Raw genomic sequence first — 55,676 nt, forward strand, 5'->3', positions numbered from 1 at the left:
CCAGTCCGCGGTCTCGAACGCGCACGGCGCCGCCTCCTCGCCGGCCAGTTCCTCCGCGGTCACCGACGTGCGGTCGGCCAGGGGGTGGCCGTGCGGAACCACGAGCATCCTGGGCTCCTCGTACAGCGGGGTGGTGATCACGTCGCCGGCGGCGAGCGGCAGCGGGGCCCGTGCGATCAGGGCGTCGACGCGCCCGTCGGACAGCGCCCCGACGTCACGGCAGCTCAGGTACCGGGTGGCGATCTCGGCGTCCGGGTGACGGCGGCGCAGTTCCCGTACGGCGGCAGTGATCACCAGGTCTTCGACGTAGCCGACGGCGATGCGTGCGGTCTGCGCGTGTTCACGCACGGCCGACTCGGCCTGGTGGGCTGCCCGCAGCAGGGCATGGGCCCGGGGAAGGAACTTCTGGCCGGCCGGGGTGAGCCGGGTGCCCTGGGGTACGCGGTCCAGCAGCCGTACGCCGAGATTCCTCTCCAGTCGCTGGATCTGGCGGCTCAGTGCCGGCTGGGCCACGTGCAGCTCGGTGGCGGCCCGGCCGAAGTGCTGGTGGGCCGCCACCACGGTGAAGTAGCGCACCAGCCGCAGTTCCAGGTCCTGTCCGAGATCGTTCACCTGTCCAGCGTACGGGTCATGCCGTTTCGGAATGCCCGGGTTGCCGAACCGGTCTTGGACGGCCGTGTCGTCGTGGGCCTTGACTGAAGGAGCAACGTTTCCCCGAGAACCCGAGAAGGCGACAGACGCGATGAAGGCGATCCAGTTCCACGAAGCGGGCGGGCCGGCGGTTCTGCACTATGACGAGGTGCCGGTTCCCGGGATCGGACCGGGCGAGGTGCTCGTGCGGGTGCACGCGGTGGGCATCAACCCGCCGGACTGGTACCTGCGTGAGGGGATGAAGGTCATGCCGGCCGGGATGAGGCCGGTGCTGGAGTTCCCGCTGATCCCCGGAACGGACATGTCGGGCGTGGTCCAGGCGGTCGCTCCGGACGTGCGGGGGTTCGCCGTGGGTGACGAGGTCTTCGGCATGCTGCGGTTCCCCGGATTCGACGGCCGGACGTACGCGGAGTACGTGGCCGCGCCGGCGTCGGACCTGGCCCACAAGCCCGCCGGTATCGGCCATGTGCAGGCGGCCGGCGCGCCGATGGCCCTGCTGACGGCCTGGCAGTACCTGATCGATCTCGGCCACGACGTGCCGTCTCCCTTCACCGGCCGGGTGCACCGGCCGGTGCCGATCACGCCGGGGACGACCGTGCTGGTCAACGGGGCCGCCGGTGGTGTGGGGCACTTCGCGGTGCAGCTGGCGAAGTGGAAGGGGGCCCGTGTCGTCGCGGTGGCTTCGGGCCGGCACGAGGAGTTCCTGCGCAAGCTCGGCGCCGACGAGTTCATCGACTACACCAGGACGCGGGCCGCGGACGTGGTCAGCGGTGTCGACCTGGTGATCGACACCGTCGGCGGCCCGGACAGCTCACGCCTCCTGACCGTGCTCAAGCGCGGTGGCACCATGCTTCCGGTGTTCTTCGCCGAGTACGACCCGGAGGAGACGGCGCGGCTGGACATCTCGGTCTCGAACATCCAGGTGCGTTCCAACGGCCCCCAACTTGCCGGGATCGGGCGCTTGTTCGACGAGGGCGCGCTCCAGGTCGGGGTCGACAGCACCTACCCGCTGTCGGAGGCGGGCAGCGCACACGAGCGAGCCGCGCAGGGCCACATCCAGGGCAAGATCGTGCTGACGGTGGTCGCGTGATCGCCGAACTCCAGCAGGCGGTGGCGCACTACGCCCACGCCCTGGACGAGCTGGACGTGCCCGCGCTGGAAGCGCTCCTGACCGAGGACACCACCTGGACCTTCACGATGCCCGGACGCGCAGCGCTCGGCCCGGTCGCCGGACGCGCGGCGGTGCTCGACTTCGTCCGTGCCGGGCACCGGGCCCAGGCCGGAAGGGTGCGGCACCACCTGGGCGGTGTCGTGGTCACGAGGGCGGACGCCGACACCGCCGAGGCGCGGGCCTATCTGGTGCAGACGAGGAACACCGGCGCGAGCATCCGGACGATCTCGACCGGGGTCTACACGTTCGGCCTGCGCCGGTCCGACGGCCGGTGGCGAATCGCCGAACTCGCCCTGGCGCTGGACAACGCCCTTTAGGGCCGGGCCGAGCGGTGCGCCAAGGCGGGTCGAGCCGGAGTTCACGCCACGCGCGTGAACTCCACCGTCACCTCCGGCGGCCCGCCGGCCACCCCCCGGTAGATCCCCTTGTGCGGGGTCACGTCGTCGTAGTCGCGCCCGCGCCCCACGACCACGTGGGACTCGTCCGGGCGGGTCCGGTTCGTCGGGTCGTAGCCGCACCAGTCGCCCGCCCAGTACTCGATCCAGGCGTGGCTCTGCCCGGCCACCGGCCGGTGCAGCTCGGCCTCCCGCTCGGGGTGGAGATAGCCGGAGACATAGCGCGTGGGCAGTCCCAGGCCCCGCAGCAGCGCGATGGTGACGTGCGCGATGTCCTGGCAGACCCCGGCGCCCTGCTCCCAGGCCTCGGCGGCGGAGGTGTTCACCCCGGTGACGCCGGGGAGGTACGCCACCCGGTCGGCGACCAGCGCGGAGACCGCGACGGCCGTCCCGTGCGGATCGAGTCCTGCGGCCGCCTTGCGCGCCTTCTTCAGCAACTTGGGCGGGACGGTCGTACGGACGGTGGGGCCGATGAACTCCAACAGGCGGGAGTTCGTGGTCCGTTCGGCCACCTCCTGCCAGGTGGGCGCCGCGCCCAGCGCGTCCGGCGGGGAGGTCTCGACCAGGCTGGACGCGGTGATCGTGAGGTCGGCGTGCGGGTCCATCAGGTCGAAGCCGGTGACCTGGGTGCCCCAGTAGTCCCAGTACGACCAGGTGGGTGTGGTCGGGTTCACCGTGACGCGTGCGTCCAGAGTCGTCTGGCCGGGCAGCGTCAGCGGGGTCATCCGCACCTCGTTGTGGGAGGAGACGGCCGCCTGGGCGTACGACACGCGAGTGGTGTGACGGATGCGAAGCCTACGGGTCAGGGGTATTTGGTTCATGTCAGGCTCCTTCCTGGGCCCACTCGACGTGGCCCTGGTACGGGAAGAACAACTCCGCGACCGCCTCCGCCGAGTCCATGCAGGCACGCTGCAAGTCCTTGAGGAGGGCGGGGAGTTGTTCTTCCAGGGCGTGCGAGTCCAGGTATTCGAGGCGGGTGCGGAGGCGGCCGATGGGGCGGCGGGCGGGGTCCTGGCGCTGGCGGCCGAGTGCGGTGAGGCACTCCTCGGCCGTCGTCAGCGCGTGCAGTGCCGAGCGGGGGAAGTCCCGGTCCAGGAGCAGGAATTCGGCCACGCGCGGGGTGTCGCCGAAGCCGCCGTAGACGCGCGCGTACGCCTCGTCGGCGCCGGAGGCGCTCAGGAGTGTCGGCCAGTCGGGTGCGTGGGCCGCGTCCAACACCCGTACGGAGAGGAGTCGTACGGTCATGTCCACCCGCTCCAGGCTCCTGCCCAGGACGACGAAGCGCCAGCTGTCGTCGCGGCTCATCGTGGAGTCGGCGAGGCCGAAGAACAACGCGGCGCGTCTGCGCACGAGTTCGAGGTAGGCGTAGGGGCCGGTGCGGCGGGCCGCGAGGCGCTGGTCGGCCAGGGCGTGCCAGGTGGAGTTGAGGCACTCCCACATCTCCGAGGAGACGGCCTCGCGGGCGCTGCGGGCGTTCAACCGGGCCGCGCCCAGGGCACCTTCGATGGAGCACGTCGAACGGGCGTCGAAGGCGAGCTGGTCCAACACCTGCTGCATGTCGACGCGTTCGCCGCCCGCGTCGACCCCGAGGATCGCGTACAGCGACCGGCAGGCCACGTCCTCGTCGCGCCAGGGGTCCTCCAGCATGCGGTGCAGATAGGCGTCGAGGATGCGCCCGGTGGTGTCGGCGCGCTCGACGTAACGGCCCGTCCACGTCAGGGCCTCGGCTATCCGGGAGAGGATCACGTCGTTCACTGCTGCTGCGCCCCTTCCTGTACGACCGTGGGGTTGCCGTCGGGGCCGAGCTGGCGGGGTGCCACCTCGGGCAGTTCGCCGTCCGGGGTCACCGGCTGGGGGTGTTCGGCGGGGCCCTCGGCGAGGACCCAGGTGTCCTTGGAGCCGCCGCCCTGGCTGGAGTTGACGATCAGGTTGCCCTCCTGGAGGGCGACGCGGGTGAGGCCGCCGGGGAGGACCCAGACGTCGGTGCCGTCGTTGACGGCGAAGGGCCGTAGGTCGATGTGGCGGGGGGCCATGCGTTCACCCGCGAGGGTGGGGGAGGTGGAGAGGGCGACGGGGCGCTGGGCGATCCAGCCGCGCGGGTCGGCGGCGACGGCTTTGCGAGTGCGTTCGAGGGTCTTCGCGTCGGCCTTGGGTCCGATGACGATGCCCTGGCCGCCGGCGCCGTCGACCGGTTTCACGACCAGCTGGTCGATCTGGTCGAGGACCGCCTCCAACTGGCCCGGCTCGTCGGGGCGGTAGGACTCCACGTTGGGGAGAATCGGTTCCTCGGAGAGGTAGTAGCGGATGAGGTCGGGGACGTAGGTGTAGAGGAGCTTGTCGTCCGCGATGCCGTTGCCGACCGCGTTCGCGAGTGTGACGTTCCCGGCCTGGGCGGCGTTCATGATGCCCGGGCAGCCGATCACCGAGTCGGGGCGGAAGTGCAGCGGGTCGAGGAAGTCGTCGTCGAGGCGCCGGTATACGACATGGACGGGCACCTCGCCGCGCGTGGTGCGCATCCACACCCGGTTGTTGCGGCAGACCAGGTCGTGGCCCTCCACCAGCTGGACGCCCATCAGCCGTGCGAGCAGGGCGTGTTCGAAGTAGGCGGCGTTGCTCGGGCCCGGGGTGAGGACCACGACCCTCGGGTCCGTGGTCCCGGCGGGCGCGGCGGCGCGCAGCGCGGCGAGAAGCCGTCCCGCGTACCCGTCGACGGGCACCACGTGCTGCTCGGCGAAGAGGGACGGGAAGATCCGGGTCATCGCCCTGCGGTTCTCGATGACGTACGAAACCCCGCTGGGGACCCGCACGTTGTCCTCCAGGACCCGGAACTCCCCGGCCTCGTCGCGGACGAGGTCGATGCCGGCGACGTGGATGCGGACTCCGCCCGGTGGCTCGACGCCCTGCGCGGCCCGATGGAAATGAGCCGAGTTGAGGAGCAGCCGCCAGGGCACGACCCCGTCCTCGAAGGCGCGGCAGTGGGAGTAGGCGTCGGAGAGGTAGGCCTCGAGTGCGCGTACGCGTTGCGCGACGCCCCGCTGGATGAGGTCCCACTCCAGCGCGTCGATGATCCTCGGCACCAGGTCCAGTGGCCAGGGCCGTTCCTCGCCCGCGAAGGCGTAGGTCACCCCCCGGTCGGTGAACGCGCGGGCCATCTGGTCCGCGCGGAAGCGCAGTTCACTCGGCTCGATCGGCTGGAGTGCCGCCAGTACCGGCTCGTAGGCGGTTCTGACCTCACCCGGCCGCACAAACATCTCGTCCCACGCATCGGCCAATGCGTATGCGTCAAATATGTCCGCCATGAGGGGACGTTAGAGGCGGTACGTAACGCGGCGATCTCTGAGTGATTTCCGGCAGCTCACGCGGAAAGTGATACGGCGAAGCGGCCGGCGGCCGGGGCCGGGTACCCCCCAGCTTGTTGCAAGGTGGCGCGCGGAGGTGGGGAGATAGTGGGCGTCATCGGTTGTTTTCGGGGCTCGTTCGAGCGGGAGCCGTGTTGCGGAGCAGGTCGGGTCCGCGCATAGTTGCGCTGCAAAGAGCCGGGAACCGGGGGTGGGATGGGCAATGACCGGGCACGGGACGGACGCGCATCCACACGGTGCTGACCGACTCTGCGACGCCGGGGACCTCGTGTACTCCCGGGCCGTACGACGGGGCCGGGTGCCGCGCACGGACGCCGAGCCGGTGCCGTGTCTGCTGGAGCTCGCCCTCCTCCACCCCGACCCCGACGACATGGACTGGCTGGTGCCGACCTCCCCGCAGGAGGTCATGACCCGGCTGCTGCGCGGGGTCTACGACGAGGTCAGCGAGAGTCACCGGCGGGTGGGTTCGGCGGTCGAGGCCTTCGAGCGGTACGCCGGTCTGAGCCGCCGTGTCGAGGCGTCCGCGCCGGCGTCGGGGGCCCTGGAGGGCGCCGCGATCCGCGTCCTGGACGGGCTCGCCCGTATCCAGGCGGCGATGGACGACGCGACCGCGGCGTGCACCGGCGAGGTCCTCACCGTCCAGCCCGGCGGCATCCGCCGCGAACCCGAACTCACCGAGGGCCTGCACCGCGCCCTGGCCCTGCGCTCGCGCGGGGTGCGGATGCGCGACCTGTACACCCATGTCGCCCGGCACGGCCAGGGCCTGCTGAACTACCTGGAGTTGATGGGCGACGCGGTCGAGGCGCGGACGCTGGACGAGGTCGTGGACCGCCTCATCCTGTTCGACCGGACGGTCGCCTTCATCCCCGCCAGCGCCGACCACACCATGGCCCTCGAACTGCGGCACCCGGCGCTCATCGACTACTTCGTGACGGTCTTCGACCGGCTGTGGCGCCTCGCGATCCCCGTCGCCGCCCCGCTGCCCGACACCGGCATCGAGGGCATTTCCCACCGCGAACAGTCCATCGCGGCCCTGCTCGCGGAGGGCCACCAGGACGCGGTGATCGCGGAACGGCTCGGCATAAGCGTCCGCACCTGCCGCGCGCACATCGCCCGGCTGTCGGAGACGCTCGGCGCGGCCAGCCGTACCCAACTCGGCGTCCGTATCGCCCAGGTGGGCCTGGACGGCGCCGCGTCACGCGTGCCGGACGTCCCGGCCCAGCTCACTCCCGCCGACCAAGAATCCCCGACTGTCCGATGAGATAGCCCAGTTGGGCCCGGCTCTCGCTGCCGAGGGTGGCGGCGAGTTTGGCTATGTGGACGCGGGCGGTGCGGATGTTCATGCCGAGGCGGTCGGCGATGACGGCGTCGGTGTGGCCCTCTGTGAGGAGGGCGGCTATGGCTCTTTGGCGGGCGGTGATGCCGTTGAGGGAGGGCTGTTGGCCCGCTTCGGGGTAGAGGGGGGTGGCGAGGTGCCAGAAGCGGTCGAAGACCGTGGCGCAGAAGGCCACCAGGGAAGGGTGGCGGACCTCCAGGGCGAGGGTGCGGTCCTCGTTGGCGGGCAGGAAGGCGACGGCGCGGTCGATGACGATGAGGCGGTTCGGGATCTCGTCCAGGGTGCGGGCCGCGACGTTGCCGCGCAGCCGCTCGTAGCGGGCGACGACGGACGGGGCGTGGCGCAGGGTGTGCTGGTAGAGCGTGCGGAGCCGGCCGCCGCGGTCCAGCAGGGCCTGGTCGCGGGCCAGCGCCTCGGCGTGGAACTCGGGGGCCGTGTAGGCCGTGTGCGTGATGTGCGGCTGGATGGCGAGGACCTCGCCCGAACTGGCGGCCATCGCCTGGGTGATGGCGGAGCCGATCCGGTCGAGTCCGCTCAGGACCTCGACCGTGGGGACGTGTTCCGTGCCCGGGCCGTGGCCGGCGATCCGCATCAGCGGTTCGAATACGGACTCCAGACGGTCCTCGAACCGCCGCTCCTCCGCGACGCGCTCCGCCGATCTCCGCAGTAGCCGGTGCAGCACCGAACCGGGCGCGACCGGGCGCAGCCGGCGGGGATCCTCCACGTCGGGGTGGACCAGACCGAGATCGACCAGGCAGGGCGTGCTCTCCGCGTCCTCGGCCGGCACCTGCCCCTCGCGCAGTGCGCGGGCGTACAGGCTCAGCCCCTCCGCGCACAGCTCCTCCACTCCGTGCGTGTGCGCCTCGGTCAAGGCCCGCTGTCTCCCTCCCGCGTCGGTTCGTCCTGCTGAAGGATTCCCGACTGGGCTATGAGGAAGCCGAGCTGGGCGCGGCTGCCGCTGCCCAGGGCTGTCGCCAGTTTGGCGATGTGGGCGCGGCAGGTGCGCACGTTCATGCCCAGCCTGCGGGCGATGGCCTCGTCGACATGGCCCTCGACGAGGAGTTTGGCGATGGAGTGCTGGATGTCGGTGATGCCGTCGGGGGCGGTCTCGTACGGGGCGCCGGTGCTCAGTGGGACCGCGCGGGCCCACATGAACTCGAAGACCTTGACCAGATAGCTGACGAGTCCGGGGTGGCGAAGTTCCAGGGCGACCTTCTGGTCGTCGCGGGCGGGGATGAAGGCGACGGTCTCGTCGCAGATGATGAGCCGCTCGACCAGCTCGTCGATCGTGCGGTACTCGACCTTGCCGTTGGCGAACTGGTCCGTGTAGGCCAGCTTCTCCGGGCTGTAGCGGGCCGTGTGCTGGTACAGGGTCCGGATGCTCACACCACGTTCGACGAGCGGCCTGTCGCGCTCCAGCCCCTGAACGAGGCTGCGCTCGGGGCGGTGGCCGCTCGGCTGGACCGTGAGCATCTCGTGCTGGCACTGGGCCGTGGCCAGGTCGAGGGCCGCGTTGATGCGGTCGTTGCCCTCCAGCACCGTGATCGAGTGGGTGCTCGTCGTGGTCTGGGCGGTGAGGGCCATGAACGGCTCGAAAGCGTCGGCCAACTCGATCGACAGCCGCCGGCGCTCGGTGATCTCGTGCTCGATGGGGTTGAGCCGCTGGGCCAGGGCAACCGATGGAGGAACTGGACGCAGCCAGTTCGCGTCGTCAGGGTCGGGATGGAGAAGGGCGAATTCCATCAGGCACGGAGCGGGTTCCACGTCCGCGCGGGCTATTCGTCCCGTGCGTAGAGCATTCGCGTACAGGCGCCCGCCCTCCTCACAGAGTTTGGCCACCGTGTGGGGATGTGTCGCCCTTGTCCCTTTTGTTCCCAAATCTCCACCCCCCAGGGTCCTGAACGTGCAGGAACATGATGCATCGATTATGTGGCCATGAAGTGCCCGAATGAGCCATCGTCGTACTCGACGGGGGAAGAGGGACCTTCAAGTGAGGATGAAGCCGACTATGCGTAACAGAATGCTTCACTCGGTGCTTGTCGCCGCCTTCTCCGCCGTCGTGGCCTTCGGAGCGTTCGGTGGGGCCTCCGGCGAGAAGAGTGACACTCGGGCGGACAGCGTCTGGCCGGCGGCTGCTCAGACCGTTGTTGTCGCCGGTGACAGCGTCTGGCCGGTGGTTTCTGCTCACACAGACGACAGCGTTTGGGCTTGACGTGACGACGCCTCCTGACGACCGGTCCTTCCGACGCGAGATGGCCACGGCCTACCGCTCCGGCTGGCACTTCATCGATCTGGCCACCGCCATCCCCCACAGCGGTGACTCGCTCATGGTGACGGTGTTCGGCGAGCCGGTGGTGGTGACCCGCGACGAGGACGAGGACGTACGGGCGTACCGGTGTCTGCGGCGGCCTCGGGGGGCGCCGCAGCCAGTGCGATGTGCCATCAGGTACGGAATGATCTTTGTGAATCTTGACCAGCGAGACCACCGGCTGGTGGAAACGGATGCCCCCGACGTCCAGACCATCTCAGCCACCCCCCGCAGTGCCTGACGCGATTCCCCCGTCGTAACAGATCGCTCAGGTGCTTCCCCCCGCAGCGGCGTCACCGTGACCTGAACACGGTGACGCCGCTGCAGTTTGGGCGAAATGTCAGGGTATGGGCCAGGCCGCAGTGGCCTGAAGTGATCGCTTCAGCCCCGCCCCAGCGCCCGCGTCAGCTCGATCTCGATCACCACCCGTGACGGGTTCGGCGACGGCGTCCGCCCGTAGGCCCTGTCGTCACATTCCCGCCTGCCGAGCGGCGCCATGCACGCACTCTCGCCGCACCGGGCGCAGACCCACGTACAACCAGTACGCGGGTCTGCGCCCGGCACTCCCCCAGCCTTCGGCCGGGGGGACCCCCAGAGCACGCACCTGACGCCGCCCGGCCGCCCTTCGGGCGACGACGGGAATGTGACGACAGGGCCCAGCGCCCGGCGTACCGGCGCTCCGCCTCCGCGACCCGGTCCGGCTCCGCGCGGACGAAGGCCCGGCCCTCCAGCGTCGCCCAGCGCCGCCCGTCCACCTGGCACACCGCGACCCGGGCCCCGGGCGGGCCGGCGGCCAGTACGTTCGCCACCTTCCGGCTCGACTTGTTGGCGATGACCCGAGCCAGCCGCGCCTGCGGGTCGTATGTCACTCCGACCGGGACCACGTGCGGGCTGCCGTCGGGGCGCGGGGTCGTGAGGGTGCACAGATGCCGTTCCTGCCAGAAGGTGAGGTACGACGGGTCGGGATCGCCCGGGTTCACCGGATATGAGGCCATGGTCCCGGAACTTAGTCCCCCGATCCGCCCCGCCACTGCCTTGAGTGGAATAGACTCAACTTTGTGCACGTTGACCGAGTCAGTCCGTGCACGAAGGCCGTAGGAGGAGGAGTACCGGAACGTGGACGCCGAGCTGACCAACAGGAGCCGGGAAGCGATCAACGCGGCCAGCAGCCGCGCCGTCACCGGGGGGCACGCCGACCTGACCCCGGCGCACCTGCTTCTCTCGCTGCTCGCGGGGGAGGACAACGAGAACATCACCGACCTGCTGGCCGCCGTCGACGCCGACCAGGCCGCCGTACGGTCCGGGGCCGAGCGCGTGCTCGCCTCGCTGCCCAGCGTGACCGGGTCGACGGTCGCGCCCCCGCAGCCCAGCCGTGAACTGCTCGCGGTGCTCGCGGACGCCGACGAGCGCGCGAAGGAGCTCGGCGACGAGTACCTCTCGACCGAGCACCTGCTGATCGGCATCGCCGCGAAGGGCGGCGCGGCCGGGGACGTACTCTCCCAGCAGGGGGCCAGTGCGAAGAAGCTGCTGGACGCGTTCCAGAAGAGCAGGGGAGGGCGCCGGGTGACCACACCCGACCCCGAGGGGCAGTACAAGGCGCTGGAGAAGTTCGGTACGGACTTCACGGCCGCCGCCCGCGACGGCAAGCTCGACCCTGTCATCGGGCGGGACCAGGAGATCCGGCGGGTCGTCCAGGTGCTGTCCCGCCGCACCAAGAACAACCCCGTCCTCATCGGCGAGCCCGGCGTCGGCAAGACCGCCGTCGTCGAGGGGCTCGCTCAGCGGATCGTCAAGGGGGACGTGCCGGAGTCCCTCAAGAACAAGCGGCTGGTCTCGCTCGACCTCGGCGCGATGGTCGCGGGCGCGAAGTACCGCGGCGAGTTCGAGGAGCGGCTCAAGACCGTCCTGGCCGAGATCAAGGACTCCGACGGCCAGATCATCACCTTCATCGACGAGCTGCACACCGTCGTGGGCGCGGGCGCCGGCGGCGACTCCGCCATGGACGCCGGCAACATGCTGAAGCCGATGCTCGCCCGCGGCGAACTCCGCATGGTCGGCGCGACCACCCTCGACGAGTACCGCGAGCGCATCGAGAAGGACCCGGCGCTGGAGCGCCGCTTCCAGCAGGTGCTGGTCGCGGAGCCGTCCGTCGAGGACACCATCGCGATCCTGCGCGGACTCAAGGGCCGTTACGAGGCCCACCACAAGGTCGTCATCGCGGACAGCGCGCTGGTCGCCGCCGCGACCCTCTCCGACCGGTACATCACCTCCCGCTTCCTCCCCGACAAGGCGATCGACCTCGTCGACGAGGCCGCCTCCCGGTTGCGGATGGAAATCGACTCCTCCCCGGTCGAGATCGACGAACTCCAGCGCTCCGTCGACCGGTTGAAGATGGAGGAGCTGGCCCTCGACAAGGAGAAGGACGCCGCCTCCATCGAGCGGCTGGAGAAGCTGCGCCGCGACCTCGCCGACCGCGAGGAGGAGCTGCGCGGCCTCAACGCCCGCTGGGAGAAGGAGAAGCAGTCCCTCAACCGCGTCGGCGAGCTGAAGGAGAAGCTCGACGAACTCCGCGGCCAGGCCGAACGCGCCCAGCGCGACGGCGACTTCGACACCGCCTCCAAGCTGCTCTACGGCGAGATCCCCACCCTGGAGCGGGACTTGGAGGAGGCATCCCAGGCGGAGGAGGAGGCCTCCAAGGACACGATGGTCAAGGAAGAGGTCGGCCCCGACGACATCGCCGATGTCGTGGGTTCCTGGACCGGCATCCCCGCAGGCCGCCTCCTGGAGGGCGAGACGCAGAAACTCCTGCGCATGGAGGAGGAGTTGGGCCGTCGGCTCATCGGCCAGCAGGAGGCCGTACAGGCGGTCTCCGACGCCGTACGGCGCACCCGCGCGGGCATCGCGGACCCCGACCGCCCCACCGGCTCGTTCCTGTTCCTCGGCCCGACGGGCGTAGGCAAGACCGAACTCGCCAAGGCCCTCGCCGACTTCCTCTTCGACGACGAACGCGCCATGGTCCGCATCGACATGTCGGAGTACGGCGAGAAGCACAGCGTGGCCCGGCTGGTCGGCGCGCCTCCCGGCTACGTCGGCTACGAGGAGGGCGGCCAGCTCACGGAGGCGGTGCGCAGGCGCCCGTACTCGGTGATCCTGCTGGACGAGGTCGAGAAGGCGCACCCGGAGGTCTTCGACGTCCTGCTCCAGGTGCTGGACGACGGGCGGTTGACGGACGGTCAGGGCCGCACGGTCGACTTCCGCAACACGATCCTGATCCTCACCTCGAACCTGGGCAGCAACTTCCTGATCGACCCGAGCACCGGCGAGGACGAGAAGAAGGAACAGGTCCTCCAGATCGTCCGGGCCTCCTTCAAGCCGGAGTTCCTCAACCGGCTCGACGACCTGGTGGTGTTCTCCGCCCTGAACCGGGAGGAGCTGGGCCGGATCGCCGGGCTCCAGATCGACCGCCTGGCCAAGCGCCTCGCGGAACGCCGCCTCACCCTGGAGATCACCGACGAGGCCCTGGCCTGGCTCGCGGACAACGGCAACGACCCGGCCTACGGCGCGCGACCGCTGCGGCGGCTGGTGCAGACCGCGATCGGCGACCGCCTCGCCAAGGAGATCCTGGCGGGCGAGGTCAAGGACGGCGACACGGTCCGGGTGGACGCGTTCGGGGAGGGGTTGATCGTGGGGCCGGCGACCGGCAAGACGCTGTGACGCCCGGCGCTCCTCAGTAGGAACGCGCGTCGAAGCCGACGAGGGCGGTGTCCCCAGCGGACCCGCCCTCGCTCTCGTCCTCGTCCTCGTAGCGCACGCTCACCGTCACGGCGTAGGCGCCGGGCGAGTGTGCGTGCGCCTGTGTTTCGCGGATGACGTGGACGCACATGTCGTCGTCCCCGTCGCAGGGGACGTCCGCGGCGTCCGGGAAAGACTCGGCCGGCCATCCGGCCACCGCCGCGCGCGGCACGCGGAAACTGCCGTCGTACGCCTGGCCTCCCCAGGTGTACGAGGTGCAGTCCTCGTCGCGGGTGCCTTCGGGCAGCGCGGCCCCGGAGAAGTCCATGGCCTCGGCGCAGCCAGCCCTGGTGACGGTGCCGGGAGGGTCGTCACCGGAGGCCGCGTAGAGCATCGTGCGCCCGAACCACCAGGCCGCCCAGACCACGAAAACCAGGCACGCCCACCACATCCCCCGGAGCAGCCACCGCGTCGTAGTCCGCATGTGCATGGCCGTATCCGGTCAGCCCGTGGCGGACAGACCCGGCAGGGGTTGCCACGCCCCTCCCCGGATGGGGGAGGATGGCGGAATCCGTACGAAGGGAAATACACGGTGAGCATCGACCCGTCCTCGATTCCGAACTTCGGGGGCCAGCCCGAGCCGCAGCAAGGACCGGCGGGCCCCGTCGTCCCGGATCAGGACCTCGTGAAGCAGCTCCTCGACCAGATGGAGCTGAAGTACGTCGTCGACGACGAGGGAGACCTCGCGGCGCCGTGGGAGCAGTTCCGTACGTACTTCATGTTCCGCGGTGAGGACGACCAGCTCGTCTTCTCGGTCCGGACGTTCTACGACCGTCCCCACGAGATCGACTCCAAGCCGCAGCTGCTGGAGTCCATCGACGACTGGAACCGCCGCACCCTGTGGCCCAAGGTCTACAGCCACACTCACGACGACGGCACCGTCCGTCTGATCGGTGAGGCGCAGATGCTGATCGGCACCGGCGTCGACCTGAACCACTTCGTCTCCTCGACGGTCAGCTGGGTGCGCGCCGCCATCGAGTTCGACCGCTGGCTCGTCGAGCAGCTCGGTCTGACCGAGGAGGTCGACGAGGCCACGGAGAAGCCGGAGGACGACGAGGAGTAGTCCTCGGTCCCCCGCGGTGCCTGTAGTACCCGTAGTACCCCCGTGGTAGCTGTGTGAACGAGAGCCCGGCCCGGTAGGCGACGACCATCACCGTCGCGTGCGGGGACCGGGCTCTCGTCGTCCCCGCAGGTGGTCAGGCCGTGTGCAGGGCGGCGAGGGCCCGGGCCACCGCGGTGGTGACCTGGTCGCCATTGGTGGCGCGCGGGCTCAGTACGGGGGTCGGGGCCGGGGTCGTGCGGGCGCCGGTGGCGCGGAGGATCGTGTCCAGGTGGTCCTCGGCGCCGTGGGAGTGGTAGCCGACGACCAGGCCGGTGGCGGGCTTTCCGGCGAGGGGCGAGTCGTCGCGGGGGCGGGAGAGCCAGTCCAGGGCGTTCTTCAGGGCGGCCGAGATGCTGGCGTTGTTGACCGGGCTCAGCACCAGCAGGCTGCCGGCCGAGCTGACCTGGGCCCGCAGGGCGGCCACGACGGGCGGCGCCGGGTCGGTGTCCAAGTCCTCGTTGAACAGGGGCAGTTGATCCAGGCCGGTGGCCAGGACCACCTCGTGCCCGGGGCGGTCCTGGGCTACGGCCGCGTGGGCGATCCGCGTGGTGACGGCACCGGAGCGGAGGCTGCCGGAGAGGACCAGCGTGCGGTGACGGGGAAGAGGCTGGGGCATGGGAGGGGACTCCGGTAGGGGGCTCAGTTGGCAGTCGGGGCGGTGGCGATCGCGTCCAGCGTGCGCAGGGTCTGCGCGGACAGGCCGATCGCGGCGGCGGCGATGTTCTCGGCGAGGTGTGCGCGGGTGGAGGTGCCGGGGATCAGCAGCATCGTGGGGGCCGGCCGCGGAGCGCGGCATCAGGGTCGGCCTGGTGCAGGCGCGCGCGGACGGTGCCGAACTCGCCGCACTGGCGGGCCTGGTGGAAAGCGGCCGGCTGGATCTGCGGGTCGCCAGGACGTTCCCGTTCGAACGGGTCGCGGAGGCGCACACCATGCTGGCGAAGGGCGGGTTCCGTGGGGGCGTCGTGCTCGTCGCCGACTTCGCGTCGCCGCCCGCGTCGCCCCAGGAAGGCCGGTAATCAACGGAGTTGACGTCCACGAGGTCCTCGGGTTCGCTGCGGGGATGCCCGGCCTTCGGATTCAACAGCCGGACGGTGACGCCACGTTGAGAGACTGGCAGCACGTCCACAACACGATCATTCCCACCCATGTCCTCTCCCTGGACGACGTACGGGAACGCGCCCGGCGCCACCACCTGGAGATCGCCTACCTCGCCGACGGAGACGGTGAACTCGTGGGCTGCACCACGGTCCGCCCGCCGACGGACGAGACGCGGACGGCCACCGTCATCGCCCGCGTCCTCGCCCCGCACCGGGGGCGTGGATTCGGCCGGGAGCTCTACGCCCGCGGGCTCGACCGCGCCCGCGAGCTGGGCGCAGAAGTGATCGAGACCGTCGTCCTGTCCTCCAACGAGGACGGACTCAGGTTCGCGCTGCGGCACGGCTTCGTCGAGACCGAGCGGTACCTACTGCCCGGGGAGACCATTCCCTGGATCGACCTCCGGCTCAGCCCGCCAGTGACTTGAGCCGCCCCACCGCCTCTTCCAGCACGCTGGTCCTCTTGCAGAACGCGAACCGCACGAACGGCGCCCCCGCCTCCCGGTGGTCGTAGAAGACCGCGTTGGGGATGGCGACGACCCCGGCGCGTTCTGGCAGGGCGCGGCAGAAGGCGAAGCCGTCGGTCTCGCCGAGCGGGCGGATGTCGGTGGCGACGAAGTACGTGCCGGCCGGGCGGAAGACCTCGAAGCCGGCCTCCGTCGGGCCCGTCGCCAGGACGTCCCGCTTGGCGAGCATGTCCGCGCGGAAGGCGTCGAAGCAGGAGTCGGGGAGGGCGAGCGCCTCCGCCACCGCGTACTGGAACGGGCCCGAGGCCACATACGTCAGGAACTGCTTCGCCGAGCGGACGGCCGTCACCAGGTCCGGGGTTCCCGTCACCCATGCGACGCCGCGTTCGTGCACTCATTCGCATGTCACGCAACAGGCACATCGCAGGCTCGTCCAGCGCCATGGGGCGGGCCACCGCCCTCGGGGTGAGGGCGGCGGTCCGGAGGGGGTCAGCCGAAGTAGCCCTCCAGGTCGGCGATGACGCTGACCGAGCCGTTGGCGTTGTGGATGTGGATGTAGCCGTTGGAATCGAGCGGGACCACGGCGAGGACGGGACGGGTCTCGCCGGTGGTCAGGTTGAGGTCGGAGACGTTCGGCAGACTGCCGTCACCGTAGGCGGTGAGGTGGGTGCCGGCGGTCGGCCCGGTGCCGGTGAGGTTGACCAGCACCGCGCCGGCACCGACGGGCACCCCGCCGACGCCGGCGACCTTCACCGCGAGGGTGCTGTTCGCGGTGAGGCGCTTGGCGGGGGCGCCCGTGCCGTACCGGGTGTCCAGGAATCGAGTGGGGGTGGTCGGGACGAACGGGGTGCCCGAGAGGGAGGTGCTGTCGCCCGCCGCCGAGTCGCCGGCGAACTCGTTGGTGTAGAGCCCCTGGAGGTCGGCGATCAGGTTCACGTAGCCGGCGCTGTTGTAGATCTTGATCTTGCCGCCGGTGCAGACGGTCGGCACGACCAGGTTGGAGACGGTCTGCCCGGTACGGTAGTTGAGGTTCGACGTGCTCGGCGGGCGGCTGGATCCGCAGAAGACGGTGACCACGCCGCTGGTGGTGCCGCCGGTCACGGTGACATCGAGGACGGCACCGATCGTGGCGATTCCGTGTGCGTACTTCGGAAAGGTGACGGTCGTGATGCTGCCGGGCCCGGCCTTGCCCTTGGCGGCGCCCGTACCGTTCCGGGTGTCCAGCACCCGGGTGGGGGTGATCGGGGCCAGGCTGCTCAGGCGCTCGTCGGTCGTACTGGGCGAGGTCGTGGAGTAGCCCTCCACGTCGGCGATGAGGTTCACATAGCCGTGCGCGTTGTAGAGGTCGACGTAGCCGTCCTTGCCCACCCGGACCGTGACCAGGTTGGGGTTGACCTGCCCGGCAAGGAAGTTGAGATCGGACGCAGTCGGGCGGCTGGTGCCGTCCGGGTAGACCGTGACCACACTGCCGGCGGTGGCATCGGCATCGGTGACGTTCATGGTCACCGCGGTGACGCCGGTGGTCGGGATGCTGTCCACGCCGAGGATCTTGAGGCGGACCACCCCACCGGGGCCGACCTTCCGCTTGGCGGCGCCCGTGCCGTTGCGGGTGTCCAGCACCCGCCATGGGCCCGCGGCGACGTAGGCCGTGCCGACCGTGGTCCTGGCCGTCGCGGTCGCGGTGCGTCCGTCGGAGTCGGTGACCTTCTGGGTGACCGTGTACGTGCCGGCGGCGGCATAGGTGTGATGGACGGTTCCGGATGTGCCGCTGACAGAAACGGCCGAGGTGCCGTCCCCGAAGGTGATCCGGTCGCTGGCGACCGGGTAGGAGGAGAAGTAGCTGGTGTCGAAGGAGCAGGATGCGGTGTCGGGCGCGGAGGGGCTGGTCCCGCAGCCGATGCCTCCGGTCAGTGCCGGCACCGGGAGGACCGGGAACGAGGCGTCCGCGGCGCCGAGTTTCGTACCGTCGGCCCTGTCCACCACGACGAGGAGCGTGTCGTCGGTGCTGCCGGTCTCCTGCGTGTACGTGTGCGTGGCCGAGCCGGTGGTCGACGTGGCGGTGCTGCCGTCACCGAAGTCGAAGGTGTAGCCGAGGCTCTGGGAGTCCGACCAGGGGTTGCTCACCACGGCGGTGAACGTGACCGGTACACCGACGTAGATGTCCTTTGCCGGGATGACTCCGGTCACCGCCAGCGGGTCCTGGAACTCCGTCGCCCCTCGGTCGTAATCGCCCGCGCCGGTACCGGTGTCGGCGACCAGCGGGTCGTCGACCCGCCCCGCACCATTGAAGTCGGTGGAGGGTTCACCGGGAGCCTCGGCGTTCGCCGAGTCGATGAGCGGTGAGTGCTCCGACACCACCGAGGTGAGCGTCAGATCTGTCTGGTCCAGATCGTGGGCACCCTGCCCGGTGCCCGTACCGAACGCGTGGCTCGTGCCGTAGGCCGTGCCCGCCCAGTCGTAGTCGGTGCCGGTCGACAGCGGATTGACGGCGTTGTAGTCCGCGGTGACCTGGGCTGCGGAGGCGGCGTCCACCGTGATCTCGGCCGGGGTGCCGGTACCGGAGCACGTGGTCGGCCCTTGGGCGTACGCGACGGTGTTCTCGACAGACCCGGAGCTGCCGTCGGTCAGAGTGACCGCATCGCCGCAGGCTGTCGAGATGGTGTCGCCCGCGAGGGCGATGCCGGCGGTTCCCACGGCCGAGACACCGCCTCCGACCTCGTCCGAGAAGACGTCGTCGGCGAGCGTGATGTCCTGCGCCCCGGCCGCACTGGCGAAGCCCGACCCGGGCGAGAGCGGAACCGTGAGCCGGGTGAGCGAGATGTCGGAGGAGGTTCCGTCGACGGCGATCGCCGCGGTGGTCGCGGTGCCGAGGGTGGTCCGGACGGAGGCGCGGCTGTAGCTGATGTGCTGGGAGTTCGTCATGACGAGCGCGCCTGCATGCGACGCGTAGGCGCCGAGCCCGACGATGCTGACGTACCGGGCCCCGGAGAGGGTGATCGCGACGGTGCCGGCGCCCTCGACGATGCTGCTGGATCCGTTGCCGGCGGCCGTGATGAAGGTGATCGGCGCGTCGGAGTCGCCGGTCGAGGCGATGGTCACCGGGGCGTAGTGCGTGGTGTTGGCGGCGACGTGGACGACGTCCCCGGGCACCGCAGCGTCCGCAGCCGGCTGGATCTGACAGAAAGGCTCCGCCTGGGAACCAGGGCCGGTGTCGCTGCACGCGGCAGAGGCATCGTCGACGTACAGAGCGGTGCTCGTGTCCGCGTGGGCGGGGCCGTTGCCGAGGCTGCCGAGCAGGACTGCGAAGACAGCTGAAGCTATGAGTGGTCTTCTGTGTGGCACGGGCGCGCTCTCCCCCCGGCCGGAGGCATCGAATCCGGCGCCCACAGCCTGATACTTCAGTGACTCCTGATGGAGCCGAGAAGAGAGTAGAACCACGTCCGGGATCGTGGACAGCCGGGGACGGCTGTTCACCCGGGGAGGACCGGACCACCGCGTCCCCCCTGTGATCGGGTGAGGATCAAGAACGCGGCCTCAAGCGTTGCGACCTGCGTAGTGGTAGCGGCACTGTGCGATCAGGACGGCGTCCTCGGTGGCCTTGTAGATCAGCCGGTGCTCGTCGTTGATACGGCGCGACCAGTAGCCCTGGAATCCGTGCTTGAGCGGTTCCGGTTTGCCGATGCCCTCGTTTCAACTCGCGGCCCTCATTCGTAGGTGGCCAGCTCGCGCACGATGCTGCCGCCGTTCTCCAGCTCGTCGATGGACGCGAGCAGGCGCCGGGCGTTGGCCGGACTGCGCAGCAGGTACGCCGTCTCCTTCAGGGACTCGTAGTCCTCAAGGCCAAGTCGGCCCCGTGAACTCGTTGCAGCAGCGGCGGAGGGGCCGGTCCTGTCGCGAGAGTAGGACCTTCAGCAAGAACGACCGGCCCCATGGGGCGGCGGTCAGTGCGCGAACGCCTTGCGGAGCCGTTCCGCCGCGTCCGCCAGCACTCCTGTCTGCTTGCAGAACGCGAACCGTACGAACGGTCCGCCGGCCTCCCGGTGGTCGTAGAACACGGCGTTCGGGATGGCGACGACCCCGGCCCGCTCCGGGAGGGCGCGGCAGAAGGCGAAGCCGTCGCTCTCGCCGAGGGGGCGGATGTCGGTGGTGATGAAGTAGGTGCCGGCGGGCTGGAAGACCTTGAAGCCCGCGTCCGTCAGGCCCGCTGCCAGCAGGTCCCGCTTGGCCAGCATGTCCTCGCGGAAGGCGGTGAAGTAGCTGTCGGGGAGCGCCAGCGCCTCGGCGATCGCGTACTGGAAGGGCCCGGAGGCGACATATGTCAGGAACTGCTTGGCGGAACGGACGGCGGTCACGAGTTCTGCGGTTCCGGTAACCCAGCCCACCTTCCAGCCGGTGAAGGAGAAGGTCTTGCCGGCCGAGCCGATCGACACCGTGCGCCCCCGCATCCCCGGGAAGGACACCAGCGGGATGTGCTCGGCCGTGTCGAAGACCAGGTGCTCGTAGACCTCGTCCGTGATCACCAACAGGTCGCGTTCCACGGCGAGTTCGGCGATGGCGGTGAGTTCCTCGCGGGTGAGGACCGTGCCGGTCGGGTTGTGCGGGGTGTTGATCAGGAGGAGGCGGGTGCGGTCGGTGACGGCGGCGCGCAGTTCGTCGAGGTCGAGGCGGAACGACCCTTCGTGCGGGCGGAGCGTGACCGGTACGCGCGTGCCGCCCGCCATCGCGATGCAGGCGGCGTAGGAGTCGTAGTACGGCTCGAGGGCGATGACCTCGTCGCCCGGTTCCACCAGGGCCAGCAGCGCCGCGGCGATGGCCTCCGTCGCGCCCGCCGTGACCAGGACCTCGGCGCCGGGGTCGTAGGACAGGCCGTAGCGGCGTTCCTGGTGGGCGGCGATCGCGGTGCGCAGTTCGGGGACGCCGGGGCCCGGCGGGTACTGGTTGCCGCGTCCCTCGCGCAGCGCGCGGACCGCCGCCTCGCGGATCTCCTCGGGGCCGTCCGTGTCGGGGAAGCCCTGGCCGAGGTTGATCGACCCGGTCTTCAGGGCGAGGGCGGACATCTCGGCGAAGATCGTCGTCCCGAACTCGGCGAGCCGGCGGTTGAGGAGGGGGCGTGCGCTGGAGGTCATGCCCGTCATCCTGCGCCCAAGCTCTGGAGTTCCTCAACTCTGCTTTGGCTGGTGAGACGGCCGGGCATCCCTGCTTCACGCACCACACGAGGCGCCCACGGGGGGCCGCTTCGGGGGAATCGGAAGGAGGGTGACGCCATGTTCTTCTTCGTCATCCTGGCGGTGATCGCGGTCGTCTTCGTAGCGGCGGTCGTGCGCGCGGGGCGCAAGTCGGGCCGCAAGTCGGGGGCGTACGGGGGCGGCGGCGCCGCCGGTACGAGCAGCTGGTGGGCCGGGGACGGCGGGTCGTCGTCCTCGGGCGGCGGCCACTCCGGGGGGCACCACGGGGGCCACTCCTGCGGTGGCGGGCACTCCTCCTGCGGCGGCGGCTCGTCGTGCGGCGGCGGTTCGTCCTGCGGGGGAGGCTGCGGCGGGGGCAACTGAGCGGACGCGGCAGCGGGCGGGGCGGCGGACGCGGCAGCGGACGGGGTGACGGCTGACACGGGGCAGCCGAGCACCGCGGACGAGGCCGCGGCCGGGGTCACGGCGCCCGTCGGGAGACCACTCCCGGCGGGCGCTCCGGCGCGCGCCCGACACGCCTGGGCGTACGCCTTGGTTGAACAGTTGAGCTGTGGAGCCCCCTGAGGGATGGAAACCCCACGAAGTTGGGTAAAAACACTGTGGTGGCGCCACCGTTCATGATTCCCTCTAAATCACCAACGCGGCCCCTCGGAAGCCCGCAGACACCTTCTCCTGACTGGGCTGACCGGGCCGATCCCCCGGTGTCTACCGGGGTGCGCCGGACCCACACTCCCCTTTCTTTGCGTGCTAGCGGAGCCGATCCATGCTCACGACCCTTCAGACCTCCTACACCGACACGCGCGCGGCCGACCTCGCCTGGACCCTGGGGCGCGAGCCGCTGCCCGCGCTGGCCACACTCGACCTGGAACTCGCCGGTGCGCGGCTCCAGTTGAGACTGCTCGGCGCGTCCCACCAGGTACTCCTGGACGAGGAGCGGGGCAGCTGTTCGGAGACGGTGGCGTGCATCCCGGGTTCCAGCACACCGCTGCCGCTCGGGGTCGCCAAGCGGGTCGGCGACTGGGAGTACGAGTTCGCGGCCCGGGTCGAGGTGCTGTCCCCGGGGCAGTTCGCGGGCCGCGCCCAGGAGCTGCTGGCCCTGGTCGCCGACCATCCCAACGGCCTGGCGGGGGTCTTCCCCGGCAGCCCGCACGCCTTCACCGCGATGCTCGCGCAGCGGTACGAGGGCCAGGTGCACTGGCGCACCTGGCACGCCTATCCGCAGGACGGCCAGCTGGTCGCGACCCGGACGAGGGTGGGTGTGCGGGTGCCGGTGGCCCATCCGGTGCCGTCTCCCGTCTGAGGATCCGGTGCCGTGTCCCGTCTGAGGATCCGGTGCCGTGTCCTGTCCGAGGATCCGGGGCCGCGTGGATACGACACCGGTCCCGGCCGCCGTAAACACATTCCACACGTGTGGGTGACGAAGCGTGCCCGTCCCGTGACGTAACGTCGCAGCGTGATCGAACCGCACGCGCCGGCCCGGCCGGGTACCCAGCCGCCCTGGGCAGGCCCCGCGCGGCTGCCCGTACGGCCGGGCACGGGCCGGTTCCTGGTGCTCGCGGGGGTCTTCGTCTGCGCGGCCTGCGGACTCGTGTACGAACTCGAACTCGTCGCCCTCGCCTCGTACCTGATCGGCGACTCGGTCACCCAGGCGTCCGTCGTCCTCTCCGTCATGGTCTTCGCGATGGGCATCGGCTCCCTCGCGGCGAAGCGCCTGCGCTGGCACGCGGCGGCCGGTTTCGGCGCGGTCGAGGCGGCCCTCGCGCTGATCGGCGGGTGCAGCGCGATGGCGCTGTACGCGGTCTTCGCCTGGACCGGGAACTGGGGCGGCCTCTGGGCACAGGGCCCGCGCTGTCTCCTGGTCGCCTTCTCGCTCGCGATCGGCCTGCTGATCGGCGCCGAGGTCCCGCTCCTCATGGAGCTGATCCAGCGGATCCGCCGTCAGGACGCGGGCGGCGCGGTCGCCGACCTCTTCGCGGCGGACTACGTGGGCGCACTGGTCGGCGGCCTGGCGTTTCCGTTCCTCCTCCTGCCCTTCCTGGGCCAGTTGACCGGCACCCTGCTCACCGGCACGGTCAACGTGGTCGCCGGCGGCTGTCTCGTCCTCGGCCTGTTCCGCCGCGACCTCACCCGCCGGGGCCGCTGGCTCCTGGTCCTCACCAACCTCACCGTCCTCGGCCTGCTCGCCTCCGCCGCCGTACTCGTCGACGACTTCGAACGGGCCGCGCGGCACGCCGTCTACGGCAAGGACGTCCGCGTGGCCCTCCAGACGGACGTCCAGGAGGTCGTCCTCACCGGCGGAGACCACGGCCGCCCCCTCGACCTCTTCCTCGACGGCCGCCTCCGCGTCAGCGGACGCGACGAGCGCCGCTACCACCAGGCCCTCGTCGGCCCCGCGATGGACGGCCCCCACGCGCGCGTGCTCGTCCTCGGCGGCGGCGACGGCCTCGCGGCCCGCGACGTCCTGCGCCACCGGGGCGTGCGCCGCGTCGACATCGTCGAACTCGACCCGGAGGTCGTCCAGTTGGCCCGCCACGACTCCGCCCTGGCCGCGCTCAACGACCACGTCTACGGCGACCCGCGCGTCCACGTCACCACCGGCGACGCCTTCGACCTGCTGCGCCGGGTCCACCCCGGGACGTACGACGTGGTCGTCGCCGACCTCCCCGACCCCGGCATCACCGCCAGCACCAAGCTGTACTCCCAGGAGTTCTACGGCCTCGCCCGCCGCGCCCTCACCGAGCGGGGCCGGCTGGTCGTGCACGCGGGCCCGGTCGCCTCCCGGCGCCGCGTCTTCTGGACCGTGGTCTCCACCGTCCGCGCGGCCGGCCTCCACCCCGTCCCCTACCGCGTCGGCGGCCGGGCCTCGGGCTTCGCGGCGGGCCCCGACCGCACGGCCGGAACGTCCCGTTCCCCGCGCGACTGGGGGTTCGTGCTGGCGGCGCGGGGGGCCGTGCCGGCGGAACCGGGGCTGGAGAGCGACGTACGGGCGGCGGCGCGGACCCGGGTGGCGGGGCTGCCGGCATCGACGCTGGTGCATCCGCGCTATTGAGAGGTTGGGACACCCCACCCCGCTATTGACGCGACACCCGCACCAACACACCACCACTTCCGGGCAACGGCACGTGTACCCCCGCCCGACCTAGGTAGGCTCCGCAGGCATGGAGCTTGAGGTGCACGTTCCGGTTTCGCCCGAGCGGCTGCGAGCCGCGCTCGGTGACCCCGCCCGGGTCGCCCGCGCCGTCCCCGGCCTCCAGCAGGACGCCGGTACCGAACCCGTCGCCGGCCGCCTGAAGGTCCGCGTCGGCGGCCACTCCATCACCTACCGGGGGTCGGTCCGGGTCTCCGCCCGGGACGACGGCTCGTACGCCGTCGAGGGCGACGCGACCGAGGCCCGCGGCACCGGCGCGGTCAAACTCGCCCTCACCGTGCGCGTCCGCGCGTCCGACGGCGGCTCCACGATCACCTTCGACGGTACGGCGACGGCGGACGGCCGGGTCACCGAACTCGCGCCGGACGCGGTGAGCGCCGCGACGACCAGGCTGCTGGAGCGGTTCGCGGCGAACCTGGGCGAGGAGCCGGAGCAGGCCGACGACACCGACGACACCGACGAGGTGGATGACGTGGACGACGTAGAAGCGGACGACGTCGATCTGGGCGCCCCGGAAGCGGACATGGCCGGTGCCGTCGAGGAGCTCCACGTCACCGAGACCTTCGCCGAGACCCCCCAGCCGCCCGCCGAGGCCGCGCACGCGCGCCGCACGATGATCGGCCGCAGCGCGGAGGAGGTCGACCACGCGCCGCCGCGCGGGCGTTACGCGCCCGTCCCCGCGCCGCAGACCGTCTCCGCGAACGCCACGCTCCGCTGGGCGGCCCCCGCCGCCGCGCTGGTCCTGGCGTCGGCGATCGTGGTGAACAGGGTGCTGCGCAAACGGCGTTGAGCGGCCCAGTAGGGTCGTGCCGTGAGTAACGAAGAGATCACGCTGACCGCGGGCGACGCGGAAGTGACGGTGCAGCCGGGCAACGGCGGCCGTATCGGAGGACTTCGCGTCGGCGGCACCGAACTGCTGCGCCAGGGCGAGCGGTTCGGGTGCTTCCCGATGGTCCCCTGGTGCGGGCGGATCCGCGACGGCCGCTTCCTGGACGGCGGGACCGTCCACCAGATGCCCCTCAACTCCCCGCCGCACGCCATCCACGGCACCGTCCGCGACGGCGCCTGGCGCACCGCCCGCCGCACGGCCGACGAGACGGTCATCACGTACGACCTGGTCGAGCCGTGGCCCTTCCCGGGCCGCGTCACCCAGGCCGTCGCGCTGACCGCGGACTCCCTGACGCTCACCATGGCGATCGAGGCGTACGGCGACTCGTTCCCGGCGCAGATCGGCTGGCACCCGTGGTTCAACCGCAACCTCGGCGGCGAGGACGTGCTCGTCGACTTCAGCCCCGCCTGGCAGGAGGAGCGCGGCGACGACCACCTCCCCACCGGCAACCGCATCGACGTGAAGCCGAGCCCCTGGGACGACTGCTTCGGCATGCCGGACGGCGTCGACGTCACCCTGACCTGGCCCGGTCGGCTGGCGCTGAAGGTGACGAGCCCCGAGCAGTGGGTCGTCGTCTACGACGAGCAGGAGGCCGCGGTCTGCGTGGAACCGCAGACCGGCCCGCCGAACGGCCTCAACACCCTGCCCCGCCTGGTCACCCCGATCGAGCCGCTGGAAGCCACGATGACCTGGGCGTGGACGCGCTTCTAGGCCGGCGGGCATCGCCTCTAAGCTGACAGGCATGACGGACGTACGCGGCGCGCTGCTGCAGCAGATCAAGGACAAGGCCGTGGTGCACGGCAAGGTGACCCTGTCGTCGGGTCTGGAGGCCGACTACTACATCGACCTCCGTCGCGTGACCCTCGACGGGGCGGCCGCCCCGCTCGTCGGACAGGTGCTGCTGGACCTGACCGCCGAGCTCGACTTCGACGCGGTCGGCGGCCTGACCATGGGCGCCGACCCGGTCGCCACCGCGATGCTGCACGCCGCCGCCGCGCGCGGACAGCGACTGGACGCCTTCGTCGTGCGCAAGGCCGCGAAGGCGCACGGCATGCAGCGCCAGGTGGAGGGCCCGGAGATCGCGGGCCGCCGGGTCCTGGTCGTCGAGGACACCTCGACCACCGGCGGTTCGCCGCTCACCGCCGTCGAGGCCGTGCGCGCGGCCGGTGCCGAGGTCGTCGGCGTCGCGACCATCGTGGACCGGGCGACCGGCGCGGCGGAGAAGATCGAGGCGGGCGCGGGAGTGCCGTATCTCTTCGCGTACTCCAAGGACGACCTGGGGCTCGACTGAGTTATCCACAGGCTGAGACCGACGGGGCGACCATCCGGTCAAGTCTGGAAAGATGGGGCCGACGATGACGTCGCACCCAAGGTCTAGGTCAGGGCCGTAGCACGCAGATCGCGAAGATCGCCAACCCGCAGATACCAAGGAGCGGACAGATGCCCATCGCAACCCCCGAGGTCTACAACGAGATGCTCGACCGGGCGAAGGCAGGCAAGTTCGCCTACCCGGCCATCAATGTGACCTCGACCCAGACCCTGCACGCTGCGCTGCGCGGCTTCGCGGAGGCCGAGAGCGACGGCATCGTCCAGATCTCCACGGGTGGCGCCGAGTTCCTGGGCGGCCAGTACGCCAAGGAGATGGTCACGGGTTCCGTGGCGCTCGCCGAGTTCGCGCACATCGTCGCCGAGAAGTACCCGGTCACGGTCGCGCTGCACACCGACCACTGCCCCAAGGACAAGCTCGACGGCTACGTCCGTCCGCTGCTCGCCGTCTCCGAGGAGCGCGTGAAGGCGGGCGGCAACCCGCTGTTCCAGTCCCACATGTGGGACGGCTCGGCGGAGACCCTCGCCGACAACCTCGCCATCGCGCAGGAGCTGCTGGCCCGCGCCGCCGCCGCGAAGATCATCCTCGAGGTGGAGATCACCCCGACCGGCGGCGAGGAGGACGGCGTCTCGCACGAGATCAACGACTCCCTCTACACCACCGTCGACGACGCGATCCGTACGGTCGAGGCGCTCGGCCTCGGCGAGAAGGGCCGCTACCTGCTGGCCGCGTCCTTCGGCAACGTGCACGGCGTGTACAAGCCGGGCAACGTCGTCCTGCGCCCCGAGCTCCTCAAGGAGCTGAGCGACGGCGTGGCCGCGAAGTACGGCAAGGTGTCCCCGTTCGACTTCGTCTTCCACGGCGGCTCCGGCTCCACCGAGCAGGAGATCGCCACCGCGCTGGAGAACGGCGTGGTGAAGATGAACCTCGACACCGACACCCAGTACGCGTTCACGCGTCCCGTCGCGGACCACATGTTCCGCAACTACGACGGTGTCCTGAAGGTCGACGGCGAGGTCGGCTCCAAGAAGACCTACGACCCGCGGACCTGGGGCAAGCTGGCCGAGGCGTCGATGGCCGCACGCGTCACCGAGGCCTGCGCGAACCTGCGCTCGACGGGCACGAAGATCAAGTAACTCCCGCGGTCTGCCGCGACCCCGGTGCTACGGCACCGGGGTCGTTGTATACCTGGGGCATGTCCTCCGATGTGCGCCTCGCCTCGCCCCAGGGCAAGTGGATCCTGCTCACCACCGTCCTCGGCTCCAGCATGGCCATGGTGGACTCCACCGTCGTCAACGTCGCCCTGCCGCGCATCGGCCGCGACCTGAACGCCGACCTGGCCGCCCTCCAGTGGACGGTCAACGCGTACATGCTCACGCTGGCCGGACTGATCCTCCTCGGCGGCTCCCTCGGCGACCGCTACGGCCGCCGCAGGATCTTCGTTCTGGGCGTGGTCTGGTTCGCGGCGGCTTCCCTGCTCTGCGGCCTGGCCCCCAACGCCGGGGTCCTGATCGCCGCCCGCGCGCTCCAGGGCATCGGCGGCGCACTCCTCACCCCCGGCTCCCTCGCCCTCATCCAGGCCTCCTTCCACCCCGACGACCGGGCCAGGGCCGTCGGCCTGTGGTCCGGATTCGGCGGTATCGGCGCGGCCGTCGGACCGTTCCTGGGCGGCTGGCTGGTGGACGGCCCCGGCTGGCGCTGGGTGTTCCTGATCAACGTCCCGATGGCGCTGGTCTGCGCCCCCATCGCCGTACGCCACGTTCCCGAGTCGGCGGACGGCCGCGCGCACGGCCGCTTCGACGTACTGGGCGCGGCGCTGGGCGCGATCGCACTCGCCCTTGTCACGTACGCGCTGATCGAGGCGAGCGACGGCTCCCTGCCCGTCGTGATCGTCACGGCCGTCGCGGGCGTGGCCGCGGGGGTCGCCTTCGTCCACGTCGAGAAGCGCAGCCCCGATCCGATGATGCCGCCGGGCATCTTCGCGTCCCGCCAGTTCACGGCGGTCAACCTGGTCACGCTCTGCGTGTACGCGGCCTTCAGCGGTTTCTTCTTCCTCACCGCGCTCCAACTCCAGGTCGTGGCGGGCTACTCGGCGCTCGAAGCGGGCACGGCGTTGCTCCCCACGACCGCCCTGATGCTGCTCTTCTCGGCCCGCTCCGGCGAACTGGCCCAGCGCATCGGCCCCCGCATCCCGCTCACCGTCGGGCCGTTGCTGTGCGCGGCGGCGATGCTGCTGATGCTGCGGGTCGGCCCCGACGCCTCCTACCTCACCGACGTCGTGCCGGCGCTCCTCGTGATGGGCGCCGGCATGGTCATCCTGGTCGCCCCGCTGACGGCCACGGTCCTCGCCTCCGTCGACACCGCCCGCGCGGGCCTGGCCAGCGGCATCAACAACGCGGCGGCCCGCGCGGCCGGCCTCATCGCGATCGCCGCGCTGCCCCTGCTCGCCGGGATGGGCGCGGAGGCGTACCGCTCGGCGACCGCCTTCGACCACGCCTTCGACCGGGCGATGGGGTGGTGCTCGGGCGTACTGGTGGTGGGTTCGGTCCTGGCCTTCGCGACGGTCCGCCGCCCACCCCCGGACTGCCGCCGCCCGGAGTGCGTCACCCACGGCTCGATCACGGCTCCGCCGCTGGAGCCGCGGCTGGGGAAGGGGCGGCTCGACGCGGGGTAGCGGGTGGATGCCGGACAAGGGCCGCGGCTGGGGGAGACTGGAACCCATGACGATTCACGAGAACCTCCTCGGGGGACCGCCCCCGACCCACCTCCCCGAAGACCCCGGGCCGCGCGACCTCCTCGCGAGCGGCGCGGCGCCCGCCGAGGTCGCCGCGAAGTATCCGACCTCCTCGCTCGCGTGGGCCCTGCTGGCCGACGACGCGTTCGAGCGGGGCAGCGTCGTGGAGTCGTACGCCTATGCCCGTACGGGTTACCACCGAGGGCTGGACTCGCTGCGCCGCAACGGCTGGAAGGGCCACGGCCCGGTGCCCTGGGAGCACGAGCCGAACCGCGGTTTCCTGCGCGCCCTGCACGCCCTCGCGCGGGCCGCGCAGGCGATCGGGGAGCAGGAGGAGTACGCGCGGTGCAGCCAGTTCCTGAAGGATTCCTCGCCGACGGCGGCCCAGACGCTGGGCTAGTCCCGTAGTCCGGGTGCGGTGATGCAGGTCCGCCTGGTGTGACCAGGCGGACCTTGCGGTCCTGCGGGACGATTGTGCAGGATGCCCGGTGGGGACCGGGGCCCCCGTGTCGGAATTCGGCAGGGGCGGACCGCTACCCGGAGTACGCATCAGGAGACAGCGATGTCCCAGCAGGCTCAGGAAACGCAGGAGCCCGAGGCCCCGCATCTCGACTTCCAGGGAACGACCCCCTACGAGGACTACGTCCAGGCGGACGTCCTCACCCACCTCCAGCACACCCGCTCCGACGACCCCGGCGAGATGGTCTTCCTGGTCACCACCCAGGTCATGGAGCTGTGGTTCACGGTCATCGTGCACGAGTGGGAGACCGCCGCGCGGGCCCTGCGCGAGGACCGGGTGCCGGTCGCGATCGACGCGCTGAAGCGTTCCGTACGGGAGCTGGAGGCGCTCAACGCCTCCTGGCGGCCCCTCGGACAGCTCACCCCGGCCCAGTTCAACTCGTACCGCGCCGCCCTCGGCGAGGGCAGCGGCTTCCAGTCGGCGATGTACCGCCGCATGGAGTTCCTGCTCGGCGAGAAGTCCGCGTCCATGCTCGTCCCGCACCGCGGAGCGCCGCGCGTGCACGCCGAGTTGGAGAAGGCACTGCACGAACCGAGCCTCTACGACGAGGTGTTGAGGCTCCTCGACCGGCGCGGGCACACGGTCCCCGAGGCCGTGCTCACGCGTGACGTCTCGCTGCGCTACGAGCCCTCGGAGCAGGTGGAGGAGGTGTGGACCGCCCTCTACTCCGGTGACTCCGGCGACGAACTCGCCCGGCTCGGCGAGGCGTTGACCGATGTCGCCGAGCTGGTGTGGCGATGGCGCAACGACCATCTCGTCGCCACCCGGCGCGCGATGGGCGCGAAGACCGGGACGGGCGGTTCCGCCGGGGTGGCCTGGCTGGAGAAGCGCGCGCAGAAGAACGTGTTCCCCGAGCTGTGGACGGCGCGCTCCCATGTCTGAACTCGCGCTGAAGGCAGAGAAGTTGGACGCCGCTGACGAATTGGCGTGCGTGCGTGCGCAGTTCGTCCTGGACGACGTGGTCTACCTGGACGGGAACTCGCTCGGCGCGCTGCCGGTGGCGGTACCCGGCCGGGTCGAGGACGTCGTACGGCGGCAGTGGGGCGAGCTGCGGATCCGGTCCTGGGACGAGAGCGGGTGGTGGACCGCGCCCGAGCGGATCGGTGACCGGATCGCCCCGCTGGTCGGGGCCGCGGCCGGGCAGATCGTTGTCGGCGACTCCACAAGTGTCAATGTGTTCAAGGCGGTTGTGGCGGCCGTGCGGATGGCCGGGGAGGGCCGCGACGAGATCGTCGTCGATGCGACGACTTTCCCCACGGACGGGTACATCGCCGGGTCGGCGGCCCGGATGACCGGCTGCACGGTGCGGCCGGTGACCCCGGCCGAGGTGCCGGGCGTGCTCGGCGACCGTACGGCGGCGGTGCTCCTCAACCACGTCGACTACCGCACCGGCCGGCTGCACGACCTGCCCGCGCTCACCGCCGCCGTACACGCGGCGGGTGCCGTGGCCGTCTGGGACCTGTGCCACAGCGCGGGCGCCCTGCCGGTCGGACTCGACGAGCACGGGGTGGACCTGGCGGTCGGCTGCACCTACAAGTACCTGAACGGCGGCCCGGGTTCACCGGCGTACCTGTATGTGCGCTCCGATCTCCAGAGCCGCTTCGACTCCCCGCTCCCGGGCTGGAACTCGCACGCCGAACCCTTCGGCATGCGGCCCGCCTACGAACCGGCGCCGGGCGCGCTGCGCGGCCGCGTCGGCACCCCGGACATCCTGTCCATGCTCGCCCTGGAGGCCGCCCTCGACGTGTGGGACGCCGACGGCGTCTCGGTCGGGGCCGTGCGGGCCAAGTCCCTTGCCCTGACGGACTTCTTCCTGGAGTGCGTGGCGTCGTACGTGCCCTCGGGACGGGTGGAGTCGGTGACCCCGGTCGCCCACGCGGAGCGGGGGAGCCAGGTCGCGCTGCGCTGCCCGGACGCCGGTGACGTGATGAAGCGGCTGATCGAGCGGGGTGTGGTCGGCGACTTCCGGCACCCGGACGTGCTGCGGTTCGGATTCACGCCGCTGTACGTCGGGTTCGCGGACGTGGAGCGGGCGGCGCGGGTGCTGGGGGAACTGGTCCGGTAGGACCTCTGGAAGGTGTGTACCTCGATCTAACCGGCGTAGGGCGCTGAAGCGGTTAGATGCCAGTGACGTGCACCGCAGAACCGTTTACGCCTCACCGAGCGTGACAACCGCGGTCTCCGTGCACGTCACTGGCCTGGTAGCGTCCCGGCCGACGGCCGAATTTCTCCGCGTGTTCCGCTCCTGGTCGCCATATCCCGTCACATCCCGATCCGTCCAAGTCCGTTTCGTCGCTGAGAGGTTGGAGCATGCCGGACGACGCCGCTGCCGCACGTGCCGCCGCAGCCGCCGCAGAAGAGGAGTCGGCCTTCTCGCACCCCGCCGTGGAGCCCGACGGCACCGCCGCGTACGGCGACCACCCCGACCAGGTGATCGACTTCTACGCCCCGCACGGCGAGCGGATGCCGGGCGAACCGGCGCCGCTGGTCGTCGTCCTGCACGGGGGTGCGTGGCGGGCGCCGTACGACCGCCGGCACATCACCCCGTTCGCGGACTTCCTGGCCCGGCGGGGGTTCGCGGTGGCCAATGTCGAGTACCGGCGGGGCGCGGGGCTGCCCGCGCAGGGCGGTACGGGCCCGGTCGCGGGCCGCTGGCCGGAGACCTTCGACGACGTCGCGGCGGCGCTCGACGCGCTGCCCGCGCTCGTCCGGGAGGCCCTTCCGCAGGCCGATCCGCGCCGTACGGTGCTCACCGGGCACTCGGCCGGCGGCCATCTCGCGCTGTGGGCGGCGGCCCGGCACGTCCTCCCCAAGGACGCCCCCTGGCGCACCGACGCCCCCGCCGCGCTGCGCGGTGTGGTCGCCCTCGCCCCCATCGCCGACTTCACGGTCGCCGAGAAGCTCGCGGTGTGCGGGGGAGCGGCGGGTCAACTCCTGGGTGGAGAGGCCACGTTCGCGGAGCGCCTGCCGTACGCCGATCCGACGCTCCTGCTGCCCACCGGCATCGCGACCGCACTGGTCCAGGGCCGCGCCGACCTCGTGGTCCCGCAGGCGGTCGCCGAGTCGTACGCGGACGCGGCGGCGAAGTCCGGCGAGGTCGTGGGCCTGACGCTCCTTGAGGACGTCGGCCACTTCCCCCTGATCGACCCGGCTGCGGACGCGTGCGCGGTGGTGGCGGAGGAGATCGCCCAACTGGCCTGGTGAGCAACGTCTCCCACCCGCGTCATACCCGTAGTACCTGAGAGCTACGGCGCAGGTGAGTTCCCTGGCGGGACGCGGACGACGTGCACGGATCCGTAATTTCCCTTCCAGATCGGCCCGACGGCGGCCGGTGCGGGAGGGGAGACGGGTATGGGGGTTGTTGATGCCTGCGCGGAGACCGGTACGGCGGTGGCCGACCCGGTGGAGAGAGGCCCGGCCGGGGAGGCCGAGACACCACGCGCCGAGCGCAACAAGCGGCGCCGTACCGGCAGTTGGCGCCGCGCGCTCCTCGCCGCGCTCGTCATAGGCGCGGTCGTGATCCCCCTGTCGGCCGCCGCCCGGCCCGAGATCCCTGCCCCCGCTCCGGCCGCGCTCGCACCGCTCACCGCGGCCACGTTGGACGAGACGTACGCGGCGAACGGCGCCAACGCCGCCGAGGCCTCCCGCATGGCCGCCGCCGACGGCGACGAGCGCCGCGCCGCCACGGACCGCGCCCTGGCCGGCCCGGACCGCCACCTCCTCGCCTACGACGGCCGCGGCCCGGGCCTGGCGACGGAGGTCCTCGGCGACCTGGCCCACGCCGACCGCATAGCCGTCCTGGTCCCGGGCTCGGACACCTCGCTCGACACCTACGACCGCTTCCGCGCCACCGCGCTGAACCTCCGCCGCCAACTGACCCACGACGCCCCGAACTCCCGTACGGCGGTGGTCTCCTGGCTCGGCTACGACACCCCGCGCACGGTGAGCACCACGGTGCTGACCGAGGGCCGAGCGGACCAAGCGGCCCCGCGTCTGCGGGAGTTCATACGGCAACTGCACGCCATCACCGGCCGCACGGCGCGGATCGCGCTGCTGTGCCACTCCTACGGCACGGTCGTCTGCGGGCGGGCCGCCGCCGGCCTGGACGTGTCCGACCTCGTCCTCGTCGGCAGCCCCGGCACGGGCGCCGACTCCGTTGCGGGACTGGGCACTTCGGCCCGCGTCTGGGCGGCACGCGGCGCCGACGACTGGGTGGGGGACGTCCCGCACGTCCGCGCCGACCTGTTCGGCACGACCGTCGGCTTCGGTACGGATCCGGTGTCCCCGGAGTTCGGCGCCCGCGTCTTCGCGGCCGGGGCCGGCGGCCACAGCGACTACTTCTCACCGGGCTCGGCCTCCCTGGCCAACCTCGCCCGGATCGTCCTCGGCGAGACCACGGAGGTGACCCATGCGTGAACGCCTGCGCCGTGCCGCCGTCCGCCTCGACGCCGCGACCCCGCCCGACCGGGACCGCGCCGTGGACGCCCTGCGCGCCTTCGCGATCATCGGAGTCGTCCTGGGCCACTGGCTGGTGACCGCGCTGGTCGCGGACGGCGGCACCCTGCACACGGCGAGCCCGCTGCGGGACATGCCGTGGCTGGCGCCCATCTCCTGGGTGTTCCAGACACTGGCGGTGTTCTTCCTGGTCGGCGGCCATGTGGCGACCCGGGGTTACGCGTTTGCACGCGCCCGGGGCACGACGTACGGCCAGTGGCTGACCGCCCGGCTGGCCCGGCTGTTCACCCCGGTCGCCGCGGTCCTCGTCGTGTGGACGGTGACGGCGCTCGCGCTGCTCCTGTCCGGCACGGACTTCGACACCGTCCGCGCCCTGGTCAAGCTGGCGCTGTCACCGATGTGGTTCCTGGTCGTGTTCGCGGGCCTGACGGCGGCCACCCCGCTGCTGACCCGGCTCAACCCGCTGTGGCCGCTGGCCGTCGTACTGCACGTGGACCTGATCCGATTCGGGCTCGGCGGCCCGTCCTGGCTCGGCTGGGTCAACGTGGCGGCGGGCTGGCTCGTGCCCTACACCCTCGGCGCGGCCTGGACCCGCGGCGAGCTGGACCGGGCCCGGGCGGGCTGGGTCCTGCTGACCGGCGGTACGGCGGCGACGGCGGCCCTCGTCCTCTGGGCGGGCTACCCGGCGTCGATGGTCGGCGTCCCCGGCACCACGATCTCCAACCTGGACCCGCCGACCCTGGCCGCCGTCACCTTCGGCCTGGCCCAGTGCGGCCTGGCCCTGCTGCTCAGGGACCGGCTGCGCCACGCGCTGCGCAGGCCGCTCGCCTGGTCGGCGCTGGCCCTGGTCAACCTCTCGGCGATGACGGTCTTCCTCTGGCACCAGACGGCCCTGATGGCCACCACGGCCGCGACCCTGCCCGCCGGCCGGCTGCCCGGTCTGCACACCCGCCCCGACGACCTGACCTGGGTGGCGGCCCGACTGGCCTGGCTCCCGGTGTTCGCGCTGACGCTGACGGTCTGCTGGGCGGCGTTCCGGATGTACGAACAGGGTCCGGGGCGCCGCCCGTCACGCCGCTCACGGGTCGGTCGCGCCCACACCCGCCCGCCCCACCCGGCAGCGAAGAGCCCTCGCCGTGCCTAGGGTTGACCGGGTGAACGCAGCCGCCGACGGTGCCGGGTCCCCGCACACCGCACCCGTCCTGTTCCCCGGACACCGCTGGCTGCGCCACCTCACGTACGTCCTCGTCTCCCTTGCCGCTCTCGGTCTCTCCCTGGCCGGCACGGACGAGATGTTGAGCGAGTACAAACTGGGCGTGGTCCAGGGCCTGTTGGCCGGTTTCGCGCAGGGCGTCGCCCTGGTCCTCGCCCTGCGTCGGCCCGTCCCCGCCTGGGCCCTGTCCCTCACCGCCACGGCCTTCACCGCGCTGACCGTGCGTGCTGCCATGGATCCCCTCCCCACCATGAATCCCCTCCCGGGCACGACCCCCGGCCCCGACTGGCCCTGGAACACCACCGAAGTCGTCGTCCAGGCCGCCGTCCTGCTGCTCGTGGCCCTGCGCGTGCCCACCCGCAAGGCTCTCGCGGCGCTGGCCGCGACCGCCCTGACGACGTTCGTCATCCAGGGTCTCGTCGGTGCCCAGCACTACTCCTCGACGGGCATGGTCGCGGTGGCCGTCTGCGCGGTGGCCGTCCTCATCGGCACCGCCCTGCGCGGACGCAGCGAGGCCCGTACCCAGCTCGTGGAGCAGGTCACGATCACGGCGGAGGAGCGCAACCGCCGCACCCTCCTGGAGGAGCGCAGCCGTATCGCCCGCGAACTGCACGACGTGGTCGCCCACCACATGTCGGTGATCTCCATCCAGGCCCAGGTGGCGCCCCTCCTGGTCGAGAACCCGTCGGAGGAACTCAGGGAGAACCTCGACGGCATCAGACAGAACGCCCTCGAAGCCCTCGCCGAACTGCGCCGGGTCCTCGGTGTGCTCCGCTCGGAGAACCCTGAGTATCCGGACGACCCCTACGCCCTGCCCGCCCCCGGCACCGGTGCCGCCCCCGACGCCCCGCAGCCCACCCTCGACCGCCTGGACGCCCTGATAGAGAACACCCGGGCCGCCGGTCTCGACGTGCGGGGAGACGTCAGGGGCGAGGTGCGCCCGCTGGCACCCGGAGTGGAGCTGTCGGCGTACCGGATCGTCCAGGAGGCCCTGAGCAACGCGTTGCGGCACGCCCCGGGTTCCACGGTCGCCGTCGAGGTCGCCCACGACCCCGACGGACTGCGGCTGTTCGTCACCAACTCCCGCCCGCAGCAGGCCGCCCCGCCCTCCCCGGGCGCCGGACACGGACTGCTCGGCATGCGGGAGCGCGCGGCGATGCTCGGCGGACACCTGACCGCGACGAGAACGTTCCAGGGCGGCTTCGCGGTCGTCGCGTTCCTCCCCAGGGACGGCGTCGCACTCCCCGACGGACCCGCGGGAACCGCGGGATCCCACGGCCCCGGGGGACCCCACGGCCCCGACGGACCTGACGGTTCGGACGGCGCCGACGGATCCGACGCCCCCGACAGCCCCGCCGCTCCCGGTACTTCCCCGTCCGCCGCCCCCGAGATCATCTTCCCGACAGGAGACGCGACCCCATGACGAGCGGCACCATCCGTGTACTCATCGCCGACGACCAGCAGATGGTCCGCCAGGGCTTCACCGTGCTGCTGAACGCCCAGCCCGGCATAGAGGTGGTCGGCCAGGCGGTCGACGGCCTGGACGCGGTGGCCAAGGTGGCCGAACTCGCCCCGGACGTCGTCCTCATGGACATCCGCATGCCCGAACTCGGCGGCATCGAGGCCACCCGCCGCATCACGGAGGCGACCCCGCACATCAAGGTCCTGGTGCTCACCACCTTCGACCTAGACGAGTACGTGTACGAGGCGCTGCGCGCGGGAGCCTCCGGCTTCCTCCTCAAGGACGCGTCCGCGGAGCAACTGGCCGAGGCGGTACGGGTGGTGGCAGCCGGTGACGCACTGCTAGCGCCGGGCGTCACCCGCCGGCTGATCGCCGAGTTCTCCCGGCTGAACGGGACACCGCGCACCCCGCTCAAGTCGCGCGTCGGCGACCTCACCGAACGCGAGACGGAGGTGCTCGCGCTGATCGCGCAGGGTCTGTCCAACGCGGAGATCGCCGAGCACCTGGTGGTCGCCGAGCAGACCGTGAAGACCCATGTCGGCCGCATCCTGGTGAAGTTGGGGCTGCGGGACCGGACGCAGGCGGCGGTGTTCGCGTACGAGTCGGGGCTGGTGCGGCCGGGCGGGGGCCGGTGAAGCCCGGCCGTCCCGCATACCCGTAGTACTTGAGAGGGACGCCCCAGGACCCTTCTCACAGGTGACGACGGCGACGGCCCCCTCCGCCTACCGTTTTGAATGTGACCGAGACGACCCAGCAGTTGCCGCCGACGGGCGGGGCCAAGCCGCGCAGCCCGGAGTTCAGGCTTGCCGCGGACGCCCTGCGCGGGCTGCGGCAGGACCTGTTCCACGACGCCTTCGCCTACCGCCCGCTGCCCCCCTCCACCGCCGACGGCCCGCTGGCCCGGCGCTTCAAGGGGCGGTTCAGGGAGTACGCGGCCTGGAGCCCGCACGCCCTGATCACCGCGGCCGGCCTGCTCGCGATGCTCATCGCGTCGAACAGCGCGATGCTCGGCGCGGGGACCAACGCGATGCTCGGCCTGCTCGCCCTGGTGCCTGTGCTGCTGACCATGGTGCGACCGGTCGGCGCGTTCTGGCTCTCCATGGCCGCGACCCCGGTCGCCACCTTTCTGGGGTCCGAGTGGGACAGCGAGTGGCCGTGGCTGGCCGGCAGCTTCGCCTGCCAGCTGTTCGTGCTCACGATCGTGGCGATACGCACCCGGCCGCGCACGGCCGCCTGGATGTGGGCGCTGACGGCGGTCTACGGCATCGTCGCCGACATGGTCGCCGCGGGCAATCACGCCTTCGGTTCGGACACGACACAGTTCCTGCTGCTCTCCGCGTTCGTCCTGCTCGGCGTCGCCGTCTGGCAGATACGCCGCGAGGCCCGGCAGGAGATGACCGCGCAGCAGACGGTGACGGCGCACGAGCGGTCCCGGCGCACCCTCCTGGAGGAGCGCACGACGATCGCCCGCGAGCTGCACGACGTGGTGGCCCACCACATGTCGGTGGTCGCCATCCAGGCGGAGGCCGCGCCCTACCGGGTGGAGAACCCGCCGCCGGAGCTGGAGCGCGCGTTCGTCACGATCCGGGAGAACGCGGTGGCGGCCCTGACCGAGCTGCGCCGTGTCCTGGGCGTGGTGCGCGCGGAGGACTACGAGGCGCCGGACGCCCCGCAGCCCACCCTCGCCGACATGGACGCGCTGCTGGCCAATGTGCGCGACGCCGGCCTGAGCGTGGAGAAGGCGGTGACGGGGGCGGTGCGTGAACTCCCGCAGGGCGTCGAGCTGTCGGCGTACCGGATAGTGCAGGAGGCGTTGAGCAACACGCTGCGGCACGCGCCCGGTGCGAGTGCCCGCGTCGAGATCGGTTATGTGCTGGGCGGGTTGGGCCTGCGGATAGTCAACGGCCCGATGCCCGAGCCGAGTCTGGTGAAGCCCTCGCCCGGCGCCGGGCACGGCATCACGGGGATGCGGGAGCGGGTCTCCATGCTGAACGGCGAGATGACGGCGGCCCCGGCGGACGACGGAGGCTACGAGGTGACGGTGTTCCTGCCGGTCCCGAGTGCGAGCGAAGGTGAGGCATGACGATCCGCGTGCTGATCGCGGACGACCAGATGATGGTGCGCGAGGGCTTCTCGGTCCTGCTGGGCGCGATGCCGGACATCGAGGTCGTCGGCGAGGCGGTGAACGGACGGGACGCGGTCGAGCGGGTGCGTGAACTGGCCCCGGACGTCGTCCTGATGGACATCCGGATGCCCGAGATGAACGGCATCGAGGCGACCCGGGAGATCGTCGCGGCCGACGGCGCGGCGAAGGTGCTGGTGCTCACCACCTTCGACCTCGACGAGTACGTGTACCAGGCGCTGCGCGCGGGAGCCTCCGGTTTCCTGCTCAAGGACGCCTCGGCACGCCAACTGGCCGACGGGGTGCGGGTGGTGGCGGCCGGCGAGGCGCTGCTGGCCCCCTCCGTGACCAAGCGGCTGATCACGGAGTTCTCGAAGCTGTCCGAGTCGCCCCGGCTGATACCGGCCGCGCAGCAGGCGGCGTACGGGGAGCTGACCGAGCGGGAGACGGAGGTGCTGGTCCTCATCGCCCAGGGCCTGTCGAACGTGGAGATCGCCGAGCGGCTGGTGGTCGCCGAGTCGACGATCAAGACCCATGTCAGCCGTGTCCTGGTGAAGTTGGGGCTGCGGGACCGGACGCAGGCGGCGGTGTTCGCGTACGAGGCGCGGCTGGTGACGCCGGGGTAGGAGGGGCCGCGTGCTCAGAACCCGCTGCCGCCGCCATCGGCGAAACGTGCAGGTGACACCGGGGCGATGCGCATCGGGCCGGGCTCGGGAGGAGGGGCGTCGTAGACGTAGGTGACCGTGAGTCCGCGGCTCCGGGCTCCCCACCCGGGCCACCCTCTGTTTCCCTGCCCCCGCCCTTCACCGCCCTCGTCGAGCACATCAAGGCCGGTGATATCGATCACCCCTGGTCAGGACGGGGATCGTCGGCATAACGTCCGTGCATGGCAGCCTTCGATCCCTGGGACCCGGCGTTCCTCGCCGACCCGTACCCCGCCTACGCCGAGCTGCGTGCCCGGGGCCGTGTGCAGTACTTCGAGTCCACGAACCAGTGGCTGGTCCCACGCCACGCGGATGTGTCGGCGCTGCTGCGCGACCGTCGGCTCGGGCGCACGTACCAGCACCGTTTCACCCACGAGGACTTCGGCCGGACGGCACCGCCGCCCGAGCACGAGCCGTTCCACACCCTCAACGACCACGGGATGCTCGACCTGGAGCCCCCGGACCACACCCGTATCCGGCGCCTGGTGTCGAAGGCGTTCACCCCGCGCACGGTCGAGCGGCTCAAGCCGTACGTCAGCCGGCTGGCCGGTGAGCTGGTGGACGGCCTGGTGGCCCGGGGCGGCGGCGATCTGCTCACCGAGGTGGCGGAGCCGCTGCCCGTCGCGGTGATCGCGGAGATGCTCGGCATCCCCGAGTCGGACCGCGCACCGCTGCGCCCCTGGTCGGCGGACATCTGCGGGATGTACGAACTGAGCCCGAGCGAGGACACGGCGGCGAAGGCGGTCCGCGCGTCGAACGAATTCTCCTCGTATCTACGCGAGTTGATCGCGGCCCGGCGCAAGGAACCCGGCGACGAGCTCATCTCCGGCATGATCGCGGCCCACGACGGGGACGACGACCGCCTCACCGAACAGGAGCTGATCTCCACCGCCGTACTGCTGCTCAACGCGGGCCACGAGGCGACGGTGAACGCCACGGTCAACGGCTGGTGGGCGCTGTTCCGCCACCCCGACCAGCTGGCGGCCCTGCGCGCGGACCATTCGCTGATCCCGTCCGCCGTCGAGGAGCTGATGCGCTACGACACCCCGCTCCAGCTCTTCGAGCGGTGGGTGCTGGACGAGATCGAGATCGACGGCACGGTGATCCCGAGGGGCGCGGAGATCGCGATGCTGTTCGGCTCCGCCAACCACGACCCGGCGGTCTTCGCGTCACCCGAGCGCCTGGATCTGACCCGCGCCGACAACCCGCACATCAGCTTCAGCGCGGGCATCCACTACTGCATCGGCGCGCCCCTGGCCCGTATCGAACTGGCCGCCTCCATGCGGGCGTTGCTGGAACGGGCCCCGACGCTCACCCTGGCGGCGGAGCCGGTCCGCAAGCCGAACTTCGTGATCCGGGGGCTGGAGGGGCTGAGCGTCACGGTCTGACGCGTCGGACCAGCGCCCAGACGCCGAGCGACGCGAGGATCCCGCCGAGGACCGCCAACGGCAACTCGGCGTACAGGACACTCCAGTCGGGGCTCGCCTCGAAGCGCCGGAAGCGGTTCCGGACGTCGTAGGACCACACCGCGAGCCCGACTCCCGCGCCGAGTGCGGCGGTCAGACACCCTCCGGCGGCCTGCGCACGTTGTCCCATGCCAGGGACGGACGCGTGCGCCGCGCCGGAGGTTCCCGTACCCGACGCGGTCAGGCCGTGAGGTCGCGCCGCCGCAGAGCCGCCAGTCCTACGGCGACCAGGGCGGCGGCGATCCCGGTGAGGGCCACCACCGGTCCCCACGCCATGTCCCCGCCCGGCAGCTTCGGCAGGTGGCCGAAGGGGGAGATGTCCAGGACCGCCTGGGGAAGGTTCAGCGCCGGGCCGATCCAGCCGAGGAGGAGGGCGAGGCCGGCCGCCGCCCAGGAGAGTGGGGACAGGCGGGGGGAGAGGCCGTGGAGGAGGACCGCCAGGGCGCCCAGGGTCCAGACCGCCGGGAGTTGGACCAGGCCGGCGGCGAGGATGGGGCCGGGCTCGGCGCCGTAGCCGAGGGTGAGGCCGAGACTGCTCAGGAGCATGATCAGGGCCGCGCCCGCGAAGGCGATCGTCAGGTGGCCGGCCGCCCAGCGCAGGCGGCCCACCGCGTTCGCGAGGACCGGTTCGGCGCGTCCGGTCGTCTCCTCGCTGTGCAGCCGTAGGACCGACGAGACCGCGTACAGCGCGGCCAGCATGCCGAACATGCCGACCATCGTGGCCAGGAACGCGTCCTCGATGCCGGACCGGCCGCCCATCCGCTCGATGATCTCGCGGGTCCTGGCGTTGTCGCCGACCAGGTCCGCCGCGCCCTTGGTGATGCCGCCGAAGGCGACCCCGGCCGCGAGGAAGCCCAGGCTCCAGCCCAGGACGGCACCTCGCTGGAGGCGCCAGGCCAGGGCGGCCGCCGTGCCGAGGCGGCCGTTCGCCGGTCCGGGGCGGGCGGGCAGGAAGCTCATCCCCACGTCCCGGCGGCCAGCCAACTCGTAGGCCGCGAAGCCCTGTACGAGTGCCGCCGCCGCGAACAGGGCCAGGACCCACCAGCGTTCGGACGCGAACGGGCGCAGGTTCTCCAGCCAGCCGATCGGGGAGATCCACGTCGCGGGCGAGGAGGCGTCGTTGGTCGTCGAGTCGCCCACCGCGCGGAGTGCGAACGCCGTTCCCAGCAGGCCGCCGGTCAGGCCCTTCGCCAGTCGGCCGCTGTCCGTGAACTGCGCGACGATCGCCGCGAGCGTCGCGAACACCATGCCCACTCCGCCGATGCCGAGGCCGAGTGCGAGGGCACCTGCCGATCCCTGCCCGGCCAGCCCGGCCGTGATCAGCAGCGTCAGCGCGGAGTCGGCGACGAACGCCGTCAGCAGGGCTGCCGTCAGCGGGGCGCTGCGGCCCACCATCGCGGAGGAGACGAGTTCCTGGCGGCCGCTCTCCTCCTCGTCCCGTGTGTGCCGTACGACGACGATCAGGCTCATGATTCCGGCGAGGATCGCGGCGTAGCCGCCGATGCGCCAGGCGGTGAGGCCGCCGAGGGAGTCGCTGAACACCGGGCCGTAGGTGGCGCGCAGTGAGCTGTTGCCGAGCATCTGGCGGGCGATGTCGGCGCGTTCGGCGGGGGTGGAGTAGACGCTGCGCAGCGAGCCGGGGAGGGAGAGGACCAGCAGGGCCGTCACCGCCACCCAGGCCGGGATCACCACCCGGTCGCGGCGCAGGTTGAAGCGCAACAGGGCGCCGGTGCCCGCGAGTTGGCGGGAGGTGCCCGTGCCGGTGCGTGCGGGGAGCGCGGTGGCGGTCATTCCGCCTCCTGGTAGTGGCGCAGGAAGAGTTCCTCCAGCGTCGGTGGTTTCGAGGTGAGCGACAGTACGCCCGAGTCGGTCAACGACCGTAGTACGGCGTTGAGTTGGTCCGTCTCCACCTGGAGCCGTACACGCCTGCCCTGTACGTCGAGGTCGTGGACGCCGGGGAGGGACGCCAACCCGTTGGGCTCACCGGTGAGTTCGGCGCTCACGCTGGTGCGGGTCAGGTGGCGCAGGTCGGCCAGCGAACCGCTCTCCACCGTGCGGCCCTTGCGGATGATGCTCACCCGGTCGCACAACTCCTCGACCTCGCTGAGGATGTGGGAGGAGAGGAGGATCGTCCGGCCCCGGTCGCGTTCCTCCTCCACGCAGCGCTGGAAGACCTCCTCCATCAGCGGGTCCAGGCCCGAGGTCGGCTCGTCCAGGATCAGCAGGTCGACGTCAGAGGCGAACGCGGCGACGAGGGCCACCTTCTGGCGGTTGCCCTTCGAGTACGTGCGGCCCTTCTTGGTGGGGTCGAGCTCGAAGCGGTCGATCAGGTCGGCGCGGCGGGACCTGTCGAGACCGCCGCGCAACCTGCCGTAGAGATCGATGACTTCGCCGCCGGACAGATTGCGCCACAACGTCACGTCGCCGGGGACGTAGGCGACCCGGCGGTGCAGTTCGACCGCGTCGGCCCAGGGGTCCCGGCCCAGGAGCCGGGCGGCGCCCGAGTCGGCGCGCAGCAGGCCGAGCAGGACGCGGATCGTCGTGGACTTGCCGGAGCCGTTGGGGCCGAGGAAGCCGTGCACCTCGCCGGTCTCGACGTCCAGGTCGAGGCCTGCGAGGGCTTGTGTCCTGCCGAACGACTTGTGCAGCCCGGAGACGGTGATTGCCTTCGTCATGGAGCCGAACGTACGCTAACTTCAGAAATTTGTGAAGTTAAGGAAGCGTAGGAAATGTATGAAGCCCGGATAGGGTGGTGACCATGACGGATGAGGCAGGGCGGGACCAGGAGGCGGTCTCGAAGTTCGTGGAGAGTTTCGCGGCACAGCTCGTCGAGGCCGGGATGCAGCGGATGCCGGCCCGAGTCTTCGCGGCGCTTCTGTCCTCCGACGACGGGGCGATGACCTCGATCGAGCTGGGGGAGCAGCTGCGGATCAGTCCGGCGGCGGTTTCCGGGGCGGTGCGGTATCTGGCGCAGACGCACATGGTTTCGCGTGAGCGGGAACCTGGCTCGCGCCGGGAGCGGTACGTGGTGCACGGGGATCAGTGGTATGAGGCGCTCACCAACCGCGAGGCGCTCATCAAGCGGTGGGAGGGGGCTCTGCGCGAGGGTGTCAGCAGTCTTGGCGCGGACACCCCGGCGGGACGTCGTATGGCCGAGACGCTCGCCTTCTTCGAGTTCGTCGAGGGGGAGGTCTCGGCCATGATGGAGCGATGGCGGGTTCACCGGGAAACACGGTTCGGTGGAGCTGCCTAAGGGGCGCGGGGAACTGCGCGACCAGCCCACCACCGGGCCGCAGACGAGTACGAATCTGCGGGAGCGTCGTGGCTGGTCGCGCAGTTCCCCGCGCCCCTAAAAGCTAAAAGCGCTTCAGCGCTCCTTGGTTTCTTCCAGCACCGTGCGGCCGAGCAAGGCGTACCGCTCAGGCGACCGGCGCTTCAGGTACTGCGCGTAGCCGATGCCCGTCGCCGCGACCAGGGCCACCAGCCAGGGCGTTGCCTTCAGGAGGAGGGAGTCGGACTCCGAGCCCGCCGCCACGCTCATGTTGGAGACCAGGAGGAGGACCACCGCCAGCATCGCCACACCGCCGAGCAGCGGAGCGGTGAACGTGCGGAACCAGTGGCGGCTCTCGGGGTGGTGGGTGCGGAAGTACGCCAGTACCGCGAACGAGCACACCGCCTGCACCACCAGGATCGCCATCGTGCCGAGGATGGCCAGCAGGACGTACATCGCGTTGGCCGGGTCCTTGCTCGTGGCCCAGAACGCGAGGATCAGGGCGGCGCTGATCACGGTCTGCACGAAGCCCGCGATGTGCGGGGAGCCGTGCTTGGCGTGGGTGCGGCCGATGGTGTTCTTCAGCTTCGGCAGAACGCCCTCGCGGCCCAGCGCGTACATGTAGCGGCTGGCGCAGTTGTGGAAGGCCATGCCGCAGGCGAGCGAGCCGGTGATCATCAGCCACTGCATGAGGTCGACCGCCCAGTGGCCGACGTAGTGCTCGGTGGGGTTGAAGAAGAGCGCGAGCGGGTTCGCGGACGAGGCGACCTTGACGGCCTCGCTCTCGCCGTTGCCGATGATCGCCATCCAGGAGACGAAGACGTAGAAGACGCCGACGCCGAGGACCGAGATCATCGTCGCCTTGGGGATGATCTTCTTCGGGTCGCGGGACTCCTCGCCGTACATGGCCGTGGACTCGAAGCCGACCCAGGACCAGAAGGCGAAGAAGAGGCCGAGACCGGCGCTCGTCCCCTTGAACGCGTTGACCGGGTTGACCGGGCCGAAGGTGAAGCCGTGCGGGCCGCCGCCGTGCAGGGCGACCGAGATCGCCATCGCGGCGAGGACGGTCACCTCCGTGCCGAGGAGGACGACGAGCAGCTTCTCCGCGACCGAGACGCCGAACCAGGTGCCCGTCGCGTTGACGGCGAGCATCACGATCGCGCAGACCCACCACGGGACGTCAAGTCCCGTCTGGTCCTTGAGGGTTCCGGTGGCGAAGACCGAGAAGATGCCGATCAGCGCCGGCTCGAACACGACGTACGCGAAGGTGGCGAGGAGGCCGGACGCGAGTCCCACGGTGCGGCCGAGGCCGTAGGAGATGAAGCCGTAGAACGCGCCCGTCGAGGTGATGTGCTTGGCCATCGAGGTGAAGCCGACGGAAAAGATTGCCAGGACGACCATTGCGACGAGATAGCTCGCCGGGGCGCCTATGCCGTTGCCGGACGAGACCATGAAGGGCACGTTGCCGGTCATCGCGGTGATCGGGGCGGCGGTCGCGACGGCCATGAAGACCACGCCCAGCAGGCCGATGGCGTTGGGCTTGAGCCGGTGAACGGCGCCGTCCTCGCTTGTGTTCGCCGCGGGGGCGACTCCTTCGTCCACTGCCATCGGGATGGTTCCTCTCCTGCTGATCCGGGGGTTCCGTGGTGGTTCTACGGGGGGTCTACGGTGCGGAACTCTGTCGGCCGAATGAGTCCGGCAAGGGTTGCGGTGCGTTAAATGTTTGTCAACCAGACCTTTAGAAATCTGGCGAAATCCGATGGCAACACGGGCCTCGTACGGTCGCCGCCATGAGTACGTACACCTCGACCCTCGGCGGCCGGCACTACCGCTTCGGCTCCCTCGCGCGCCTGCTCGCCGCCGCGAGCCCCGAGCGCTCCGGCGACCGGCTGGCGGGGCTGGCCGCGGAAAGTGCCCAGGAGCGGGTGGCGGCGCGGTGGGCGCTGGCGGACGTGCCGCTGACCGCCTTTCTCGCCGAGCCGGTGATCCCGTACGAGACCGACGACGTGACCCGGCTGATCCTCGACACGCACGACGCGGCGGCCTTCGCGCCGGTGGCCGGGCTGTCGGTGGGCGGTCTCCGGGAGTGGCTGCTGACGGCCGACACCGATCAACTGGCCGCCGTAGCAGCAGGGTTGACGCCGGAGATGGTGGCGGCCGTGTCCAAGCTGATGGGCAACGCGGATCTCGTCGCGGTCGCGCGCAAGGTGCGGGTCGTGACCGCCTTCCGGTCCACGATCGGGCTGCCGGGGCGGCTCGCCACCCGGCTCCAGCCCAACCACCCCACCGACGACCCGGCGGGCGTGGCCGCGGCCCTGCTCGACGGGCTGCTGCTCGGCTCCGGCGACGCGGTGATCGGCATCAACCCGGCGACGGACAGTCCCAAGGCGGTACGGGACCTGCTGGAGTTGCTGGACGGAGTCATCCAGCGGTACGCGATCCCCACCCAGTCCTGCGTCCTGTCCCACGTCACGACGAGCATGGACCTGATGGCGCGCGGGGCGCCGGTCGATCTCGTCTTCCAGTCCATCGCCGGCACCCAGGCGGCCAACGCGTCCTTCGGCGTCACGCTGGGGCTGCTGGACGAGGCCTACGAGGCGGCGCGGGCGCTCGGCCGGGGCACGGTCGGCTCGAACGTCATGTACTTCGAGACCGGCCAGGGCAGCGCACTGTCCGCCGACGCGCACCACGGGGTCGACCAGCAGACGGTGGAGGCACGGGCGTACGCGGTCGCCCGCCGCTACGACCCGCTCCTGGTGAACACGGTCGTCGGCTTCATCGGCCCGGAGTACCTCTACGACGGCCGGCAGATCCTCCGCGCCGCCCTGGAGGACCACTTCTGCGGCAAGGTGCTCGGCCTGCCGATGGGTCTGGACATCTGCTACACCAACCACGCCGACGCGGACGACGACGACATCGCCACCATGCTCACGATGCTCGGCGTGGCCGGCGCGTCCTTCGTGATCTGCACACCGGGCGGCGACGACATCATGCTCAACTACCAATCCGCCTCGTACCACGACGCGTTGTACCTCCGCGAGGTCCTCGGCCTGCGCCCGGCACCGGAGTTCGAGGCGTGGCTCGACTCGATCGGCCTGCTGGAAGAGGGCGGGTCGATCCGGGACGTATCGGCCACGGCCCACCCGTTGACGGCGATCGGAAGGGAACTGGTGGCATGACGACCGGTCAAGTGGAGCTGCTGGGCGGGGAGTTGTGGCCGACGCTGCGCCGTCACACCCAGGCGAGGATCGGCCTCGGCCGGGCGGGCTCGGGCCTCCCGACCCACCACCGGCTGGAGTTGCAGGCCGCGCACGCGGCGGCGCGGGACGCGGTGCACTCGCCGTTCGCGCCGGACGTGGTGGCCGCGGCGCTGGGCGGCGAGCCGACGGTACGGGTGCGCAGCGCGGCCCCCGACCGGCTCACCTACCTCCAACGCCCCGACCTGGGCCGCCGGTTGGACCCCGCAGATCGCGCGCACCTTCCGCTCGGCGACTGGGACGTCGTCTTCGTCGTCGCCGACGGCCTGTCCAGCCGGGCCGTGCACGAGCACGCGGCGGCGATGGTCCGCGCGACGACGGCCCTCCTCCCGACGTCCTGGCAGGTGGCTCCGGTGATCCTCGCCGAACAGGCCCGCGTGGCCCTCGGCGACGACATCGCCTCGGCGATGGGCGCGACGATGGTCGTCGTCCTCGTCGGCGAACGCCCCGGCATGTCGGCGGCGGACTCCCTGGGCGCGTACCTGACGTACCGGCCCAAGCCGGGGGTGACGACGGACGCCGACCGCAACTGCCTGTCCAACATCCGGCCGCCGTTGGGGCTGACGTACGAGGTGGCGGCGGGGAAGCTGGCGGGACTGATGGGCAGGGCAAGGGAGTCGGGAGTCACGGGTGTGGCGCTGAAGGACGACTCGGACGGGAAATCCAGCCTCTCCGGCGTTTGAGGAGCGGGGGCGGCGGGGGCGAGGAAAGCCCGCCTCACCCCGGCAACGTAAGCCCCCAGGCCCCCTCCCGCACCACCCACGTCCGCGTCCGCACCGGCCCCGCCACCACCGCGTCCGCCCGGTACCGGAAATCCGCCCCGGACACGGTCACCGACCGCCCCCGCGCACACAGCGGTGACGCCTCCGCGCCCACCGACACCGGCCGCACTTCCACCTCGGCCAGCCCCGACGCCCCCGGCCGCACAGCGACCGTCTCCACCGGCTGGTCCAGGTCGACGAGGGTGACGCCGTCGACCTCGACCCGCAGCCGGGCCGGTCCGAAGCGGGGCGCACCGGCGAGCGGCTCCCGTGGCGGACGGGCCGGCACCAGGGTCCGTACCAGCGACTGACACGTCCGCAGCCACGACGCGTGCCCGGTGCCGGCGGGCGAGGGCACCGCGGGGGAGGGGAGCGAGGGGATCCGCAGCGCGCCGAGCACGACCCCGTCGCTGTCGTCGACGAGCAGGTCCATCCGCCGTACGACGCCGTCGAGCACCGCCCGCGCCGCCGCCACCGCCCCCGTGGGCACCCCCAGCGCCCCCGCGAGGGACAGCGCGCCGCCCACCGGCACCATCGACAGGGCGCATCCGGCCAGCTCGCGCTGGCGGTGCAGCAGGGACACGGTCCGCATCAGGGCCCGGTCGTCGCCCACCAGCACCGGTCGCCGTGAGCCCCGCCGGGCCAGGACCCGGGCGAATTCCTCGGGCCCCTCCGGCATGCACACCTTGGTCGCCGCACCCGCGCTGAGCACGTCTTTCGCGATGCGGACGGACTCTCCGTCGGTGCGCCGGGCGACCGGATCGATGACGACCAGGAGCTGATCGGAAGTCGCGGAAGTCGCCACCTCGGCCATGCCTCGCTTCCTCGGGTAGCATCTTTGTGCAAGAGCCCCTTGCGCTATTGCGCCAGGGGCTTCGTCTATTCCGGGGCATCCGGTCCGACGGGTTGCGGCCGACGAGGGTCGCTGACGTACGAGGCACACGCTGTGCGGCGTACGTCTCTGACCTTGGACATGCCCCGCCCGGAAGGGGTGTACGCGCGTGCCCGCACTTGTGCTGCTCGGTGCTCAGTGGGGTGACGAAGGCAAGGGAAAGGCGACGGACCTGCTAGGTGGGTCCGTCGACTATGTGGTGCGCTACCAGGGCGGCAACAACGCCGGCCACACGGTAGTCGTGGGCGATCAGAAGTACGCCCTTCACCTGCTCCCTTCCGGGATCCTCACACCGGAGTGCACTCCGGTCATCGGCAACGGTGTCGTCGTCGACCCGTCGGTCCTGTTCTCCGAGCTGAACGGGCTGAACGAGCGCGGCGTCGACACGTCCAAGCTCCTGATCAGCGGTAACGCTCACATCATCACGCCCTACAACGTGACGGTGGACAAGGTGACGGAGCGCTTCCTCGGGAAGCGGAAGATCGGGACGACGGGCCGCGGTATCGGGCCCACCTACGCGGACAAGATCAACCGCGTCGGCATCCGGGTCCAGGACCTCTACGACGAGTCGATCCTGACGCAGAAGGTCGAGGCCTCCCTCGACATCAAGAACCAGATGCTCACCAAGCTCTACAACCGGCGCGCGATCGCGATCGAGCAGGTCGTCGAGGAGCTGCTGTCCTACGCGGACCGCCTCAAGCCGTACGTCGCCGACACGGTCCTCGTCCTCAACCAGGCGCTGGACCAGGACAAGGTCGTCCTCTTCGAGGGCGGGCAGGGCACCCTCCTCGACATCGACCACGGGACCTATCCCTTCGTCACGTCCTCGAACCCCACCGCGGGCGGCGCGTGCACGGGCGCGGGTGTCGGCCCGACGAAGATCAGCCGGGTCATCGGCATCCTGAAGGCCTACACGACCCGGGTCGGCTCGGGCCCGTTCCCGACCGAGCTGTTCGACGCGGACGGCGACGCGCTGCGCCGCATCGGCGGCGAGCGGGGCGTCACCACCGGCCGCGACCGGCGCTGCGGCTGGTTCGACGCGGTCATCGCCCGCTACGCGACCCGCGTGAACGGCCTGACCGACTTCTTCCTCACCAAGCTCGACGTCCTCACCGGCTGGGAGGAGATCCCGGTCTGTGTGGCCTACGAGATCGACGGCAGGCGCGTCGAGGAACTCCCGTACTCGCAGACCGACTTCCACCACGCGAAGCCGATCTACGAGAACCTGCCCGGCTGGAGCGAGGACATCACGAAGGCCAAGACCTTCGCGGACCTCCCGAAGAACGCGCAGGCGTACGTGAAGGCGCTGGAGGAGATGTCGGGCGCGCCGATCTCCGCGATCGGTGTCGGACCGGGACGTACGGAGACGATCGAGATCAACTCGTTCATCTAGGACGGCGGTTGAGCCGTTTTCGACGGCCGCACTTGGGCCGGTCTTGGGAAACCTTGACCGGCCCTTGGGCTGTCCGTGGTTACGCCGGTAACAGGTGGAGGCCAGCATCTACGCGGGTAGCCCGCCGCGCCCCGCACGCACCACCCGCCCTCCGCGCCCTCCCAGGAGCCCTGAATGCCCGTCAATCCCATGAACCGCCGTGAGTTCGTGCAGAAGTCCGCCGTCACCGGCGCGGTCGTGGCCGTCGCGGGGACGGCGGCGGCGACCCCGGCCGAGGCCGCCGACCGGCACAAGCCGACGCCGAAGCCCAAGACCTGGTCGTTCTCCGTCCTGGGCACGACCGACCTGCACAGCCACGTCTTCAACTGGGACTACTACACCAACGCCGCCCCGGTGGACTCCAAGGGCAACACCTACGGCATCGCCCGCATCGCCACCCTGGTCAAGAACCTGCGCGCCGAGAAGGGCGAGCACCGGGTGCTGCTCGTCGACGCGGGCGACATCATCCAGGGCACGTCCCTCGCGTACTACTACGCCAACGTCGACCCCATCACGGGCAAGGACGGCAAGCGCGGCCCCAAGCACCCGATGGCCGTCGCCATGAACGAGATGCGCTACGACGCCGCCGCCCTCGGCAACCACGAGTTCAACTACGGCGTGGAGGTGCTGCGCGCCTTCGAGAAGCAGTGTCACTTCCCGCTGCTCGGCGCCAACGCCCTGGACGCGAAGACCCTGAAGCCCGCGTTCGAGCCCTACACGGTCAAGCGCATCAAGGTGCCCGGCGCGCCCGACATCAAGGTCGGCATCCTCGGTCTCACCAACCCGGGCATCGCGCTGTGGGACAAGGACAACGTCAGCGGCAAGCTGGTCTTCCCCGGGCTCGTCGAGCAGGCGAAGAAGTACGTGCCGCGGCTGCGCGCGCTCGGCTGCGACGTCGTCTTCCTCACCGACCACTCGGGCCTCGACGGCTCGACCTCGTGGGGCGACGAACTCCCCTACGTGGAGAACGCGTCGAACCTGGTCGCCCAGCAGGTCCCCGGCATCGACGCGATCCTCGTCGGCCACACCCACGTCGACGTCCCCACCTACACGGTGAAGAACGACGAGACCGGCGAGGACGTCCTCCTGTCCGAGCCGTACTGCTACGGGTACCGCCTGTCCGTCTTCGACTTCGAGCTGGAACTCGTGCGCGGCTGCTGGAAGATCACCAGTAAGACGGCGACCACGCTCAACAGCAACACGGTCGCCGAGGACCCGAAGATCACCGAACTCCTCACCGCCGACCACGACCTGGTCGTCAAGTACGTCAACACGGCGATCGGCACCAGCACCGCGGACATGTCGACCGCGGAGGCCTGCTGGAAGGACGTCCCCGCCATCGACTTCATCCACGAGGTACAGATGGAGACGGTCAAGGCGGGCCTCTCGGCCGCCGACGCCGCGCTCCCGCTGATCTCCGTGGCGGCCTGCTTCAGCCGCACCGCCGACATCCCCAAGGGCGACGTGACCATCCGCGATGTCGCCGGCCTCTACATCTACGAGAACACCCTCTACGGCAAGAAGCTCACCGGCGCCCAGCTCAAGGACTACCTGGAGTACGCGGCGAAGTACTACCACCAGGTCCCGTCGGGCACGGCGGTGGACACGGCCACCCTCACCAACGCCAACAGCTTCTGGGACTACATGTACGACACGGCGGCCGGTGTCTCCTACGAGATCGACATCGCGGCGGCCGAGGGCTCCCGCATCAAGAACCTCACCTACGACGGCGCCGCGATCCCCGACGACCAGGTCTTCGTCGTCGCGGTCAACAACTACCGCGCCAACGGCGGCAGCGGCTACCCGCACATCGCCGCCGCGGAGTCCGCCTACAGCTCCACCAACCAGGTCCGCGACCTGATGATCGCCTACGCCACGGCCAAGGGCACCATCGACCCGTCGACCTTCGCGGCCACCAACTGGAAGCTGACCCAGGCGGGCACGCCGGTCTTCTAGACCCCGCACCCACCTTCTGCACCGAGCGCGAGGAGCACGGATGTCCATGGCAGTCCCGGGGCGGGCCGAGACCCGCACCGCTCTGATCCTGGAGTCCGTGCTCAGCACGGCGGCCGTGGTGTGGTGGTCGGCCCTCCTGTGGGCACACCGCGACGCCCTGTACGCGGTGCCCGTCGCCGTGGCGCTGATCCTCACGGTCGCGCTGTCGCTGCTGGTCACGTGGGCCGTGTGGCTGCGGGCGGGTCGGCTGCGGAGCGCGAATCTGGCACTGGTCGCGGTACGCGGTGTGGCGGTGCTGACGTTGTCCCTCTGGCTCCTTCAGGACCTGTAGGTCAGTCGGGGCAGGTGGGCGGCAGGCCGAGGCAGGTGTGCAGGGCTTGGCTCAACCGGCTGTCGACGGACGCCCGTTCGGTCTCGGCGGGCGGCTCCTCCGGCGGGATCAGCGCGTACGGCAGTGCCGTGGTGAGTACGGCGAGCGTGACCGTGTCCCGTTCGGCGCCCCGGGGCAGACGCGGGGTCACGTAATCGGTCAGCCACTGGCGGGCGATCCCGTGCCACTCGGTGTCCGTGCGGAGGACGGCGGCGTACGTCATCGCCGGCTCGGTCCGTGCCATCGCCGCGACGACCGGATGCTCCCGCAGCAGCCGGGCCGCCCGCACGACGAAGTGCACGCCCAGACACTCCGGCGGCGGCAGCGGGCCGGGCACGTGCAGGGCCACGTGCAGCACGCGGTTCAGTTCCTGCAACGTGGCCTCGCGCAGCAGCACCTGCGGGGCGGCCCAATTCCGGTAGAAGAACTGGCGGTTGGAGTCGGCCAGCCTCGCGATATGGGTGACCCCCACACGCCGGGGCCCGCGCATGGCCATCGCGTCCAGCGTCGCGCGGTACACGGTGCCCATTCCGGGCGGAGCCTGGACATGCTTCGAGCTGCTCATGTGAGCAGTCTGGTGCGGGGGGAGGGAGGGCGTCCCAGAAAAGTGTGTCGGTATCGCCTGAAAGTGTCACGCTTTTTTGGAGAGGGGGCAGGGGGTCGCTCTCGCCGGGACGCCCCCTTTATCCAGGCATATCCTGAAATTGTCCGTCCCGCGCACGCCGACCAGGAGAAGGTGACTGCGATGCGCATGATGCTGAAAGCGTCCATGGACACGGAGAAGGGGAACGAGGCCATCCGCAACGGGACTCTGGGGAAGTTGATGGAGGAGTCCCTGGAGCAGATCAAGCCCGAGGCGGCCTACTTCACCGCCGACGGCGGCAAGCGCACCGCGTTCCTGTTCTTCGACCTGAAGGACCCCTCCGACATCCCGTCGATCAGTGAGCCGTTCTTCCTCAACCTCGGTGCCGAGCTGACCTGGACGCCGGTGATGAACGCGGAGGACGTCCAGACGGGTCTCGGCAAGATCCGCTAGGTCATCGGTCCTGCGGCGTCTGCCGGATCCTGGCGAGCGTCAGGACACCGCCGCCGATGCCCCATCCGGCGTCGGCGACCTCCTCCACCAGGACGAGCGTGGTGGCGCGGGCGCCGTCGCCGAAGATCTCGGCGTACAGGTCCGTGGTGCGCGTGATGATCTGTTCCTTCTGCTCGGCGGTGAGGGCGCCGGCGGGGACCTTGAAGTTCGCGAAAGGCATGGTGCTCTTTTCGTAGCGCGGTCGGTGTGGGGCAACTGTCCGTCCCCGGCGTCCGCCCTGCCAGGGCTGAGCCCACCCAGGGGTTGCCGTCCCCTGGCTCGGACCCCGCCGGAGAGGCGACGATGAGCGGGTGAACCTTCCCGAACTCGCGGCGTTCCTCAGGTCCCGGCGCGACCTGGTCCGGCCGGCGGACGTCGGCCTGCCCGCCGGGCCCCGGCGCCGGGTGCCCGGTCTGCGGCGCGAGGAGGTCGCGCAGCTGGCGGGCCTGTCGGCCGACTACTACACCGAGCTGGAGCGCGGACGCGGCGCCCAGCCCTCGGCCCAGACGCTGAACGCCCTGGCCCGGGCGCTGCGGCTGGGCGGCGACCAGCGCGACCACCTGTTCCACCTCGCCGACCGGCCGCTGCCCGAGTCGGCGCGCGGCGCGGGCACGCGGCACGTCCAGCCCGCCCTGCTGGGGCTGCTGGACCGGCTGGCCACCACTCCGGCCCAGGTCATCACCGACCTGCACGAGACCCTCGTACAGAATGAGTTGGCCGCCGCCCTGCTCGGGCGGGCGCCGGAGCCGCGCGGTCCGGCCACCGGGTTCGCGTACCGCTGGTTCACCGATCCGGGCGCCCGTGCCGTCTACCCGCCCGAGGACCATGCGCACCACTCACGGGTCTTCGTCGCCGACCTGCACGCGGTGGCCGCCCGCCGCAGCCGCGACAGCGAGGTCGCCGGGATGACGGCCGAACTCCGGCGGCGCAGCGCGGAGTTCGCCGCCCTGTGGGACACCCACGACGTCGGCCTGCGCCGCACCGACCACAAGCGCATCGTGCATCCCACGCTGGGCGTCATCGAGTTGGACTGCCACAGCCTGTTCAGCGAGGACGGCCGCCAGCGCCTGCTGTGGTTCACGGCCCCGCCCGGTACCGAGGGCGCCGCCCAGCTCGAACTGCTCGGCGTCATCGGCACGCAGGACATGGCCGCGACCGAGGACACCCCAGGCACGCGTCGCTAGCTGAACACGATCATCGAGCCCTGGGCCAGGCTGCGCGTCGCCGCCGCGTGCAGCCCGAGCCAGACGTGCCGTTCGCGCGCGAACGGGCTGGGGTCGTACGGCGCGGCGACCGCCGGTTCCTCCAACTCCGTGGGAGCGGCGGGGGGTTGCGGTGGCGTGGGCGGGTTCGCGGGGTCGATGCCGATCGTGGGGGCCACGAACTCCAGCTCGCGCAGGAGGGTCTGGGAGGAGCCCAACGGGCCGCCGCCCGCGAGGAGTTCGTCGTTGGCGAGCGGGTGTGGGAAGTCGACCGGGACGTAGGCGCCCGCGTGGTCGTAGTGCCAGACCAGGTGGGACTGCTGGGCCGTGGTCTCGAACATCTCCAGGAGCTGCTCGTAGTCGCCGCCCAGGTCGTCCACCGGGGTCACCGGGAGACCGCAGACCTGGAGGAGGTAGGCCCGGCGCAGGAAGTGCAGCGCGTCGTAGTCGAAGCCCGCGACCGGGGCGACCTCCCCGGACAGTCCCGGCATGTACTGGTACACCGGCACCGGAGGCAGTCCGGCCTCGGCCAGCAGCGAGTTGTAGAGCGCGAGTTCGT

General features: G+C 71.1%; 54 protein-coding genes and 5 pseudogenes (2 of these 59 running past the window's edge). 35 read left to right on the forward strand and 24 right to left on the reverse strand.

Annotated elements, in window-relative coordinates:
• Positions 1–612 carry the 5' portion of a LysR family transcriptional regulator gene (locus ACQHII_RS26150; protein ID WP_427921604.1) on the reverse strand. It extends 264 nt beyond the left edge of the window, so 612 of the gene's 876 nt are visible here — the first part of the coding sequence; its start codon is at positions 610–612; the stop codon falls past the left edge of the window.
• 130 nt (positions 613–742) lie between these two features.
• Here ACQHII_RS26150 and ACQHII_RS26155 point away from each other — a divergent pair, with 130 nt between their 5' ends.
• Both ACQHII_RS26155 and ACQHII_RS26160 read left to right on the forward strand, forming a co-directional pair.
• Positions 743–1,741, forward strand: coding sequence for an NADP-dependent oxidoreductase (locus ACQHII_RS26155; RefSeq protein WP_427921605.1), 999 nt, complete (start codon positions 743–745; stop codon positions 1,739–1,741).
• Positions 1,738–2,139 carry a nuclear transport factor 2 family protein gene (locus tag ACQHII_RS26160; protein ID WP_427921606.1) on the forward strand — a complete coding sequence of 134 codons (402 nt, stop codon included), beginning with the start codon at positions 1,738–1,740 and terminating at the stop codon, positions 2,137–2,139. Before ACQHII_RS26155 ends, ACQHII_RS26160 begins: the two co-directional genes overlap by 4 nt.
• A 41-nt stretch (positions 2,140–2,180) precedes the next feature.
• Here the strand turns inward: ACQHII_RS26160 and ACQHII_RS26165 are convergent, their stop codons facing one another.
• From ACQHII_RS26165 to ACQHII_RS26175, 3 genes are read right to left on the reverse strand one after another with little or no spacing between them, the layout of a single operon-like run.
• Positions 2,181–3,023, reverse strand: coding sequence for a transglutaminase family protein (locus ACQHII_RS26165; RefSeq protein ID WP_427925411.1), 843 nt, complete (start codon positions 3,021–3,023; stop codon positions 2,181–2,183).
• A 16-nt stretch (positions 3,024–3,039) separates the two neighbouring features.
• A complete protein-coding gene (locus ACQHII_RS26170; protein ID WP_427921607.1) occupies positions 3,040–3,972 on the reverse strand; it encodes an alpha-E domain-containing protein in 933 nt (310 codons plus the stop codon).
• A complete protein-coding gene (locus ACQHII_RS26175; protein ID WP_427921608.1) occupies positions 3,969–5,516 on the reverse strand; it encodes a circularly permuted type 2 ATP-grasp protein in 1,548 nt (515 codons plus the stop codon). The genes ACQHII_RS26170 and ACQHII_RS26175 overlap by 4 nt, the downstream gene beginning before the upstream one ends.
• Before the next feature lie 262 nt (positions 5,517–5,778).
• Here ACQHII_RS26175 and ACQHII_RS26180 point away from each other — a divergent pair, with 262 nt between their 5' ends.
• The gene (locus ACQHII_RS26180) at positions 5,779–6,837 is read left to right on the forward strand and encodes a LuxR C-terminal-related transcriptional regulator (protein ID WP_427921609.1); all 1,059 of its coding nucleotides are present in this window, start codon (positions 5,779–5,781) and stop codon (positions 6,835–6,837) included.
• Here the strand turns inward: ACQHII_RS26180 and ACQHII_RS26185 are convergent.
• A complete protein-coding gene (locus ACQHII_RS26185) occupies positions 6,800–7,783 on the reverse strand; it encodes a LuxR C-terminal-related transcriptional regulator (RefSeq protein WP_427921610.1) in 984 nt (327 codons plus the stop codon). The two genes, ACQHII_RS26180 and ACQHII_RS26185, sit on opposite strands and share 38 nt — an antisense overlap.
• A complete protein-coding gene (locus ACQHII_RS26190) occupies positions 7,780–8,655 on the reverse strand; it encodes a helix-turn-helix transcriptional regulator (protein WP_427921611.1) in 876 nt (291 codons plus the stop codon). Before ACQHII_RS26190 ends, ACQHII_RS26185 begins: the two co-directional genes overlap by 4 nt.
• Before the next feature lie 509 nt (positions 8,656–9,164).
• Here ACQHII_RS26190 and ACQHII_RS26195 point away from each other — a divergent pair.
• Complete coding sequence (locus ACQHII_RS26195; RefSeq protein ID WP_019070395.1) at positions 9,165–9,461, forward strand: hypothetical protein; 297 nt, start codon at positions 9,165–9,167, stop codon at positions 9,459–9,461.
• A 140-nt stretch (positions 9,462–9,601) separates the two neighbouring features.
• Here ACQHII_RS26195 and ACQHII_RS26200 read toward each other — a convergent pair.
• Positions 9,602–9,679: pseudogene (locus ACQHII_RS26200) on the reverse strand (nitrilase); the annotation flags it as partial.
• A 200-nt stretch (positions 9,680–9,879) separates the two neighbouring features.
• A pseudogene (locus ACQHII_RS26205) lies at positions 9,880–10,215 on the reverse strand (pyridoxamine 5'-phosphate oxidase family protein); the annotation flags it as partial.
• A 121-nt stretch (positions 10,216–10,336) separates the two neighbouring features.
• Here ACQHII_RS26205 and clpB point away from each other — a divergent pair.
• Complete coding sequence (gene clpB / locus ACQHII_RS26210; RefSeq protein ID WP_427921612.1) at positions 10,337–12,934, forward strand: ATP-dependent chaperone ClpB; 2,598 nt, start codon at positions 10,337–10,339, stop codon at positions 12,932–12,934.
• Between the two features lie 13 nt (positions 12,935–12,947).
• On the opposite strand, the gene ACQHII_RS26215 is transcribed toward clpB, so the two are convergent.
• The gene (locus ACQHII_RS26215; RefSeq protein ID WP_427921613.1) at positions 12,948–13,436 is read right to left on the reverse strand and encodes a hypothetical protein; all 489 of its coding nucleotides are present in this window, start codon (positions 13,434–13,436) and stop codon (positions 12,948–12,950) included.
• A gap of 108 nt (positions 13,437–13,544) precedes the next feature.
• On the opposite strand from ACQHII_RS26215, the gene ACQHII_RS26220 reads away from it, so the two are divergent.
• On the forward strand, positions 13,545–14,075 hold the full coding sequence (locus ACQHII_RS26220) for a YbjN domain-containing protein (protein ID WP_019070391.1): 531 nt from the start codon (positions 13,545–13,547) through the stop codon (positions 14,073–14,075).
• A gap of 133 nt (positions 14,076–14,208) precedes the next feature.
• Here ACQHII_RS26220 and ACQHII_RS26225 read toward each other — a convergent pair whose 3' ends face one another.
• The gene (locus tag ACQHII_RS26225; protein ID WP_427921614.1) at positions 14,209–14,730 is read right to left on the reverse strand and encodes an NADPH-dependent FMN reductase; all 522 of its coding nucleotides are present in this window, start codon (positions 14,728–14,730) and stop codon (positions 14,209–14,211) included.
• Positions 14,731–14,753: 23 nt separating this feature from the next.
• Positions 14,754–14,882 (reverse strand): hypothetical protein, encoded by a 129-nt coding sequence (locus ACQHII_RS26230; RefSeq protein WP_427921615.1) that lies wholly within the window; start codon positions 14,880–14,882, stop codon positions 14,754–14,756.
• On the opposite strand from ACQHII_RS26230, the gene ACQHII_RS26235 reads away from it, so the two are divergent.
• Positions 14,849–15,130 carry a zinc-binding dehydrogenase gene (locus ACQHII_RS26235; protein WP_427921616.1) on the forward strand — a complete coding sequence of 94 codons (282 nt, stop codon included), beginning with the start codon at positions 14,849–14,851 and terminating at the stop codon, positions 15,128–15,130. The two genes, ACQHII_RS26230 and ACQHII_RS26235, sit on opposite strands and share 34 nt — an antisense overlap.
• Positions 15,131–15,174: 44 nt before the next feature.
• Positions 15,175–15,636, forward strand: coding sequence for an N-acetyltransferase family protein (locus tag ACQHII_RS26240; RefSeq protein ID WP_427921617.1), 462 nt, complete (start codon positions 15,175–15,177; stop codon positions 15,634–15,636).
• Here the strand turns inward: ACQHII_RS26240 and ACQHII_RS26245 are convergent.
• The 5 genes and pseudogenes from ACQHII_RS26245 to ACQHII_RS26265 all read right to left on the reverse strand — a co-directional run.
• Positions 15,617–16,054, reverse strand: a pseudogene (locus tag ACQHII_RS26245) (aminotransferase class I/II-fold pyridoxal phosphate-dependent enzyme); the annotation flags it as partial. The gene ACQHII_RS26240 and the pseudogene ACQHII_RS26245 overlap by 20 nt on opposite strands.
• A 110-nt stretch (positions 16,055–16,164) precedes the next feature.
• Complete coding sequence (locus ACQHII_RS26250; protein WP_427921618.1) at positions 16,165–18,825, reverse strand: PKD domain-containing protein; 2,661 nt, start codon at positions 18,823–18,825, stop codon at positions 16,165–16,167.
• A gap of 384 nt (positions 18,826–19,209) precedes the next feature.
• Positions 19,210–19,362, reverse strand: a pseudogene (locus tag ACQHII_RS26255) (Txe/YoeB family addiction module toxin); the annotation flags it as partial.
• A 17-nt stretch (positions 19,363–19,379) separates the two neighbouring features.
• A pseudogene (locus ACQHII_RS26260) lies at positions 19,380–19,520 on the reverse strand (type II toxin-antitoxin system Phd/YefM family antitoxin); the annotation flags it as partial.
• A gap of 96 nt (positions 19,521–19,616) precedes the next feature.
• A complete protein-coding gene (locus tag ACQHII_RS26265) occupies positions 19,617–20,810 on the reverse strand; it encodes a pyridoxal phosphate-dependent aminotransferase (protein ID WP_427921619.1) in 1,194 nt (397 codons plus the stop codon).
• Between the two features lie 129 nt (positions 20,811–20,939).
• Between ACQHII_RS26265 and ACQHII_RS26270 the strand changes: the two genes are divergently transcribed.
• The 19 genes from ACQHII_RS26270 (at position 20,940) to ACQHII_RS26360 (ending at position 40,823) form a co-directional block, all read left to right on the forward strand.
• Positions 20,940–21,224: a hypothetical protein gene (locus ACQHII_RS26270; protein ID WP_427921620.1), complete on the forward strand. Its 285-nt coding sequence runs from the start codon at positions 20,940–20,942 to the stop codon at positions 21,222–21,224.
• Between the two features lie 400 nt (positions 21,225–21,624).
• Positions 21,625–22,161 carry a DUF2617 family protein gene (locus ACQHII_RS26275; protein WP_427921621.1) on the forward strand — a complete coding sequence of 179 codons (537 nt, stop codon included), beginning with the start codon at positions 21,625–21,627 and terminating at the stop codon, positions 22,159–22,161.
• A gap of 153 nt (positions 22,162–22,314) precedes the next feature.
• On the forward strand, positions 22,315–23,910 hold the full coding sequence (locus ACQHII_RS26280) for a polyamine aminopropyltransferase (protein ID WP_427921622.1): 1,596 nt from the start codon (positions 22,315–22,317) through the stop codon (positions 23,908–23,910).
• A gap of 109 nt (positions 23,911–24,019) precedes the next feature.
• Entirely contained in the window at positions 24,020–24,799 is a 780-nt protein-coding gene (locus ACQHII_RS26285) for an SRPBCC family protein (RefSeq protein ID WP_427921623.1), read from the forward strand.
• A gap of 21 nt (positions 24,800–24,820) precedes the next feature.
• On the forward strand, positions 24,821–25,609 hold the full coding sequence (locus tag ACQHII_RS26290) for an aldose 1-epimerase (RefSeq protein ID WP_427921624.1): 789 nt from the start codon (positions 24,821–24,823) through the stop codon (positions 25,607–25,609).
• Positions 25,610–25,640: 31 nt separating this feature from the next.
• Positions 25,641–26,189 (forward strand): orotate phosphoribosyltransferase, encoded by a 549-nt coding sequence (pyrE, locus tag ACQHII_RS26295; RefSeq protein ID WP_427921625.1) that lies wholly within the window; start codon positions 25,641–25,643, stop codon positions 26,187–26,189.
• Positions 26,190–26,338: 149 nt separating this feature from the next.
• Entirely contained in the window at positions 26,339–27,361 is a 1,023-nt protein-coding gene (gene fbaA, locus ACQHII_RS26300) for a class II fructose-bisphosphate aldolase (protein ID WP_427921626.1), read from the forward strand.
• A gap of 59 nt (positions 27,362–27,420) precedes the next feature.
• Complete coding sequence (locus tag ACQHII_RS26305) at positions 27,421–28,899, forward strand: MFS transporter (protein ID WP_427921627.1); 1,479 nt, start codon at positions 27,421–27,423, stop codon at positions 28,897–28,899.
• 46 nt (positions 28,900–28,945) lie between these two features.
• Positions 28,946–29,359: a DUF3151 domain-containing protein gene (locus ACQHII_RS26310; RefSeq protein WP_019070379.1), complete on the forward strand. Its 414-nt coding sequence runs from the start codon at positions 28,946–28,948 to the stop codon at positions 29,357–29,359.
• A gap of 162 nt (positions 29,360–29,521) precedes the next feature.
• Positions 29,522–30,361 (forward strand): tryptophan 2,3-dioxygenase family protein, encoded by an 840-nt coding sequence (locus ACQHII_RS26315; protein WP_359611632.1) that lies wholly within the window; start codon positions 29,522–29,524, stop codon positions 30,359–30,361.
• Entirely contained in the window at positions 30,354–31,544 is a 1,191-nt protein-coding gene (kynU, locus tag ACQHII_RS26320; RefSeq protein ID WP_427921628.1) for a kynureninase, read from the forward strand. Before ACQHII_RS26315 ends, kynU begins: the two co-directional genes overlap by 8 nt.
• 245 nt (positions 31,545–31,789) lie before the next feature.
• Positions 31,790–32,683, forward strand: coding sequence for an alpha/beta hydrolase family protein (locus tag ACQHII_RS26325; RefSeq protein ID WP_427921629.1), 894 nt, complete (start codon positions 31,790–31,792; stop codon positions 32,681–32,683).
• Between the two features lie 147 nt (positions 32,684–32,830).
• Positions 32,831–33,895 carry an alpha/beta hydrolase gene (locus ACQHII_RS26330; protein ID WP_427921630.1) on the forward strand — a complete coding sequence of 355 codons (1,065 nt, stop codon included), beginning with the start codon at positions 32,831–32,833 and terminating at the stop codon, positions 33,893–33,895.
• A complete protein-coding gene (locus tag ACQHII_RS26335) occupies positions 33,888–35,078 on the forward strand; it encodes an acyltransferase family protein (RefSeq protein WP_427921631.1) in 1,191 nt (396 codons plus the stop codon). Before ACQHII_RS26330 ends, ACQHII_RS26335 begins: the two co-directional genes overlap by 8 nt.
• A gap of 10 nt (positions 35,079–35,088) precedes the next feature.
• Entirely contained in the window at positions 35,089–36,570 is a 1,482-nt protein-coding gene (locus ACQHII_RS26340; RefSeq protein ID WP_427921632.1) for a sensor histidine kinase, read from the forward strand.
• A complete protein-coding gene (locus ACQHII_RS26345; RefSeq protein WP_362980754.1) occupies positions 36,567–37,244 on the forward strand; it encodes a response regulator transcription factor in 678 nt (225 codons plus the stop codon). Before ACQHII_RS26340 ends, ACQHII_RS26345 begins: the two co-directional genes overlap by 4 nt.
• A gap of 101 nt (positions 37,245–37,345) precedes the next feature.
• Positions 37,346–38,692 carry a sensor histidine kinase gene (locus ACQHII_RS26350; protein WP_427921633.1) on the forward strand — a complete coding sequence of 449 codons (1,347 nt, stop codon included), beginning with the start codon at positions 37,346–37,348 and terminating at the stop codon, positions 38,690–38,692.
• Positions 38,689–39,357: a response regulator gene (locus tag ACQHII_RS26355; RefSeq protein ID WP_093627687.1), complete on the forward strand. Its 669-nt coding sequence runs from the start codon at positions 38,689–38,691 to the stop codon at positions 39,355–39,357. Before ACQHII_RS26350 ends, ACQHII_RS26355 begins: the two co-directional genes overlap by 4 nt.
• 260 nt (positions 39,358–39,617) lie before the next feature.
• Positions 39,618–40,823, forward strand: a complete 1,206-nt coding sequence (locus tag ACQHII_RS26360; protein ID WP_427921634.1) for a cytochrome P450 — start codon at positions 39,618–39,620, stop codon at positions 40,821–40,823.
• Here ACQHII_RS26360 and ACQHII_RS26365 read toward each other — a convergent pair.
• From ACQHII_RS26365 to ACQHII_RS26375, 3 genes are read right to left on the reverse strand one after another with little or no spacing between them, the layout of a single operon-like run.
• The gene (locus ACQHII_RS26365; RefSeq protein WP_427921635.1) at positions 40,813–41,031 is read right to left on the reverse strand and encodes a hypothetical protein; all 219 of its coding nucleotides are present in this window, start codon (positions 41,029–41,031) and stop codon (positions 40,813–40,815) included. The genes ACQHII_RS26360 and ACQHII_RS26365 overlap by 11 nt on opposite strands.
• Positions 41,032–41,081: 50 nt before the next feature.
• On the reverse strand, positions 41,082–42,692 hold the full coding sequence (locus tag ACQHII_RS26370) for an ABC transporter permease (RefSeq protein ID WP_427921636.1): 1,611 nt from the start codon (positions 42,690–42,692) through the stop codon (positions 41,082–41,084).
• Entirely contained in the window at positions 42,689–43,576 is an 888-nt protein-coding gene (locus tag ACQHII_RS26375) for an ATP-binding cassette domain-containing protein (protein WP_427921637.1), read from the reverse strand. Before ACQHII_RS26375 ends, ACQHII_RS26370 begins: the two co-directional genes overlap by 4 nt.
• Positions 43,577–43,659: 83 nt before the next feature.
• Here ACQHII_RS26375 and ACQHII_RS26380 point away from each other — a divergent pair, with 83 nt between their 5' ends.
• Complete coding sequence (locus tag ACQHII_RS26380; RefSeq protein WP_427921638.1) at positions 43,660–44,154, forward strand: GbsR/MarR family transcriptional regulator; 495 nt, start codon at positions 43,660–43,662, stop codon at positions 44,152–44,154.
• A gap of 114 nt (positions 44,155–44,268) precedes the next feature.
• Here ACQHII_RS26380 and ACQHII_RS26385 read toward each other — a convergent pair whose 3' ends face one another.
• Positions 44,269–45,780 (reverse strand): APC family permease, encoded by a 1,512-nt coding sequence (locus ACQHII_RS26385; protein ID WP_427921639.1) that lies wholly within the window; start codon positions 45,778–45,780, stop codon positions 44,269–44,271.
• A gap of 182 nt (positions 45,781–45,962) precedes the next feature.
• Between ACQHII_RS26385 and ACQHII_RS26390 the strand changes: the two genes are divergently transcribed.
• On the forward strand, positions 45,963–47,351 hold the full coding sequence (locus ACQHII_RS26390; protein ID WP_427921640.1) for an ethanolamine ammonia-lyase subunit EutB: 1,389 nt from the start codon (positions 45,963–45,965) through the stop codon (positions 47,349–47,351).
• The gene (gene eutC, locus ACQHII_RS26395) at positions 47,348–48,112 is read left to right on the forward strand and encodes an ethanolamine ammonia-lyase subunit EutC (protein ID WP_427921641.1); all 765 of its coding nucleotides are present in this window, start codon (positions 47,348–47,350) and stop codon (positions 48,110–48,112) included. Before ACQHII_RS26390 ends, eutC begins: the two co-directional genes overlap by 4 nt.
• Positions 48,113–48,146: 34 nt before the next feature.
• Here the strand turns inward: eutC and ACQHII_RS26400 are convergent, their stop codons facing one another.
• Positions 48,147–49,004 (reverse strand): diacylglycerol kinase, encoded by an 858-nt coding sequence (locus tag ACQHII_RS26400; RefSeq protein WP_427921642.1) that lies wholly within the window; start codon positions 49,002–49,004, stop codon positions 48,147–48,149.
• Positions 49,005–49,191: 187 nt separating this feature from the next.
• On the opposite strand from ACQHII_RS26400, the gene ACQHII_RS26405 reads away from it, so the two are divergent.
• The 3 genes from ACQHII_RS26405 (at position 49,192) to ACQHII_RS26415 (ending at position 52,801) form a co-directional block, all read left to right on the forward strand.
• Positions 49,192–50,475, forward strand: a complete 1,284-nt coding sequence (locus ACQHII_RS26405; protein ID WP_026178807.1) for an adenylosuccinate synthase — start codon at positions 49,192–49,194, stop codon at positions 50,473–50,475.
• Between the two features lie 174 nt (positions 50,476–50,649).
• Entirely contained in the window at positions 50,650–52,470 is a 1,821-nt protein-coding gene (locus tag ACQHII_RS26410) for a bifunctional metallophosphatase/5'-nucleotidase (protein WP_427921643.1), read from the forward strand.
• A gap of 40 nt (positions 52,471–52,510) precedes the next feature.
• Positions 52,511–52,801, forward strand: coding sequence for a hypothetical protein (locus ACQHII_RS26415; protein WP_427921644.1), 291 nt, complete (start codon positions 52,511–52,513; stop codon positions 52,799–52,801).
• A 1-nt stretch (position 52,802) separates the two neighbouring features.
• Here ACQHII_RS26415 and ACQHII_RS26420 read toward each other — a convergent pair whose 3' ends face one another.
• Complete coding sequence (locus tag ACQHII_RS26420; RefSeq protein WP_427921645.1) at positions 52,803–53,405, reverse strand: hypothetical protein; 603 nt, start codon at positions 53,403–53,405, stop codon at positions 52,803–52,805.
• Positions 53,406–53,585: 180 nt separating this feature from the next.
• Between ACQHII_RS26420 and ACQHII_RS26425 the strand changes: the two genes are divergently transcribed.
• Positions 53,586–53,876, forward strand: a complete 291-nt coding sequence (locus ACQHII_RS26425; protein WP_019070351.1) for a hypothetical protein — start codon at positions 53,586–53,588, stop codon at positions 53,874–53,876.
• A gap of 1 nt (position 53,877) precedes the next feature.
• Here the strand turns inward: ACQHII_RS26425 and ACQHII_RS26430 are convergent, their stop codons facing one another.
• Positions 53,878–54,096, reverse strand: a complete 219-nt coding sequence (locus tag ACQHII_RS26430) for a tautomerase family protein (RefSeq protein WP_427921646.1) — start codon at positions 54,094–54,096, stop codon at positions 53,878–53,880.
• 130 nt (positions 54,097–54,226) lie between these two features.
• Between ACQHII_RS26430 and ACQHII_RS26435 the strand changes: the two genes are divergently transcribed.
• Positions 54,227–55,099, forward strand: coding sequence for a helix-turn-helix domain-containing protein (locus ACQHII_RS26435; RefSeq protein WP_427921647.1), 873 nt, complete (start codon positions 54,227–54,229; stop codon positions 55,097–55,099).
• Here the strand turns inward: ACQHII_RS26435 and ACQHII_RS26440 are convergent.
• Positions 55,096–55,676, reverse strand: the 3' portion of a protein-coding gene (locus ACQHII_RS26440) for a hypothetical protein (protein ID WP_427925412.1). 70 nt of this gene lie beyond the right edge of the window; 581 of the gene's 651 nt are visible here — the last part of the coding sequence; the start codon falls outside the window, past its right edge; the stop codon is at positions 55,096–55,098. The genes ACQHII_RS26435 and ACQHII_RS26440 overlap by 4 nt on opposite strands.

Origin of the sequence: Streptomyces sp. cg40, assembly GCF_050320165.1 — a bacterium.
GTDB lineage: Bacteria > Actinomycetota > Actinomycetes > Streptomycetales > Streptomycetaceae > Streptomyces > Streptomyces hokutonensis.

Excerpts from the sequence above, each read along its gene's own strand:
- ACQHII_RS26385 (WP_427921639.1), bottom strand. The coding sequence starts at position 45,780 with ATGGCAGTGGACGAAGGAGTCGCCCCCGCGGCGAACACAAGCGAGGAC.
- ACQHII_RS26215 (WP_427921613.1), bottom strand. The coding sequence starts at position 13,436 with ATGCGGACTACGACGCGGTGGCTGCTCCGGGGGATGTGGTGGGCGTGC.
- ACQHII_RS26335 (WP_427921631.1), top strand. The coding sequence starts at position 33,888 with ATGCGTGAACGCCTGCGCCGTGCCGCCGTCCGCCTCGACGCCGCGACC.
- ACQHII_RS26345 (WP_362980754.1), top strand. The coding sequence starts at position 36,567 with ATGACGAGCGGCACCATCCGTGTACTCATCGCCGACGACCAGCAGATG.
- ACQHII_RS26355 (WP_093627687.1), top strand. The coding sequence starts at position 38,689 with ATGACGATCCGCGTGCTGATCGCGGACGACCAGATGATGGTGCGCGAG.
- ACQHII_RS26360 (WP_427921634.1), top strand. The coding sequence starts at position 39,618 with ATGGCAGCCTTCGATCCCTGGGACCCGGCGTTCCTCGCCGACCCGTAC.
- ACQHII_RS26425 (WP_019070351.1), top strand. The coding sequence starts at position 53,586 with ATGCGCATGATGCTGAAAGCGTCCATGGACACGGAGAAGGGGAACGAG.
- ACQHII_RS26310 (WP_019070379.1), top strand. The coding sequence starts at position 28,946 with ATGACGATTCACGAGAACCTCCTCGGGGGACCGCCCCCGACCCACCTC.
- ACQHII_RS26410 (WP_427921643.1), top strand. The coding sequence starts at position 50,650 with ATGCCCGTCAATCCCATGAACCGCCGTGAGTTCGTGCAGAAGTCCGCC.
- ACQHII_RS26380 (WP_427921638.1), top strand. The coding sequence starts at position 43,660 with ATGACGGATGAGGCAGGGCGGGACCAGGAGGCGGTCTCGAAGTTCGTG.
- ACQHII_RS26415 (WP_427921644.1), top strand. The coding sequence starts at position 52,511 with ATGTCCATGGCAGTCCCGGGGCGGGCCGAGACCCGCACCGCTCTGATC.
- kynU (WP_427921628.1), top strand. The coding sequence starts at position 30,354 with ATGTCTGAACTCGCGCTGAAGGCAGAGAAGTTGGACGCCGCTGACGAA.
- ACQHII_RS26155 (WP_427921605.1), top strand. The coding sequence starts at position 743 with ATGAAGGCGATCCAGTTCCACGAAGCGGGCGGGCCGGCGGTTCTGCAC.
- ACQHII_RS26270 (WP_427921620.1), top strand. The coding sequence starts at position 20,940 with ATGTTCTTCTTCGTCATCCTGGCGGTGATCGCGGTCGTCTTCGTAGCG.
- ACQHII_RS26275 (WP_427921621.1), top strand. The coding sequence starts at position 21,625 with ATGCTCACGACCCTTCAGACCTCCTACACCGACACGCGCGCGGCCGAC.
- ACQHII_RS26375 (WP_427921637.1), bottom strand. The coding sequence starts at position 43,576 with ATGACGAAGGCAATCACCGTCTCCGGGCTGCACAAGTCGTTCGGCAGG.
- ACQHII_RS26225 (WP_427921614.1), bottom strand. The coding sequence starts at position 14,730 with ATGCCCCAGCCTCTTCCCCGTCACCGCACGCTGGTCCTCTCCGGCAGC.
- ACQHII_RS26325 (WP_427921629.1), top strand. The coding sequence starts at position 31,790 with ATGCCGGACGACGCCGCTGCCGCACGTGCCGCCGCAGCCGCCGCAGAA.
- ACQHII_RS26180 (WP_427921609.1), top strand. The coding sequence starts at position 5,779 with ATGACCGGGCACGGGACGGACGCGCATCCACACGGTGCTGACCGACTC.
- ACQHII_RS26420 (WP_427921645.1), bottom strand. The coding sequence starts at position 53,405 with ATGAGCAGCTCGAAGCATGTCCAGGCTCCGCCCGGAATGGGCACCGTG.
- ACQHII_RS26430 (WP_427921646.1), bottom strand. The coding sequence starts at position 54,096 with ATGCCTTTCGCGAACTTCAAGGTCCCCGCCGGCGCCCTCACCGCCGAG.
- ACQHII_RS26175 (WP_427921608.1), bottom strand. The coding sequence starts at position 5,516 with ATGGCGGACATATTTGACGCATACGCATTGGCCGATGCGTGGGACGAG.
- ACQHII_RS26365 (WP_427921635.1), bottom strand. The coding sequence starts at position 41,031 with ATGGGACAACGTGCGCAGGCCGCCGGAGGGTGTCTGACCGCCGCACTC.
- ACQHII_RS26330 (WP_427921630.1), top strand. The coding sequence starts at position 32,831 with ATGGGGGTTGTTGATGCCTGCGCGGAGACCGGTACGGCGGTGGCCGAC.
- fbaA (WP_427921626.1), top strand. The coding sequence starts at position 26,339 with ATGCCCATCGCAACCCCCGAGGTCTACAACGAGATGCTCGACCGGGCG.
- ACQHII_RS26390 (WP_427921640.1), top strand. The coding sequence starts at position 45,963 with ATGAGTACGTACACCTCGACCCTCGGCGGCCGGCACTACCGCTTCGGC.
- ACQHII_RS26285 (WP_427921623.1), top strand. The coding sequence starts at position 24,020 with ATGGAGCTTGAGGTGCACGTTCCGGTTTCGCCCGAGCGGCTGCGAGCC.
- ACQHII_RS26400 (WP_427921642.1), bottom strand. The coding sequence starts at position 49,004 with ATGGCCGAGGTGGCGACTTCCGCGACTTCCGATCAGCTCCTGGTCGTC.
- ACQHII_RS26265 (WP_427921619.1), bottom strand. The coding sequence starts at position 20,810 with ATGACGGGCATGACCTCCAGCGCACGCCCCCTCCTCAACCGCCGGCTC.
- ACQHII_RS26315 (WP_359611632.1), top strand. The coding sequence starts at position 29,522 with ATGTCCCAGCAGGCTCAGGAAACGCAGGAGCCCGAGGCCCCGCATCTC.
- ACQHII_RS26240 (WP_427921617.1), top strand. The coding sequence starts at position 15,175 with ATGCCCGGCCTTCGGATTCAACAGCCGGACGGTGACGCCACGTTGAGA.
- ACQHII_RS26190 (WP_427921611.1), bottom strand. The coding sequence starts at position 8,655 with ATGGAATTCGCCCTTCTCCATCCCGACCCTGACGACGCGAACTGGCTG.
- ACQHII_RS26305 (WP_427921627.1), top strand. The coding sequence starts at position 27,421 with ATGTCCTCCGATGTGCGCCTCGCCTCGCCCCAGGGCAAGTGGATCCTG.
- ACQHII_RS26230 (WP_427921615.1), bottom strand. The coding sequence starts at position 14,882 with ATGCTGCTGATCCCCGGCACCTCCACCCGCGCACACCTCGCCGAGAAC.
- pyrE (WP_427921625.1), top strand. The coding sequence starts at position 25,641 with ATGACGGACGTACGCGGCGCGCTGCTGCAGCAGATCAAGGACAAGGCC.
- ACQHII_RS26370 (WP_427921636.1), bottom strand. The coding sequence starts at position 42,692 with ATGACCGCCACCGCGCTCCCCGCACGCACCGGCACGGGCACCTCCCGC.
- ACQHII_RS26195 (WP_019070395.1), top strand. The coding sequence starts at position 9,165 with ATGGCCACGGCCTACCGCTCCGGCTGGCACTTCATCGATCTGGCCACC.
- eutC (WP_427921641.1), top strand. The coding sequence starts at position 47,348 with ATGACGACCGGTCAAGTGGAGCTGCTGGGCGGGGAGTTGTGGCCGACG.